The organism is Ancylobacter sp. WKF20, from assembly GCF_029760895.1.
Classification (GTDB): Bacteria; Pseudomonadota; Alphaproteobacteria; order Rhizobiales; family Xanthobacteraceae; genus Ancylobacter.
The window spans coordinates 3,020,001-3,076,624 of the sequence record NZ_CP121679.1; the positions used below are offsets into that span (position 1 = coordinate 3,020,001).

Annotated in this window: 49 protein-coding genes (2 of these 49 cut by a window edge); 29 read left to right on the forward strand and 20 right to left on the reverse strand. The window is 68.3% G+C overall.

What is annotated here, in order from left to right; genetic code table 11:
• Together AncyloWKF20_RS13900 and AncyloWKF20_RS13905 are read left to right on the forward strand one after the other, a co-directional pair.
• On the forward strand, window positions 1–976 hold the 3' portion of the coding sequence (locus tag AncyloWKF20_RS13900; RefSeq protein ID WP_279317977.1) for an FAD-binding oxidoreductase. The gene continues 191 nt to the left of window position 1, outside the view; only the last 976 of its 1,167 coding nucleotides appear in the window; its start codon lies beyond the left edge, outside the window; the stop codon is at window positions 974–976.
• 12 nt (window positions 977–988) lie between these two features.
• Window positions 989–1,753 carry a DUF429 domain-containing protein gene (locus tag AncyloWKF20_RS13905; RefSeq protein WP_347710376.1) on the forward strand — a complete coding sequence of 255 codons (765 nt, stop codon included), beginning with the start codon at window positions 989–991 and terminating at the stop codon, window positions 1,751–1,753.
• A 233-nt stretch (window positions 1,754–1,986) separates the two neighbouring features.
• Here AncyloWKF20_RS13905 and cysC read toward each other — a convergent pair whose 3' ends face one another.
• Together cysC and cysD are read right to left on the reverse strand one after the other, a co-directional pair.
• Window positions 1,987–3,924: an adenylyl-sulfate kinase gene (gene cysC / locus AncyloWKF20_RS13910; RefSeq protein ID WP_279314617.1), complete on the reverse strand. Its 1,938-nt coding sequence runs from the start codon at window positions 3,922–3,924 to the stop codon at window positions 1,987–1,989.
• An 11-nt stretch (window positions 3,925–3,935) separates the two neighbouring features.
• Window positions 3,936–4,742 carry a sulfate adenylyltransferase subunit 2 gene (cysD, locus tag AncyloWKF20_RS13915; protein ID WP_279314618.1) on the reverse strand — a complete coding sequence of 269 codons (807 nt, stop codon included), beginning with the start codon at window positions 4,740–4,742 and terminating at the stop codon, window positions 3,936–3,938.
• A gap of 135 nt (window positions 4,743–4,877) precedes the next feature.
• On the opposite strand from cysD, the gene AncyloWKF20_RS13920 reads away from it, so the two are divergent.
• From AncyloWKF20_RS13920 to cysW, 7 genes are all read left to right on the forward strand, one after another.
• Entirely contained in the window at window positions 4,878–5,186 is a 309-nt protein-coding gene (locus tag AncyloWKF20_RS13920) for a DUF2849 domain-containing protein (RefSeq protein ID WP_279314619.1), read from the forward strand.
• A 57-nt stretch (window positions 5,187–5,243) separates the two neighbouring features.
• On the forward strand, window positions 5,244–6,899 hold the full coding sequence (locus tag AncyloWKF20_RS13925) for a nitrite/sulfite reductase (protein WP_279314620.1): 1,656 nt from the start codon (window positions 5,244–5,246) through the stop codon (window positions 6,897–6,899).
• The gene (locus tag AncyloWKF20_RS13930; protein ID WP_279314621.1) at window positions 6,886–7,413 is read left to right on the forward strand and encodes a DUF934 domain-containing protein; all 528 of its coding nucleotides are present in this window, start codon (window positions 6,886–6,888) and stop codon (window positions 7,411–7,413) included. Before AncyloWKF20_RS13925 ends, AncyloWKF20_RS13930 begins: the two co-directional genes overlap by 14 nt.
• Window positions 7,410–8,162 carry a phosphoadenylyl-sulfate reductase gene (locus AncyloWKF20_RS13935; RefSeq protein WP_279314622.1) on the forward strand — a complete coding sequence of 251 codons (753 nt, stop codon included), beginning with the start codon at window positions 7,410–7,412 and terminating at the stop codon, window positions 8,160–8,162. Before AncyloWKF20_RS13930 ends, AncyloWKF20_RS13935 begins: the two co-directional genes overlap by 4 nt.
• Before the next feature lie 780 nt (window positions 8,163–8,942).
• A complete protein-coding gene (locus AncyloWKF20_RS13940) occupies window positions 8,943–9,962 on the forward strand; it encodes a sulfate ABC transporter substrate-binding protein (RefSeq protein ID WP_279314623.1) in 1,020 nt (339 codons plus the stop codon).
• Between the two features lie 147 nt (window positions 9,963–10,109).
• Window positions 10,110–10,988 carry a sulfate ABC transporter permease subunit CysT gene (gene cysT, locus AncyloWKF20_RS13945; RefSeq protein ID WP_279314624.1) on the forward strand — a complete coding sequence of 293 codons (879 nt, stop codon included), beginning with the start codon at window positions 10,110–10,112 and terminating at the stop codon, window positions 10,986–10,988.
• The gene (gene cysW / locus AncyloWKF20_RS13950; RefSeq protein ID WP_279314625.1) at window positions 10,985–11,821 is read left to right on the forward strand and encodes a sulfate ABC transporter permease subunit CysW; all 837 of its coding nucleotides are present in this window, start codon (window positions 10,985–10,987) and stop codon (window positions 11,819–11,821) included. The genes cysT and cysW overlap by 4 nt, the downstream gene beginning before the upstream one ends.
• Window positions 11,822–11,825: 4 nt before the next feature.
• Here the strand turns inward: cysW and AncyloWKF20_RS13955 are convergent, their stop codons facing one another.
• Together AncyloWKF20_RS13955 and hisE are read right to left on the reverse strand one after the other, a co-directional pair.
• A complete protein-coding gene (locus AncyloWKF20_RS13955) occupies window positions 11,826–12,407 on the reverse strand; it encodes a DedA family protein (RefSeq protein WP_279314626.1) in 582 nt (193 codons plus the stop codon).
• A 32-nt stretch (window positions 12,408–12,439) separates the two neighbouring features.
• Window positions 12,440–12,868: a phosphoribosyl-ATP diphosphatase gene (hisE, locus tag AncyloWKF20_RS13960; RefSeq protein ID WP_279314627.1), complete on the reverse strand. Its 429-nt coding sequence runs from the start codon at window positions 12,866–12,868 to the stop codon at window positions 12,440–12,442.
• Window positions 12,869–13,121: 253 nt separating this feature from the next.
• Here hisE and AncyloWKF20_RS13965 point away from each other — a divergent pair, with 253 nt between their 5' ends.
• Together AncyloWKF20_RS13965 and AncyloWKF20_RS13970 are read left to right on the forward strand one after the other, a co-directional pair.
• Window positions 13,122–14,477 (forward strand): D-alanyl-D-alanine carboxypeptidase, encoded by a 1,356-nt coding sequence (locus AncyloWKF20_RS13965; RefSeq protein WP_279314628.1) that lies wholly within the window; start codon window positions 13,122–13,124, stop codon window positions 14,475–14,477.
• Between the two features lie 64 nt (window positions 14,478–14,541).
• Window positions 14,542–15,669 carry a GTP-binding protein gene (locus AncyloWKF20_RS13970; protein WP_279314629.1) on the forward strand — a complete coding sequence of 376 codons (1,128 nt, stop codon included), beginning with the start codon at window positions 14,542–14,544 and terminating at the stop codon, window positions 15,667–15,669.
• A gap of 4 nt (window positions 15,670–15,673) precedes the next feature.
• Here AncyloWKF20_RS13970 and AncyloWKF20_RS13975 read toward each other — a convergent pair whose 3' ends face one another.
• The 4 genes from AncyloWKF20_RS13975 to AncyloWKF20_RS13990 form a co-directional block, all read right to left on the reverse strand.
• Entirely contained in the window at window positions 15,674–16,297 is a 624-nt protein-coding gene (locus AncyloWKF20_RS13975; RefSeq protein WP_279314630.1) for a CAP domain-containing protein, read from the reverse strand.
• A 41-nt stretch (window positions 16,298–16,338) separates the two neighbouring features.
• Complete coding sequence (locus AncyloWKF20_RS13980) at window positions 16,339–18,840, reverse strand: DUF3772 domain-containing protein (RefSeq protein ID WP_279314631.1); 2,502 nt, start codon at window positions 18,838–18,840, stop codon at window positions 16,339–16,341.
• 130 nt (window positions 18,841–18,970) lie between these two features.
• Window positions 18,971–19,636, reverse strand: coding sequence for a GNAT family N-acetyltransferase (locus AncyloWKF20_RS13985; RefSeq protein WP_279314632.1), 666 nt, complete (start codon window positions 19,634–19,636; stop codon window positions 18,971–18,973).
• 172 nt (window positions 19,637–19,808) lie between these two features.
• The gene (locus AncyloWKF20_RS13990; RefSeq protein WP_279314633.1) at window positions 19,809–20,657 is read right to left on the reverse strand and encodes a trypsin-like peptidase domain-containing protein; all 849 of its coding nucleotides are present in this window, start codon (window positions 20,655–20,657) and stop codon (window positions 19,809–19,811) included.
• Between the two features lie 251 nt (window positions 20,658–20,908).
• On the opposite strand from AncyloWKF20_RS13990, the gene zapE reads away from it, so the two are divergent.
• The 7 genes from zapE (at window position 20,909) to lpdA (ending at window position 30,766) form a co-directional block, all read left to right on the forward strand.
• Complete coding sequence (zapE, locus tag AncyloWKF20_RS13995; RefSeq protein WP_279314634.1) at window positions 20,909–22,123, forward strand: cell division protein ZapE; 1,215 nt, start codon at window positions 20,909–20,911, stop codon at window positions 22,121–22,123.
• A 77-nt stretch (window positions 22,124–22,200) separates the two neighbouring features.
• On the forward strand, window positions 22,201–22,920 hold the full coding sequence (locus AncyloWKF20_RS14000; protein WP_279314635.1) for a DUF1003 domain-containing protein: 720 nt from the start codon (window positions 22,201–22,203) through the stop codon (window positions 22,918–22,920).
• Window positions 22,921–23,077: 157 nt separating this feature from the next.
• Entirely contained in the window at window positions 23,078–24,043 is a 966-nt protein-coding gene (gene mdh / locus AncyloWKF20_RS14005) for a malate dehydrogenase (protein WP_279314636.1), read from the forward strand.
• 340 nt (window positions 24,044–24,383) lie between these two features.
• Window positions 24,384–27,362, forward strand: coding sequence for a 2-oxoglutarate dehydrogenase E1 component (locus AncyloWKF20_RS14010; RefSeq protein ID WP_279314637.1), 2,979 nt, complete (start codon window positions 24,384–24,386; stop codon window positions 27,360–27,362).
• 62 nt (window positions 27,363–27,424) lie between these two features.
• Window positions 27,425–28,666 (forward strand): 2-oxoglutarate dehydrogenase complex dihydrolipoyllysine-residue succinyltransferase, encoded by a 1,242-nt coding sequence (gene odhB / locus AncyloWKF20_RS14015; protein ID WP_279314638.1) that lies wholly within the window; start codon window positions 27,425–27,427, stop codon window positions 28,664–28,666.
• A 28-nt stretch (window positions 28,667–28,694) separates the two neighbouring features.
• Window positions 28,695–29,336 carry a LysE family transporter gene (locus AncyloWKF20_RS14020; protein ID WP_279314639.1) on the forward strand — a complete coding sequence of 214 codons (642 nt, stop codon included), beginning with the start codon at window positions 28,695–28,697 and terminating at the stop codon, window positions 29,334–29,336.
• A 29-nt stretch (window positions 29,337–29,365) separates the two neighbouring features.
• Entirely contained in the window at window positions 29,366–30,766 is a 1,401-nt protein-coding gene (gene lpdA / locus AncyloWKF20_RS14025) for a dihydrolipoyl dehydrogenase (protein ID WP_279314640.1), read from the forward strand.
• Between the two features lie 88 nt (window positions 30,767–30,854).
• Here lpdA and AncyloWKF20_RS14030 read toward each other — a convergent pair whose 3' ends face one another.
• Window positions 30,855–30,980, reverse strand: a complete 126-nt coding sequence (locus AncyloWKF20_RS14030; protein WP_267584850.1) for a hypothetical protein — start codon at window positions 30,978–30,980, stop codon at window positions 30,855–30,857.
• Between the two features lie 136 nt (window positions 30,981–31,116).
• Window positions 31,117–32,103 (reverse strand): tyrosine recombinase XerC, encoded by a 987-nt coding sequence (locus tag AncyloWKF20_RS14035; RefSeq protein WP_279314641.1) that lies wholly within the window; start codon window positions 32,101–32,103, stop codon window positions 31,117–31,119.
• A 217-nt stretch (window positions 32,104–32,320) separates the two neighbouring features.
• Between AncyloWKF20_RS14035 and AncyloWKF20_RS14040 the strand changes: the two genes are divergently transcribed.
• The 5 genes from AncyloWKF20_RS14040 to AncyloWKF20_RS14060 all read left to right on the forward strand — a co-directional run bounded on the left by AncyloWKF20_RS14040 (window position 32,321) and on the right by AncyloWKF20_RS14060 (window position 36,972).
• Window positions 32,321–34,528, forward strand: a complete 2,208-nt coding sequence (locus AncyloWKF20_RS14040) for a primosomal protein N' (RefSeq protein WP_279314642.1) — start codon at window positions 32,321–32,323, stop codon at window positions 34,526–34,528.
• A gap of 162 nt (window positions 34,529–34,690) precedes the next feature.
• Window positions 34,691–34,846, forward strand: coding sequence for a DUF5993 family protein (locus tag AncyloWKF20_RS14045; protein ID WP_279314643.1), 156 nt, complete (start codon window positions 34,691–34,693; stop codon window positions 34,844–34,846).
• A gap of 4 nt (window positions 34,847–34,850) precedes the next feature.
• Window positions 34,851–35,567 carry a disulfide bond formation protein B gene (locus tag AncyloWKF20_RS14050; protein WP_279314644.1) on the forward strand — a complete coding sequence of 239 codons (717 nt, stop codon included), beginning with the start codon at window positions 34,851–34,853 and terminating at the stop codon, window positions 35,565–35,567.
• A gap of 159 nt (window positions 35,568–35,726) precedes the next feature.
• The gene (locus AncyloWKF20_RS14055) at window positions 35,727–36,020 is read left to right on the forward strand and encodes a hypothetical protein (protein WP_267584845.1); all 294 of its coding nucleotides are present in this window, start codon (window positions 35,727–35,729) and stop codon (window positions 36,018–36,020) included.
• A gap of 7 nt (window positions 36,021–36,027) precedes the next feature.
• Complete coding sequence (locus tag AncyloWKF20_RS14060; RefSeq protein ID WP_279317979.1) at window positions 36,028–36,972, forward strand: AEC family transporter; 945 nt, start codon at window positions 36,028–36,030, stop codon at window positions 36,970–36,972.
• 9 nt (window positions 36,973–36,981) lie between these two features.
• Here AncyloWKF20_RS14060 and AncyloWKF20_RS14065 read toward each other — a convergent pair whose 3' ends face one another.
• From AncyloWKF20_RS14065 to sdhC, 6 genes are all read right to left on the reverse strand, one after another.
• Window positions 36,982–38,199: a glycerophosphodiester phosphodiesterase family protein gene (locus AncyloWKF20_RS14065; RefSeq protein ID WP_279317980.1), complete on the reverse strand. Its 1,218-nt coding sequence runs from the start codon at window positions 38,197–38,199 to the stop codon at window positions 36,982–36,984.
• A gap of 126 nt (window positions 38,200–38,325) precedes the next feature.
• A complete protein-coding gene (gluQRS, locus tag AncyloWKF20_RS14070) occupies window positions 38,326–39,207 on the reverse strand; it encodes a tRNA glutamyl-Q(34) synthetase GluQRS (protein WP_279314645.1) in 882 nt (293 codons plus the stop codon).
• 20 nt (window positions 39,208–39,227) lie between these two features.
• Complete coding sequence (locus AncyloWKF20_RS14075; protein WP_267584842.1) at window positions 39,228–40,010, reverse strand: succinate dehydrogenase iron-sulfur subunit; 783 nt, start codon at window positions 40,008–40,010, stop codon at window positions 39,228–39,230.
• A gap of 20 nt (window positions 40,011–40,030) precedes the next feature.
• Window positions 40,031–41,878 carry a succinate dehydrogenase flavoprotein subunit gene (gene sdhA / locus AncyloWKF20_RS14080; protein ID WP_279314646.1) on the reverse strand — a complete coding sequence of 616 codons (1,848 nt, stop codon included), beginning with the start codon at window positions 41,876–41,878 and terminating at the stop codon, window positions 40,031–40,033.
• A gap of 4 nt (window positions 41,879–41,882) precedes the next feature.
• Window positions 41,883–42,281 (reverse strand): succinate dehydrogenase, hydrophobic membrane anchor protein, encoded by a 399-nt coding sequence (gene sdhD, locus AncyloWKF20_RS14085; protein WP_267584840.1) that lies wholly within the window; start codon window positions 42,279–42,281, stop codon window positions 41,883–41,885.
• A gap of 3 nt (window positions 42,282–42,284) precedes the next feature.
• Complete coding sequence (gene sdhC, locus AncyloWKF20_RS14090; RefSeq protein ID WP_279314647.1) at window positions 42,285–42,677, reverse strand: succinate dehydrogenase, cytochrome b556 subunit; 393 nt, start codon at window positions 42,675–42,677, stop codon at window positions 42,285–42,287.
• A 309-nt stretch (window positions 42,678–42,986) separates the two neighbouring features.
• On the opposite strand from sdhC, the gene AncyloWKF20_RS14095 reads away from it, so the two are divergent.
• The 4 genes from AncyloWKF20_RS14095 to AncyloWKF20_RS14110 all read left to right on the forward strand — a co-directional run bounded on the left by AncyloWKF20_RS14095 (window position 42,987) and on the right by AncyloWKF20_RS14110 (window position 47,936).
• Window positions 42,987–44,279, forward strand: coding sequence for a PHB depolymerase family esterase (locus AncyloWKF20_RS14095; protein WP_279314648.1), 1,293 nt, complete (start codon window positions 42,987–42,989; stop codon window positions 44,277–44,279).
• 290 nt (window positions 44,280–44,569) lie between these two features.
• On the forward strand, window positions 44,570–46,549 hold the full coding sequence (locus tag AncyloWKF20_RS14100) for a M23 family metallopeptidase (RefSeq protein ID WP_279314649.1): 1,980 nt from the start codon (window positions 44,570–44,572) through the stop codon (window positions 46,547–46,549).
• Between the two features lie 16 nt (window positions 46,550–46,565).
• The gene (locus tag AncyloWKF20_RS14105) at window positions 46,566–47,228 is read left to right on the forward strand and encodes a phospholipase (protein WP_279314650.1); all 663 of its coding nucleotides are present in this window, start codon (window positions 46,566–46,568) and stop codon (window positions 47,226–47,228) included.
• Window positions 47,229–47,378: 150 nt separating this feature from the next.
• Window positions 47,379–47,936, forward strand: coding sequence for an HNH endonuclease (locus AncyloWKF20_RS14110; RefSeq protein ID WP_267584835.1), 558 nt, complete (start codon window positions 47,379–47,381; stop codon window positions 47,934–47,936).
• Between the two features lie 38 nt (window positions 47,937–47,974).
• On the opposite strand, the gene AncyloWKF20_RS14115 is transcribed toward AncyloWKF20_RS14110, so the two are convergent.
• Window positions 47,975–48,505, reverse strand: a complete 531-nt coding sequence (locus tag AncyloWKF20_RS14115) for a disulfide bond formation protein B (protein ID WP_279314652.1) — start codon at window positions 48,503–48,505, stop codon at window positions 47,975–47,977.
• 981 nt (window positions 48,506–49,486) lie between these two features.
• Window positions 49,487–50,326 (reverse strand): alpha/beta hydrolase-fold protein, encoded by an 840-nt coding sequence (locus AncyloWKF20_RS14120; protein WP_279314653.1) that lies wholly within the window; start codon window positions 50,324–50,326, stop codon window positions 49,487–49,489.
• Window positions 50,327–50,612: 286 nt separating this feature from the next.
• Here AncyloWKF20_RS14120 and AncyloWKF20_RS14125 point away from each other — a divergent pair, with 286 nt between their 5' ends.
• Both AncyloWKF20_RS14125 and AncyloWKF20_RS14130 read left to right on the forward strand, forming a co-directional pair.
• Window positions 50,613–51,716, forward strand: a complete 1,104-nt coding sequence (locus AncyloWKF20_RS14125) for an iron ABC transporter permease (protein WP_279314654.1) — start codon at window positions 50,613–50,615, stop codon at window positions 51,714–51,716.
• A complete protein-coding gene (locus AncyloWKF20_RS14130) occupies window positions 51,716–52,489 on the forward strand; it encodes an ABC transporter ATP-binding protein (RefSeq protein ID WP_279314655.1) in 774 nt (257 codons plus the stop codon). Before AncyloWKF20_RS14125 ends, AncyloWKF20_RS14130 begins: the two co-directional genes overlap by 1 nt.
• 16 nt (window positions 52,490–52,505) lie before the next feature.
• Here the strand turns inward: AncyloWKF20_RS14130 and AncyloWKF20_RS14135 are convergent, their stop codons facing one another.
• Window positions 52,506–53,282, reverse strand: coding sequence for a 2,3-dihydro-2,3-dihydroxybenzoate dehydrogenase (locus AncyloWKF20_RS14135; protein ID WP_279314656.1), 777 nt, complete (start codon window positions 53,280–53,282; stop codon window positions 52,506–52,508).
• Window positions 53,264–56,624: the 3' portion of an amino acid adenylation domain-containing protein gene (locus AncyloWKF20_RS14140; protein WP_279314657.1), read on the reverse strand. 548 nt of this gene lie beyond the right edge of the window; 3,361 of the gene's 3,909 nt are visible here — the last part of the coding sequence; its start codon lies off the right edge, out of view — the gene reads right to left on this strand; the stop codon is at window positions 53,264–53,266. Before AncyloWKF20_RS14140 ends, AncyloWKF20_RS14135 begins: the two co-directional genes overlap by 19 nt.

Genomic DNA, 56,624 nt, shown 5'->3' on the forward strand with positions numbered 1-56,624 from the left:
CCGCATGTCGCTCTTCGGGCTGGAGTTCCTGCGCGGCGCCAAGGAGCGCTTCGGGCCGGACACCGATCTTGCCTGGCATGAGGGCGGCTATCTCATCCTCGCCAGCGAGACCGGGCGGCCCATTCTTGAAGCGAACCACCGCCTGCAGCAGGCCGAGGGCGCCGACATCGCGCTGATGGACCCTGCGCAGCTTGCGGCCACCTTCCCCTGGCTCAATGTCGAGGACATCGCCGCCGGCGCCTATGGCGTCTCGGGCGAGGGCTGGTTCGACGCCCATGCGCTGCTCGCCTGCCTGCGCACGGCGGCCAAGGCGCAGGGCGCGCACTTCATCACCGCCGAGGTCGCCGCTATCGAGCGCGCGGGCGACCGCATCGCCGGGGTCACGCTGACCGACGGGCGGCGCCTCGCCTGTGGCGCGCTGGTCAATGCCGCGGGTCCCTGGGCCGGCCGGGTCGCCGCCATGGCCGGCATCGTGCTGCCGGTGATCGGCAAGAAGCGCTGCGTCTTCGTCGTGCATTGCCGGACCGAGCTGCCGAAGCTGCCGCTGCTGGTCGATCCCTCCGGCTTCTATATCCGCCCGGAAGGCGCCTATCAGATCTGCGGCGCCCCGCCGGTGGAGGATCCCGACGCCGGCGATGATTTCGAGGTCGACTGGTCGGTCTTCGAGGAGACCATCTGGCCGGCGCTCGCCCACCGCATCCCGGCCATGGAGGAGCTCAAGCTCGTGCGCGCCTGGGCCGGGCATTACGAGATGAACCTGCTCGACCACAACGCGGTCATCGGCCCGCACCCGCAGGTGGCGAACTTCTACTTCATGAACGGCTTCTCCGGCCACGGCCTGCAGCAGGCCCCCGCCGCCGGGCGCGCCATCGCCGAATGGATAACGCAAGGCCGCTCCGTCTCGCTCGATCTCGACGTGTTCGGCTATGAGCGCATCGCCGCCGGACGGCCCCATGCGGAGCTGAACATCATCTGAGGGGGCAGAAGAGTGGCGCAAACACCGATGCGCGTCGCGGGGGTGGATGGCTGCCGGGGCGGCTGGGTGGCGGTGATCGTCGCGCCGGACGGGGCGATGAGCGCCCGCCGGCTCACGGCGCTCACCGACCTCATCGACGCGCCCTCCCCCCCGGACATTATCGCCATCGACATGCCGATCGGCCTGCCGGAGAGGGTGGAGGCGAAGGGCCGGGCGCCGGAGCGGCTGGTACGCCCGCTGCTCGGCGGGCGGCAGTCCAGCGTCTTCTCCATGCCCGCGCGCGCGGCAGTCTATGCCAGCGTCGACCCGGCGGTCGCGGAGGAGGCGCGCTACCGCCATGCCTGCGACGTGGCGCGGGCGACCTCGACCCCGCCCAAGGCAGTCGCCAAGCAGGCCTTTCACATCTTCCCGAAGATCATCGAGATCGACACGCTGCTGCGCGCGCGGCCCGCGCTTCAGACCCGCCTTTATGAGTGCCACCCGGAGGTGAGCTTCCGGATGCTGAACGGCGCGCCGCTCGATGTGCCGAAGAAAGTGAAGAATGCCCCGCACGCGCCGGGCCTCGCGCTCCGCCGCACCCTGCTGGAGGCGGCGGGCTTTCCCCCGGCCCTGCTCAGCGCCGCCCATGCCCGCGCCCTCAGTGTCGGCGCCGACGACCTCATCGACGCCGCGGCCGCCGCCTGGACCGCCCACCGGCTCGCGCGCGGCGAGGCGGTAAGCTTCCCCGCCCCGCCGGAACGCGACGCGCTGGGGCTGCCGATCGCCATCTGGGCCTAAGGCAACGGTGGGGGCCTATCGCATGGCGGCCCCATCCCTCACGCCGTCATGCCCGGCCCTGGGCCTGGCATCCACGACGTCGACCAGTGCGCGGGTGGCAAGACGTGGATGGCCGGGTCAAGCCCGGCCATGACGGTGTTCTGGGGGGATGGCGAGAGAGCCGGGAGACACCGATACGAGGCAACCAGTCGCGTGAGCGCCGCACCCTCAAGCCCCGACGGTCGCCCCCCGCCTCAGATACCCGCGTCGTCGGCGACGGGTTCGGCGTGACGGAACACGCCGGTCACCGCCAGCAGCGCCTCGATGCGGGCCGCCGCGGCGCTCTGGTCGAGCTTGTCGGTCTCGATGACCAGCTCGGGCGCCTCGGGGGCCTCATAGGGTGCGTCGACGCCGGTGAAGCCGCGGATCTCGCCGGCCCGCGCCTTGGCATAGAGGCCCTTGGGGTCGCGCGCCTCGCAGACATCGAGCGGGGCGGAGACGTGCACTTCATAGAAACCCGGCCCGACGATCTCGCGCACCCGCGCCCGCGCCGCGGCGGAGGGCGAGACGGCGGCGACCAGCACGACATGGCCGAGGCCCTTGAGCAGGCTCGCCACCTCACCGAGGCGGCGATTATTCTCGGCCCGCTCGCCCTCGGAGAAGCCGAGATCGCTGTTCAGCCCGGCGCGCAGCGTGTCGCCATCGAGCAGGGTGACCAGCCCGCCCCGGTCGAAAAGGCGCCGCTCCAGCGCGCGGGCGATGGTGGACTTGCCCGAGCCCGACAGGCCGGTGAGCCAGACCACCGCGCCACCATGGCCGAAGCGGGCGATCCGCTCGTCCTGCGTCACCGCCGAGGCGACCGGGGTGATGTTGCGGACGACTGGCGCCGCCACGCTTTCCGCGCCGAGCACGGAAATGATGAGGCCGCCGCCGGCGATGCGCCCGCCAAGCTCCAGCGCCACGCGGCCGGTGCGCGGGTTGAGCCCGTGCGGATCGGCGGCGATGGGGCGCGACAGCGCGAACTCGACTTCGCCCACCTGGTTGCGGCCGATGCGCTTGGATTCGAAGGTCGAGAGATGGCCGGGATCGACCACCTCATGCACCGCCGCGACGGTGGCGCGCGCCTCGGAGGTGGCGAGACGCACGATCAGCGGCGTGCCGACCTCCAGCGCCTCCTCGGCCAGCCAGAACAGCCGCACGCGCAGGCGGCGCGTGGCGTGCGGGCGGGCGGCGGGGGTGGAGAGGATCTCGCCGCGCTCGACAAAGATCTCGCGGTCGAGCGTCAGCGCGGCCGGGGCGCCGGCAGCCAGCGCCGTCAGCTCCCGCCCGGCGGGCGGCACCGGCCAGCTCTCGATGGTCTTGATCACCGCGCTCTTGCCGGAAGGCTGGAACACCACCTCGTCGCCGACCTTGAGGCTGCCGGTCTCGAGGCGGCCGGCGACGATGCGCCGGTCGTCGAACTTGTAGACCGCCTGCACGGGCATGCGCAGAGCAAGGTCGCCCGCCGCCCGCGCCGGCTCGAACCGGTCCAGCGCCTGAAGCACGGTCGGGCCGTCATACCAGGGCGTGCGCGTGCCATGGGCGGAAACGCCGTCGCCCTCGCGGGCGGAAATCGGGATCACCGCGCTCGCCCGCACGCCGAGGCCGGCGAGATAGGCGCTGATCTCGGTCTCGATCGAGCGGAACACCGTCTCGGAGAAATCGACGCGGTCCATCTTGTTCACGACCACGGCGACCTGCTTCACGCCGAGCAGGTGCAGCAGATAGCCGTGCCGCCGCGTCTGGTCGCGCACGCCCTCGGCGGCGTCGATCAGCAGGAAGGCGGCATCGGCCTGCGCCGCGCCGGTGATCATGTTGCGCAGGAATTCCGCATGGCCCGGCGCGTCGATCAGGATGATATCGCGCGAGGGGGTCTGGAAGCGGATCTGGCTGGTGTCGATGGTGATGCCCTGATCGCGCTCGGCCTGCAGGCTGTCGAGCAGGAAGGACCATTCGAAGGGCATGCCGCGCCGGGCGGAGATTTCCTTGAGCTGCTCCAGCTTCTGGCTGGGGATGCCGCCGGTCTCGTGCAGCAGGCGGCCGATCAGCGTGGACTTGCCGTGATCGACATGGCCGACGATGACGATGCGCACGAGCTGGCGGTCAGCGGCGGCGACGGGCGCGGGCGTGGTGAAATTGGTCACAGCAGACATGGCGTCCGACCTCACAGATAGCCGGCGACGCGCAGTCGCTCGAAGGAATCTTCGGACTCATGGTCCATCGCCCGGCCGGAACGCTCGGGCACCTTGGTGGTGGCAAGCTCGATCAGGATCTCATCGATCGTCGCCGCCGGCGAGGCGACCGGGAAGGTGATATCCTGGTCGCCGAGCGAGCGGTAGCGCTTGCCGTCCTTCGAGAAGTACAGCGGGATGACGGGAATGTTCTCGCGCTTGGTGTAGGCCCAGATGTCGAGCTCGGTCCAATGCAGGATCGGGTGGACGCGCAAGTGAGCGCCGGCCGGCAGCGTGGCGTTGAAATGATCCCAGAACTCCGGGGGCTGCTCGCGCACGTTCCAGTCGCCTTCCAGCCCGCGCGGGGAGAAGACGCGCTCCTTGGCGCGGGTCGCCTCCTCGTCGCGACGGATGCCGGCGACCACGGCGTCGAAGCCGAACTTCTCCAGCGCGAGCTTCAGGCCTTCCGTCTTGCGCGCGGCCGAGCGGGTGGCCGGCGGCAGGGTCGGGTCCATCTGCTCCAGCGGCGGGCACGGCTCGACACGCAAATCGAGGCCCCACTCCCCGGCATAATGGTCGCGGAAATCGTACATTTCCTTGAACTTCTTGCCGGTATCGACATGCATGACCGGGAACGGCACATGGCCGAGAAAGGCCTTGCGCGCCAGCCAGATCATCACGTTGGAATCCTTGCCGAGCGACCACAGCAGCGCCATGCGCTTCATGCGCGCAAAAGCCTCCCGGAAGATGTAGATACTCTGAGCCTCGAGCTCGTCGAGCCGGTCGTCGGCGGTGGACATGGTGAGCACTCTGTTTATGTTCCCGTCCCGAACGGAAACTAATTACACGTCATTTTCGTGCATTTAATTCTTTTGCACGTTCTAAATTGGTGTTATGCAGACCCAACCCATCCGTCAACAGGAAATTGGAAGCTCATGGCGGCGCCGCAGCAGCAGAAACTGAAGGTCAACGGCCCCGTCACGGTGACGGCAAACCGGCTGACGGACGGGGCTGTGGTGTGGCGCACGGCCGATGGCGGCTGGTCGGCGGACCTTGCCGACGCCGCGATCGTGACGACGTCTGACGCCGCCATCGCCCTGCTCGCCGCCGCGCAGCAGCGCGATATCGAGGCGGTCGGCGCCTATGTGGCCCCGGTCCTGCTTGGCGAGGATGGCTCGGTCCAGCCGGGGAACCTGCGCGAACGCATCCGCGTCGCCGGCCCCACTTTCGAGCTGCCGCACTGATTTACCAGCCAGCGTGACCGCACGCTTATCTGCACGACGCACAAGGCGAAGCCGACCATGTATGTCTATGACGAATTCGACCGCGCCTTCCTGGCCGAACGCGTCGCGGAATTCCGCGACCAGGTCGGCCGGCGCCTGTCCGGCGCGCTGAGCGAGGACGAGTTCAAGCCGCTGCGGCTGATGAACGGCGTCTATCTGCAGCTGCACGCCTATATGCTGCGCATCGCCATTCCCTATGGCACGCTGAATTCCCACCAGCTCCGCCGCATGGCCCATGTCGCCCGCCGCTATGATCGCGGCTATGGCCATTTCACCACGCGGCAGAACATCCAGTTCAACTGGATCAAGCTGGAGGAACTGCCGGAGGCGATGGCCGCGCTGGCCGAGGTCGGCGTCCACGGCATCCAGACCTCGGGCAACTGCATCCGCAACGTCACCACCGACCAGTGGGCCGGCGCCACGCCCGGCGAGTATGATGACCCGCGCATCTGGGCGGAGATCCTGCGCCAGTACTCGACGCTGCACCCCGAATTCACCTACCTGCCGCGCAAGTTCAAGATCGCCATCACCGCCGCCCCGCAGGACCGTGCCGCCATCAAGGTGCATGATGTCGGCCTGCGCCTCCACCGCAACGAGGCGGGCGAGCTCGGCTTCGAGGTGCTGGTCGGCGGCGGTCTCGGCCGCACGCCTTTCGTCGGCAAGCTGGTGCGCCCCTTCCTGCCGGCGCGCGACCTGCTGAGCTACATTGAAGCGATCATGCGCGTGTACAATCAGTACGGGCGCCGCGACAACATCTACAAGGCGCGCATCAAGATCCTCGTCCACGAGATCGGCGCGGAGGAATTCTCCAAGGCCGTCGAGGCCGAATGGGAGGCGATCCGCGAGGGCGCCCTCAAGATGACCGACGAGATGATCGCCGAGATCCGCGGCCGCTTCCTCTACCCGGACTTCGCCACGCTGGCCGACAACCCGCCGGAGCTGGCCGAGGCGCTGAAGGATGCGCGCTTCGCCACCTGGCACGCCAATTCGGTGCACACCCACAAGGTGCCCGGCCACGCCATCGTCACCATCTCGCTCAAACCCGTCGGCGCGCCTCCCGGGGACGCCACGGCCGACCAGATGGATGTCGTCGCCGACCTTGCCGACCGCTACGCCTTCGGCGAGATCCGCGTCGGCCATGAGCAGAATCTCTGCCTGCCCAATGTCGCGCAGAAGGATCTGCCGGCGCTGTGGGCGGCGCTTGACGCGGCGGGCCTTGCCACGCCGAACGTCAACCATGTGAGCGACATCATCGCCTGCCCGGGCCTTGATTATTGCTCGCTGGCCAATGCCCGCGCCATTCCGGTGGCGCAGGAAATCGCCAAGCGCTTCTCCGACCTCGACCGCTCGCGCGGCATCGGCCGGCTGCACATCAACATCTCCGGCTGCATCAATGCGTGCGGCCATCACCATGTCGGCCATATCGGCATTCTCGGCGTCGAGAAGAACGGCCAGGAATTCTACCAGATCACGCTGGGTGGGCGCGCCGACGAAAAGGCCCAGCTCGGCACCCTGCTCGGACCAGCCGTGTCCTATGAGCAGGTCCCGGGCCTTATCGAAGACGTGGTGGAGACCTATCTAGAACTGAGAGCGGGCCCGCAGGAGCTTTTCATCGACACCGTCGCCCGCCTCGGCGTCGAGCCCTTCAAGGAGCGCGTCTATGCCGCTCATTGAGAATGGACAGATCATCGAGGATCGCTTCCTGCGCGTGGCCGACGAGGACGCGCTGCCCGAGGGCGTGCCCGTGCTCATCGGCGCCGACCGCTTCCTGAAGGAGGCCGCCGCGCTCAAGGGTCGTCAGGCTCCTGTCGGCATCATCTGGCCGAACAACCGGCCCATCGCCGATATCGCCCCCTATCTCGACCAGCTCTCGCTGATCGCGCTCAACTTCCCGACCTTCCGCGACGGGCGCGCCTACAGCCAGGCGCGGCTGCTGCGCGAGCGGCTCGGCTGGACCGGGCCGCTGCGCGCCATCGGCCAGGTGCTGCGCGACCAGTTCCTGCTGATGGAGCGCTCGGGCTTCGATCAGGTCGATGCGGTGAAGCCGGCCGATGCCGATGCCTTCGATGAAGCGGTGCACCGCTACACCGTGTTCTACCAGCCCGCGACCCCCGACGAGCGCCCGAGTCTTCTGCGCCAGCGCCTCGGCCGCACCGTGTCCGGCGTCCCCGCGGGAGTGCCGAAATGAGCCTCGCCCAGCGCAGCGATGACAGCCTCTTCGTCAGCCTGCCGCCCGACGCGATCGAGGCGCGGCTGGCGGCGCTGAATCACGCGCTGGAAGCCGCCACGCCGGCCGAGATCATTGGTGAGGCCGCGCGCACGGTCGGGCCGGGCAAGCTGGCGCTGGTCTCCTCCTTCGGCACGGAATCGGCGGTGCTGCTCGCCTTCATGGCCGAGGTCGACCCGTCTATCCCGGTGGTGTTTCTCGACACCGGCTGGCTGTTCGAGGAAACGCTGGCCTATCGCGACACGCTCACCCGCCAGCTCGGCCTCACGGATGTGCGCACCCTGCTGCCGGATGCCGCGCGGCTGGCGGAAATGGACGCCGAGCGCGACCTGTGGTTTTCCGACCCCGATGCCTGCTGCCGCATCCGCAAGGTCGAGCCGCTCGCCCGCGCGCTGAAAGGTTTCGACGGCTGGCTGAACGGGCGCAAGCGCTATCAGGGTGGCCTGCGCGCCTCCATCCCCGTGGTGGAACGCGACGGCGCCCGGCTGAAGTTCAACCCGCTGGCCAATCTCGACCGCGCCGATGTGGAAGCCGCCCATGCGCGCTTCAACCTGCCGGCGCATCCGCTGGTCGCCAAGGGCTTCGCCTCCGTCGGCTGCATGCCCTGCACCAGCCGGGCGAGCGCGGAAGAAGGCCGCGCCGGCCGCTGGGCCGGCCGCGCCAAGACCGAATGCGGCATCCACACGCTGCTGAACACCGTCGAGAGCTGAACCGCGCGACCGTGTCCCGGCCCCGCGACGGGCAAGCCGTAGCGCCGAGCGCCTCCCACCCTCACGCCGTCATGGCCGTCCCCGGACTTGATCCGGGGATCAACCCGGCCATCCACGACTTGGGGCACGCACACTCAGGAAAGTCGTGGATCCCCGGGTCAAGCCCGGGGATGACGGCGTATCGGCTGGCACGGGCCGGGCAAGAGCGCCACCTCAGCATGACGACCGTCACTTGGGCGGCCTCCTCCACCGGAGCACCGTCATGGCCGGGCTTGGCCCGGCCATCCACGACTTCGGTTCCGCAGTCGACCGGCCACGTCATGGATGCCCGGCCCAAGGCCGGGCATGACGGCGTGACAAAGGGGACGGGTGGCTCCTCACGTCACACGACAAACGAAAGCGCTTCGCGGGTCTCTCCTGGGCCCCGGATCAGCGCTGCGCGTCGCGCCGCTTGTCCGGGGAACGTGGGCGGCGGGGATGACAGCATGCGGTACGGCGCGGGCCGCCCACGGGCAACCGTGTCCCGGCCCAGCGACGGCGAAGCCGGAGCGCCGAGCCGGGATCCAGCGCAGGACTCCGCCAAAGGCGTCTCATTTGACGCGGAGACAAGGCCGCACCGCCCCTGCGTCAGCCGGCTGCGACGCAGCATTTTCACACACCAGCCGCGTACATAAATTTAATTTCTATATCCTATGTAGTTTTTATATTGACCACGCTCCGGCGCCGTGGAAATCTCCGCCCAACGTATCGCAGGCGCCCAGGCGCCGGGGGAGAAAGTCCATGACGTTCCGTTTCAAGTCGGTGGCCGCGGCCGCCCTGATCGCGGCCTTCGCTGCACCGCTGGTTGCCCCGCTCGCCGCCCGCGCGGCGGATGTGACGCTGCTCAACGTGTCCTATGACCCGACGCGCGAGCTGTACCAGCAGTACAACAAGATCTTCGCCGACAAGTACAAGGCCGAGACCGGCAAGACCCTCGAGATCAAGGCCTCGCATGGCGGCTCCGGCAAGCAGGCGCGCTCGGTGATCGACGGGCTCGAGGCCGATGTGGTGACGCTGGCGCTCGCCTATGACATCGACGCCATCGCCGACAAGGGCTTCCTGGCGCAGGACTGGCAGAAGCGCCTGCCGGACAACTCCTCGCCCTACACCTCGACCATCGTGTTCCTCGTGCGCAAGGGCAACCCGAAGGGCATCAAGGACTGGGGCGACCTCATCAAGTCCGACGTGAAGGTCATCACCCCGAACCCGAAGACCTCGGGCGGGGCGCGCTGGAACTACCTCGCCGCCTGGGCCTGGGCGCTGAAGACCTACGGCTCCGAGGACAAGGCCAAGCAGTTCGTGCAGAACCTCTACAAGAACGTGCCCGTGCTCGACACCGGCGCGCGCGGCTCCACCGTCACCTTCACCGAGCGCGGCGTCGGCGACGTGCTGCTCGCCTGGGAGAACGAGGCGTTCCTGTCCAAGAAGGAATTCGGCGACGACAAGTTCGACATCGTCGTCCCCACCCTCTCCATCCTCGCCGAGCCGCCGGTCGCGGTGGTCGACAAGGTGGTCGACAAGAAGGGCACCCGCGCCGTCGCCGAGGCCTATCTGAAGTTCCTCTACACCAAGGACGGCCAGAAGCTGGCCGCCGAGAACTTCTACCGCCCGCGCGACCCCGAGATCGCCAAGCAGTATGAGAAGGTGTTCCCCAAGGTCGACCTCGTGACCATTGACGACCCGGCCTTCGGCGGCTGGCGCAAGGCGCAGAAGACCCACTTCTCCGATGGCGGCGTGTTCGACCAGATCTACGCCAACTGAGCGGCCGCGCCGGCTGGACACACTGGCCTGACTAGCCTGATCGTCCACCTCACTGCACTCATCGGTCACGCCGATATCGACGCCGGGCCTTTCACGGGTCCGGCGTTCGCCATAAGATGATACGGTCGGGAAAAAGCCTTGAGCGACATGACCTTGGATGCACATTCGCCGGCGGCGGCCGCGCCTTCGGCCCGGTTCCGGCGCGCGCACAGCGTGCTGCCGGGCTTCGGCCTCACGCTGGGCCTCACCTTGCTCTGGCTGTCCCTGGTGGTGCTGATCCCCCTCGCGGCGCTGTTCCTGAAGACCGCGGAACTGCCGCCCGAGCGTATCCTGGCCATTCTCACCGCGCCTAGAACGTTGAACGCGCTGAAGATTTCCTTTGGCCTCTCGCTGGTGGCGGCGAGCATCAACCTCGTCATCGGCACGGTCATCGTCTGGGCGATCGTGCGCTACGAGTTCCCCGGCCGCCGGGTGCTGGACGCGCTGATCGACATCCCCTTCGCCCTCCCCACCGCCGTCGCCGGCATCGCCCTGACCACCCTCTATGCCGAGAATGGCTGGATCGGCAGCCTGCTCGTGCCCTTCGGAATCAAGGTCGCCTTCACCCCGCTCGGCATCCTTATCGCCTTGATATTCATAGGACTTCCCTTCGTGGTGCGGACCGTCCAGCCGGTGCTGGAAGACCTCGACCACGAGCTGGAGGAGGCCGCCGCCACGCTCGGCGCCGGGCGCTGGACGACCATCACGCGGGTGGTGCTGCCCTCCATCCTGCCCGCCCTGCTCACCGGCTTCGCCCTCGCCTTCGCCCGCGCGGTCGGCGAATACGGCTCGGTGATCTTCATCGCCGGCAACCTGCCGAACGTGTCGGAAATCGCGCCGCTCCTGATCGTGATCCGGCTGGAGGAATTCCGCTACGCCGACGCCACCACGATCGCCGCCACGATGCTCGTCGCCTCGTTCATTTTGCTGTTCATCATCAATGGCTTGCAGCGCTGGTCCGAGCGCCGCAGCGGGAGGGCGGCATGAGCCAGACCCCGATCCGCAGCGAACCGCGCCTGGTCAAATGGGCCATCGTGACGCTGGCCGCGCTGTTCGTCGCCCTGTTCATCGTGCTGCCGCTGATCAACGTCTTCGCGCAGGCGCTGTCCAAGGGCTGGGAGGCCTACAGCGCCGCCCTGATCGAACCGGACGCCCTCGCCGCCATCGAGCTGACGCTGATGGTCACCGCCCTGTCGGTCACCGCCAACACGGTGATGGGCCTCGTCATGGCCTGGGCGATCACGAAATTCTCGTTTCCCGGCAAGAGCTTCCTGATCACGCTGATCGACCTGCCGTTCTCCGTCTCCCCGGTCGTCGCGGGCCTCGTCTTCGTGCTGCTGTTCGGCGCGCAGGGCTATTTCGGGCCGTGGCTGAGTGATCATGGCTGGCGGATCATCTTCGCCTGGCCGGGCATCACGCTGGCGACGATCTTCGTCACCTTCCCCTTTGTCGCCCGCGAACTGATCCCGCTGATGCAGGAACAGGGCACGACCGAGGAAGAGGCGGCGGTGACGCTCGGCGCCGGCGGCTGGCGGGTGTTCAGCCGCGTGACCCTGCCCAACATCAAATGGGCGCTGCTCTACGGCGTACTGCTCTGCAACGCCCGCGCCATGGGCGAATTCGGCGCCGTTTCCGTGGTGTCCGGCCATGTGCGCGGAGAAACCAACACCATCCCGCTGCAGGTCGAGATCCTCTATAACGAGTACCAGTTCCAGGCCTCCTTCGCGGTGGCCTCGCTGCTCGCCCTGCTTGCCATCGTCACGCTGCTGGCCAAGGTGGCGCTGGAAGCCCGCCTCGGTGCCCGCAGCGGGCGGCATTGAGCCCTCAGAACAGATAGAGCGCGATCAGGAACCCGCCGACGATGGTCACCGCCAGCAGCGCGGTGACGAAGCCGAGCCGCTCCTCGATGAAGTGCCGCGCGCGCGGGCCCATCCAGTGCAGCAGCCCGGCCACCATGAAGAAGCGCAGGCCGCGCGTGATGACCGAGAGAACCACGAACCAGAACAGGCTGTAATGCGCGAAGCCTGAGGTGATGGTCACCACCTTGTAGGGGATCGGCGTCAGTCCCTTGATCAGGATGATCCAGTGGCCATAGTGCTGGTAGGCCTGCGTAAACGCCTCGACCTTGTCGCCATAGCCATAGAGCTGGATCAGGAACAGCCCGACGCTCTCATAAAGCAGCGCCCCGATGGCATAGCCGAGCAGCCCGCCCACCACGGAGGCGGCGGTGCAGATGCCGGCATAGAACCAGGCGAGCTTGGGCCGCGCGAGGCACATCGGCACCAGCATCACGTCGGGCGGCACCGGAAAAAACGAACTCTCCGCGAAGGAGACCCCGGCGAGCGCCCAGGGCGCGGACGGGCGTTCGGCGAGGTCGATCACCCACTGGTAGAGACGGCGCAGCATGAGGGCTCCTGAAGGGCGGGACGAGGCCGCCGTCAGCGGCGGCGATTGCCGCGCCGGCCGGGATCAGCAGCCTCGCCGAGGTCGCCTCCCTCATGCAGGCTTAGGGCCAGAAGGTCCAGCGTTACCGCGTGCGCCCCGTCGACGGGCGAGCGTTTCGGCAGTTTTTCCGCGAGGCCAAGCAGCGCCTCGCGCCGGTCCATCTCGGCCCAGACATCAGCGGGGAGGATCCCCAGTTCCACCCACAGCACGACCAGATTGTAGATGAGATCGGCGCTTTCGCGGATCGCCCCGGCAATGTCGCCCTGAACCGCATCGAGCGAGACCTCGACCGCCTCCTCCGCCACTTTCTTGGCGATGAAGTGCCGCCCCTTGGCGAACAGGCGGGTGGTACGCGGGGCGACAAGGCGCCCGCGGCGCGTCGCAACCACGGCATCATGCAAGCGGTGGATCGAATCGCTCATGGCATCAGCCTAGGACGACATTTGTGAAGCCGTTGTGTCGCCACAAGCGCGTGCGAAGCTTGCGTGAATAAGACAGGGCCTCCCGGCCCTGGCCAACGGACGAAATGAGCGGCGCGACCTCGCGCCCTTATGATCGGACGCTCCCCGCGGCCGGTCCGTCGTTTTTGATCCGACGCCGCAAACGGTTTATGCAAGAATTTCGGGTAGCGGTTGTTCTACCGCCGGTCGACGCTGGAAAACGGAACCTAGACGCGTGACGCATTCTTCCCTCTCCCGCGCCCGCCCCGCGCGCCTTGGCGGCTTTGCCTTCCCCCTGATGCTGGCGCTCGCGCTGGCGCCGCTAGCCTTTGCCACGGCAGCCCGGGCCACGCCCGCGCTGGTCGTTGAGGTCGACAGCGGCAAGGTGCTGATGGCGGAGGATGCAACCAAGCCGTGGTATCCCGCCTCCGTCACCAAGCTGATGACCGCCTATGTGACGCTGAAGGCGATCCGCGCCGGCCGCGTCACTCCGCAGACGCTCGTCACCGTTACCGAAACCGCCTCCGCGCAGCAGCCGTCGAAGATGGGCTTCAAGGTCGGCACGCAGGTCACCGTCGACAACGCGCTCAAGATGATGCTGGTGAAGTCGGCCAACGACATGGCGGTGGTGCTGGCCGAAGGCGTCGGCGGCAATTACGCCAGCTTCATCGCCGAGATGAACGCCAGCGCCCGTGAACTCGGCATGGACGGCACGCATTACGCCAACCCGAACGGCCTGCCGGACCCCAACCAGGTCACCACGGCACGCGATCTCGCCATCCTCACCCGCGCCATCCTCACCGAGTTTCCCGAGCAGTCGGAGCTGTTCCGCATTCCGGCGATCAAGCTCGGCAACGCGGTGATCCGCAATTACAACAAGCTGATCGACCGCTACCCCGGCGCGGACGGGATGAAGACCGGCTTCATCTGCGCCTCCGGCTTCAATCTGGTCGCCACCGCGCATCGCGGCGACAAGCGGCTGATCGCGGTGGTGCTCGGCACCAATTCCGGCAAGGACCGCACGGAACAGGCCGCTCTCCTGCTGGAGAAGGGCTTCCAGCATTCATGGAAGATCTTCGGCGCGGTGTCGCCGACCGTGGATTCGCTGCGCAATGAGGGCGGCACCCCGACCGACATGCGCGCGCAGGTGTGCGGCGGCAAGCGCAAGAACACCGCCTCGGAAGCCGATGATGATAGCGGACCCGCGGCCACCAGCTTCGTCGCCGCCGGCATGGGCAGCCTCGGCGACAATGTGACGGGCGCGAGCCTCCTGCAGAAGCTGCCGCCCTCCATGCCGCCGGTCGAGGTTTTCGTCGGCCCCTTCCCGAGCGCGGAGGCGCTGGCGGCCGCTTATCCCCCGCCGCCGGAGAAGAAGAAGCCGGTCGCCGCCAAGGACAAGCCCGCCGCCAAGAAGAAACCCGGCCCGACCACGGCGGTGATCGACGCCAGCCCCCTGCCCGCGCCCAAGCCTGCCGGGAAGCCGGCGGCGGCAAAGCCCGCGGCGAAGCCGGCCAGCAAGCCGGCCGCCGCGCCATTGCCGAATCCCGCCGCGGCGACTACCTACCCCACCGTTCCCCCGCCGCCGCAATAGTCGGCCACCGCCTCGCCGGCCCTCATCACAAGGCCGTCTGGCCCGGGCTGGCAAGGATGAAGACATGAGCGACGCCGCGCGCCAGCCGCCCGAGCCTATTCCGGTCACCCTGCTCACCGGCTTTCTCGGTGCGGGCAAGACCACGCTGCTCAACCGGCTGCTGCAGGATCCCGGCCTCGCCGACACGGCCGTGCTGATCAACGAGTTCGGTGAGATCGGGCTCGATCACCTGCTGGTGCAGCATTTCGACGATGCCACCGTGCTGCTCGCCTCCGGCTGCCTGTGCTGCACCGTGCGTGGCGATCTGGTGGAGGGGCTCGAGCAGCTCCTGCGGCGGATGGACAATGGCGTGATCCCGCCCTTCCACCGCGTGGTGATCGAGACCACCGGCCTCGCCGATCCCGCGCCTATCCTGCATGTGCTGATGATGCATCCCTATCTGGTGATGCGCTTCCGGCTCGACGGCGTGGTGACGGTGGTCGATGCGGTGAACGGTCTGTCCACGCTGGACGAGCACCCTGAATCCGTGCGTCAGGCGGCGATTTCCGATCGGATCGTGCTGACCAAGACGGACCTGCTGGACAGCCCCGAGCGGGTGGCGGGCGCGAACGCGCTGCGGGCTCGGCTACGGGCGCTGGCGCCCGGCGCCCCGGTGCTCGACGCCGCACGCGGCGAGGCCAGCGCGGCCAATCTGCTAGGCGCCGGCCTCTACGATCCCGCGAGCAAGATACCCGACGTGTCGCGCTGGCTGGCCGATGAGGTGATCGCCGCCGCCGAGGCCGAGAGCCGCCTGCACGCGCATGACCATAACCGCCATGACGACCGCATCCGCGCCTTCACCGTCGCCACCGAAGCGCCGGTGTCGGCGGCGGCGATCGACATGTTTCTGGAGCTGGTGCGCGGCACGCATGGCTCAAAGCTCCTGCGCCTCAAGGGCATCGTGAAGCTGGCCGAGGATCCCGAGCATCCACTCGTGCTGCATGGCGTGCAGCATGTGCTGCACCCGCCGAGCCAGCTTCCGGCCTGGCCGGACGAGGACCGGCGGACCCGTCTCGTCATGATCGTGCGCGATGTCGAGCCGGCGGTCATCCGCCGGCTGTTCGACGCCTTCATGGGCCTGCCGGCGCCGGACCGTCCCGACGCCAAGGCGCTGACCGACAACCCTCTGGCGCCGGCCACGCTGCGCCGCTGACCGCCTATTGCGGCGGCAGCGCCATCCCGTTCAGGTTGAGCGTCGTCGTGCCGATGGCCGGCGCCGGTGCGGCGGCCGGGGTCGCGGGCGTGGCGGGAGCCTCGGCGCGCGGGTCCGGCACCGCGATGACCATCGCCCAGTAGACGCTGTATTTGGAGCGCGGCGCGCGCACTGCCGCGATGCCGAGCCGCGTCGCCTTGGGCAGCAGCATGTTCTTGTTGTGCGAGGGCGAATCCCGCCAGCCGGAGAAGGCTTCCGCGAGGGTGTGATAGCCCGCGCCGACATTCTCCGCCGCCGAGAGCCCGGTGAAGCCCGCCGCCTTCAGCCGCACGGTGAGGCCGCGCCCGCCAATATTGTGCGAGAGCTGGTCGGCGCTCGCCATGGCCTTGGCCTGCCGCTCGGCCACCGCCATCAGCGTCGGGTCGATGGTCACGGCGGGCAGGCCGCGCGCCTGGCGATAATCGCTCAGCAGCGAGGCGGCCGCCTGCGGGTCGAGAACCCCGCCCTTGGAGATGTCGGCATAGAACGTCTCGCTCACCGGGATGGTCGTTGGCTCGGCCGCGCAGCCCGCGACGAGCAGGCTGGCGAGAAGAGCCGCGGCGAGGCGTTTCGGCGATGACAGAAGCATGAAGGCTCGCGGGTGAGGGAGAGCAGGATGGGTGAAAAGCGTCAGTCGCCCTCGGCCTCATCCGGCGGGCCGAGGCTGCCGCCGCGATAGATCGCCCAGGGCGTATAGGGGATGCCGATCTTCGCGGCCTTCAGCCGCTCGAGAATGGCGAAGTGCAGGTCGCTCTTCACGGTGAGCGCGTAATCGACATTGGCAACCACGCAGCGCAGCTCGAACTGCAGGTAGCTGTCGGCGAACTTCATCAGGAAGACGCGCGGCGGCGGGCTGCGCAGCACCTGCGGATGATCGCAGGCGCAGCCCACCAGCAGGTCGCGGATCTCGTCCGCATCCGCGTCATAAGCGACGTTGACGCCGACAATGACGCGCCCTGTCGTGTTGGCGTGGGTGAAGTTCTTCACCAACCCGGTGATGAGGTCGGAGTTGGGGATCAGCACCGAGGCGCGGTCGAAGGTCTCGATCTCCGTCGCGCGCACGCTGATGCGGCGGACATAGCCCTCCTCGCCCTTGACCGCGATGGTGTCGCCCACCCGGATCGGGCGCTCGGCGAGCAGGATGAGGCCGGAGACGAAATTCGAGACGATGGACTGAAGGCCGAAACCGATACCGACCGAGAGCGCACCGGCGACAAGGGCGACATTTTCCAGATTGAGCCCGATGCGCCCCATCGCGATGGCGATCACGGCGATGGAGCAGACATAGCCGATGATGGTGGCGATCGAATTCTGCAGGCCCGGATCGAAGGAGGTCTTCGGCAGGATCGCCACCGAGAACCAGCGCTGCACGGCGCGGGCAATGACGATGCCGACCGCCAGGAACAGCAGGGCGCTCAGCACATCGCCCAGGGTGATGGTCGAACTGCCGATGCTGAAGCCGAAGGTGACGCGGCTGAGAAGATCCTGGATGTCGGCGGTCGAGGTGCCGAAGGTGCCGATGATGACGATGCCGATGACGACAAGCGCGACCACCTTCAGCACGCCCGCGACCAGCACCGACAGGAGCTCGACACTGGCCGGACGGACGCCAAGCGCCTTGGCTACATGCCGCGCGCGGGGCCCCGAAGCGATGCCGTCGACGAACACCGCATTGATGAGCGCGATCAGCAGATAGGCGGTGCCGGCCATCACCACGGCGATGAGGGCCCGCGAGGCGAGGAAGGCGCCGAAGCTGACATAACCGGCGACCAGCGAGCCGATAATGACGGCGTTGAGCACCCAGAAGGGCAGACGGACCCATTGCAGCGTGCCGGTCGAGCTCAGCCCGCCTTCGGGCGTCTCTTCGCCGGGTCGGGCCGGCGTCGCGTCATCCGCCTCGTCATCTGATCCTTCCACCAGCCCGCGCATGGTGCGCATGGCGACGAGGGTCAGGGCGATCGACATGGTGGCGGCGGTCGCCACCGTCAGCGGCACAGGAACGACGAGGGCACGATGCAGGCTGTTGAGAAAAGCCGCGGTGCCCATGATCCATAGGCCGATCGTGGCATTGTTATAGATGAGCCTCGCCATCTCATCGGAGATCGGCAGAACGCGCCGGCGCGGTTCGCTGGGGGCCAGGGCCCCCGTCAGCAGACCATTGCCGACCGCCACGACGATGACACCGATCACGAGCCCCTGCGCGATCTCCTGCACCCTGTCGGGCATCACGTCGAAGGCGTTGAGCAGCGCGATCACGGCAGTCGTCGCCGCCGGTGCCGCCGATATGCGCACGATGGCGAGCAATGCCGAGAGCAGGCAGGCCTTCAGCCGCGGCAGGTGCTCCCCGCTCGCGCCCAGATTGAGCCGGCGCAGCGGCCGGCTGAAGATCTGGCGCAGCACGAACACGCCGGAGATGATGAGGATGGCCCCCAGCAGCAGCAGTAACTGCCCGTAGAGCGGCACGCGGGCATCGGCATAGGCGCGCCAGTCGCGCAGCAGATAGCCAATGCCGCGCAGTTCCTGCGGAATGGCGGCGGCGGCCGAAATCCACAGGGCCGGATCGAGCACCGAATAGGACCGCGCAAAAAGCTGGTCCGTGAACATGGCCCGGCGACGGCTGATGATGCGGTCGGAAAGCTGGTCGGCCCGGACCTTCAGCAGTCGGCCCTGCTTCATCACAGCATCGAGTTCGCTGGCGCGGGCCATGAGCGTCTCGCGCTCGCTGGCGACCGCCGGGTCTTCCGGCGCGGCACCGGCCTCGGGCTTGGGGCCGATCTCCTGCACGCGGCGTGTGAGCTCGGCGAGCAGCGGCTCCAGCACGGAAACGCCCGAGGCAAGCTCCGTGCGCACCGGATCGAGGCGGTTGCGCAGGTCATCGAGATCGACCGAGCGCAGGCCCTCGCGCCCCAGAGCTCCCTCGACGCCGTCGACGACCGCGCGGAACCCGCTCAGCTTCTCCTGCAGCGCCTGCTGCTCAGGGAGCACCGTCTGGGCCAGGGCGGGTGCCAGCGCGCCGGTCAGAAAAGCAAAGGCGACCAGCAGGACGGCGAGAAGCCCCCGGAGGGCCTCGACGCCGAAGCCGGGCCGCGGGAGCGCGATCGCGCGGTGTGGCGGAAGTGCGTGCTGAACCATTGATCTCGGGCGGATTCGGGCCGGAGAGTCACTCTGTCAGGTGCGATATGGGCCAAGTCAAGGCGCTCGGCGATCGTGCGGCCCGCACGCGGCGCAGCGGTGCCGGGTCTCGCTCGAGCGGCGTCGGTGCTCAGCTGCCGCGCATGGAGGGCGGAAGCGTGCGCTCCTGCAGATCGAAGGCTGCGGACCAGACGGCCGCGACATCGCCCATGAATTCGCGCAGACGCGAGAAGAAGGTGGGGTGCGGTGCGCGCACACGGCCGACGACTTCCTCGTCATCGACCGAGAAGTCGGCGGCGTGGTTGACCGCGAGGTGCTTCATCCGCCCGTTATTGGGCAGGAACACCACCTGCAGTTCTTCAATGTCACGATTCTGGGCGAGCAGGACGAGCTGGCGCATCAGCGCCGAACCGATGCCCTTGCCCTGCCAGGGCCGCTCGACGCTGAACGCCGCCTCGGCCGAGGACAGCTTGCCGGCGACCTTCGGCAGCGGATGCAGTTCCGCGACGGCGCGCAGATCGCCCTCAAGGAAATAGCCGAGCGCACAGCCATTGCCGGTCACCACGCGGTTGGCATGGCGGACAATGGCCGCATCCGACACGACGCCGCCGAAGCGCATGAAGCGGCTCAGCGGATCCAGCCGGAGCAGATGATCGACCAGAAGATGACGCTCCGCCGGCAGCAGCTTGCGGATCTGCCCTTCGGCCTCGCCGCGCACCGGGCCGGCGACAGCTCCATCCCCGCCGGAAGAGGCGGTGGAGGCGAAGGTCTGGCGGTTCATCTCGGTCACGGACATGGGTCAGATCTCGTCAACCGCGGGATCATATTGCGGCGCAGCAGAAATATGCGCACTGCACACGAAGACAACTCACGCGGCTGCATGGCTCACATGCGCATCCCGGGCGCTCTGAGCCAGCCTCGCGCAAGCTTGCTCTGCGCCGGCCCATCCCGCAATGCGTAAGGCTACGCTAGTCGGCGGCGGCGCTCAGCGGCTGATGCCGGCTCACGACTTCCATGATGGCGCGCCGCAGCCCGCCCTCGGCGGTTACTCCGAAATTATAGTGGCTCGCCGAAAACGGGCCGGGCTCGCCGGGATGGGCCGAGCGGAAGCCGACATAGACCCCCTGAAAGCTACCATCCTCGCCAAGCAGCGCCGCACCCGACGCCCCCCCTTCGGCATCGCAGTCGATCGCCACCTCGCGCAGGCCATCGGGCGCGCGGGCGGTCTGCATGCGGGCCTGGCAGCGCTGAAGCGAATGCGCCTCGACACCGCCGGTGCGTGCCGCCGCCGCCAGAACCAGCGGGCCGGGCACCTTGAGCACCGAACCGAGCGGGTAAGGCCGCACGCCGGCCACGAAGCGGGTGAGCGGCACCACCGCCCAATCGCGCATGGCCGCGTCGGCATAGGGTTCGCGTGAGCCGCACAGCGTGTCGGTCACGCGGATCGGGACCACCTGGCGCTCGCCCGGCGTGTCGATCTCGAAGGTGCAGGCGCCCGCCGCGTCGCGCGGGCGCCCGTTGGGGGCGAATAGCATGTGAGCGGCGGTGACTATGACATTGCCAGCCCCAACGAGCTGCCCGGTGCCGACCGCGCCGCCGCAGCGCACGAGGCCGGTGGCGCCGAAGCGCGAGGCGAGTTGCGGACCGGAAAGCCCCATCGTGCGGGCGAACTCGGCCGGGGTGAGGCGATCGTCGGTGTCGATCATCACCGCCGAGGACGGCAGGTCGCGCGCCAGCGCGGCCGGGCCGACGGCGACAACCGCCAGCTGGATGACGGCGGCCACGGTGCGTGAGCGGATCGCCCGGCAAGCCCGCATCGGCTCCCCCTTTTGTGATGGAACAAAGGAGCCGCAGGATGATGTCGGGTTCGTGGCACGTAGAGGTAGCCCGCCCCTCCCGCGAAAAATCGCTGCATTTTACCAGCGGGCCATGCGCTTCCCGCACCCCTGCCCATACGCCACCTTCGTCGCAGAAAGCCCCACGCATGCTTGCCGAGGCTCGATGCCGGGGCTAAGGCGTGCGGTGCAATATGGGAGTGCTCCCGATCATGGCGGACAGATCGGCGGATATGACGATTTCGGCAGAGGCCGGCGGCTCGGTGCTGGCGGCGCGCTATGTGGCGCGCATGGCCTCGGGCGACATCGCCCCCGATCCCGGCCAGGCCAAGGTCGTCGCGGCGCTTGCCCAGCTCGAGCAGCGCATCGCCGCCCGGCGCCTCGCCCGCAAGACCTCCGCACTTGGCTGGCTGTTCGCCCGGCGCGAGGACACCATCCCAAAAGTGCGCGGCCTCTACATTCATGGCTCGGTCGGGCGCGGCAAGACCATGCTGGTCGACCTGTTCTATGAGTGTGTGGCGGTACGCAAGCGCAAACGCCGGGCGCATTTCCACGAATTCATGGCCGACGTGCACGCCCGCATCTTCCAGATTCGGGCCGAGATGAAGGCGGGCCGGATCAAGGAGTCCGATCCCATCACCCTCGTCGCCGCCGCGCTCTACGAGGAGGCGTGGCTGCTCTGCTTCGACGAGTTCCACGTCACCGACATCGCCGACGCGATGATCCTCGGCCGGCTGTTCGAGAAGCTGTTCGACCTCGGCGTGGTCATCGTCGCCACCTCGAATGTGGCGCCGGAAAATCTCTATGAGGGCGGCCTCAACCGCGCGCTGTTCCTGCCCTTCATCGCCATGATCCAGCAGCACATGGATGTGGTGCGCATCGAATCCCCGACCGACTACCGCATGGAGAAGCTGGGCGGCGTGCGCACCTGGTATGTGCCGCGCGCCGATCAGGACATGACGGACATCGACCGGGAGATGGAGAAGGTCTGGCACCGCGTTGCGGGCGTCGATGGCGGCGCGCCGACCACGCTGCTCTCCGGCGGGCGCAGCATCCCGGTGCCGCGCGCCGGCGGAGGCGCCGCGCGCTTCGCTTTCCACGATCTCTGCGGCGTACCGCTCGGCGCCAGCGACTATCTGCGCATCGCCCGCAGCTACCACACCGTGCTGATCGACCATATCCCGGTGCTTGACCAGGACCGGCGCAACGAGGCCAAGCGCTTCATCACCCTGATCGACGAATTCTACGAGAAGGGCGTGAAGGTCGTCGCCTCGGCCGACAGCGATCCCGAGCATCTCTATGTCGGCACCGAGGGCGCGGAAGCCTTCGAATGGGCCCGCACCGTGTCGCGCCTGCACGAGATGGGCTCGTCGGACTACATCGCCCGCCCGCATGGCCGGGGCGATTCGCAGGCGAGCGGCAATACGACGGGCCTTGTCGAAACCTGATCACGCCGGGGCACGGCAGACTTGATGCTGACATATGCCGCGCGACTATGGACGCGGACCGACCGGACAGCCGCATCATGAGCCGCACCCACCATCCCAGAACCAGCACCCTGCCCCATGTCTGCGCCCTCACCGGTCAGGTTCTGACCGACAGGAACGGCGTGCGGCTCGACATGCTGCGCCCCACGCTCGCCGAACATATTCGCGCAGCGCATCCCGGCCTTGCGCCAGACGCACACATCTCCCGCAAGGCGCTGGCCCGCGAGCGTGCCGCCTATATCGCCGCGACCCTTCAGGCCGAGCGCGGCGACCTCACCCAGCTCGACCATGATGTGATCGACAGTCTCGCCGAAAACGACATCCTGACCGAGAACATCGAGGCCGAGATCGACAGCGGCCGCACCTTCGGCGAGCGCGCGGCGGATGGCATCGCCAGCTTCGGCGGTAGCTGGGTCTTCATCATTTCCTTCATGGCGTTCATCGTTGTCTGGATGAGCCTGAACGTCGCCGGCCTGCTCGGCGCCTTCGACCCTTACCCCTTCATTTTGCTCAATCTTGTGCTCTCCTGCATCGCCGCGCTGCAGGCGCCGGTCATCATGATGAGCCAGAAGCGGCAGGAGGCGAAGGACCGGCGCCGCTCGGAGAACGACTACCGGGTGAACCTGAAGGCGGAGCTGGAGATCCGCCACCTGCACGAGAAGATCGACCACATGCTGACGCGCCAATGGGAGCGACTGGCGGAGATACAGGCGATCCAGATCGAACTGATGGAAGACTTGGCGGAACGCCGCCGATAGGCATCCAGTATTTCGTATACCATTGGAATTGGTAGCAAAGTTGTAGGTGGCGCCGACCTTTGGACGGCGCTCATCGCTTGAACCGGGCGGCGAGACGGGCTATCGGAAGCGCGCGCGGCGGAGCGCCGCACCCTCCCTCGGAAAGTCAGGAAATCTCATGGCTCGAGCAAAGATTGCACTGATCGGGGCCGGCCAGATCGGCGGTACTCTCGCCCTTCTCGCGGGTCTCAAGGAACTCGGCGACGTCGTGATGTTCGACGTGGCGGAAGGCATTCCTCAGGGCAAAAGCCTCGACATTGCGGAATCCTCCCCGGTGCTGGGCTTCGACGCCAAGCTGACCGGCACTAATAGCTATGAGGCGATCGCCGGCGCGGATGTGGTGATCGTCACCGCTGGCGTGCCGCGCAAGCCCGGCATGAGCCGCTCGGACCTGCTCGACATCAATCTCAAGGTCATGCAGCAGGTCGGCGCGGGCATCGCCCAGTACGCCCCCAACGCTTTCGTGATCTGCGTCACCAATCCGCTCGACGCCATGGTGTGGGCGCTGCAGAAGGCCTCCGGCCTGCCGACCCACAAGGTGGTGGGCATGGCCGGCGTGCTGGACTCGGCCCGCTTCCGCTACTTCCTCGCCGACGAGTTCAACGTCTCGGTCGAGGACGTCACCGCCTTCGTGCTCGGTGGCCATGGCGACGACATGGTGCCGCTGGTGCGCTACTCGGGCGTGGCCGGCATCCCGCTGCCGGACCTCGTGAAGATGGGCTGGACCAGCCAGGAAAAGGTGGACGCCATAGTTGATCGCACCCGCAAGGGCGGCGGCGAGATCGTCAACCTGCTCAAGACCGGCTCGGCCTTCTACGCCCCGGCCGCCTCGGCCATCGAGATGGCGACCTCCTATCTGCGCGACAAGAAGCGCCTGCTTCCCTGCGCCGCCTTCCTCACCGGCCAGTATGGCGTGAACGACCTCTATCTCGGTGTCCCCGTCATCATCGGCGCGGAAGGCGTGGAGCGGATCGTCGAGATCAGCCTCGACAGCTCCGAGCAAGCCATGCTCGACAAGTCCATCGCCTCGGTGAAGGAACTCGTCGCCGAGTGCCAGAAGATCGCTCCCGCGCTCGGCGCCTGAGCCGTCCGGCAGCCTATGAACCGCGCCGCCCGGGCCCGCCCGGTCGGCGCACAAGTCACCCGCCGCACCCGTGCGGCGGGTTGGAAGCCGCCTTCGGACACGCGAACCTTGGGGGATTGCGCTGACCTTGGGTTACTTCCAAGTGACAAGTTGCCATTTTGCATGACGGTGCCGCATTCCTGCGGCATTCATGAAGTCAACACGAGACCTATATACTCGCTGATTAAGCGCTTTCGCTCCGAGCCTCGGAGCACCGGACCCTAGGCCGCCCCCCGCCGGGCACCGACGACCGGCTGTAAAGCGTCTCCACCGGACCGCAGCGGTCCCCCAGGAGCCGACGATGTCGCGCGCGGACTTGAACGAAGTTTTCCTGAACACCTCCTTCCTCTACGGCGCCAATGCGGCCTGGATCGAGGATCTGTACGCCCGCTACGAGGCGGATCCCTCCTCCGTCGACGCGCAGTGGCAGGCCTTCTTCGCCGGCCTCAAGGATGCGCCGGCCGACGTCGAGAAGAGCGCCCGCGGCGCCTCGTGGAAGAAGCAGGGCTGGCCGATCCACGCCAATGGCGAGCTGGTCTCGGCCATGGACGGCAACTGGATCGAGGTCGAGAAGGCGGTCGGCAAGAAGGTCGAGGCCAAGGTCGCCGAGAAGGCCCAGAAGACCGGTGTCGAGCTCAGCTCCGCCGATGTCCAGCAGGCCACCCGCGACTCGGTCAAGGCGCTGATGATGATCCGCGCCTACCGGATGCGCGGCCATCTCCATGCCAAGCTCGACCCGCTCGGTCTTGAGCCGGAGCGTTCCGCGCCCGAGCTCGACCCGGCGTCCTACGGCTTCCAGGAAGCCGATCTCGACCGGCCGATCTTCATCGACCACGTGCTCGGCATGGAATTCGCGACCGTCCGCCAGATGGTCGCCATCCTCCAGCGCACCTACTGCCACACGCTCGGCGTCGAGTTCATGCACATCTCCTCGCCCGAGGAGAAGGCGTGGATCCAGGAGCGCATCGAAGGGCCCGACAAGGAGATCACCTTCACCCGCGAGGGCAAGCGCGCGATCCTCAACAAGCTGGTCGAGGCGGAAGGCTTCGAGAAGTTCCTCGATGTCCGCTACACCGGCACCAAGCGCTTCGGCCTCGATGGCGGCGAGTCGCTGATTCCGGCGCTGGAGCAGATCATCAAGCGCGGCGGCCAGCTCGGCGTGCAGGAGATCGTGTTCGGCATGGCTCATCGCGGCCGCCTCAACACGCTGACCCAGGTGATGGGCAAGCCGCACCGCGCGCTGTTCCACGAGTTCAAGGGCGGCTCCTGGGCCCCCGACGAGGTCGAGGGCTCCGGCGACGTGAAGTATCACCTCGGCGCCTCCTCGGACCGCGAGTTCGACGGCAACAAGGTCCATCTGTCGCTCACCGCCAACCCGTCGCATCTCGAGATCGTCGATCCCGTTGTGCTCGGCAAGTCGCGCGCCAAGCAGGATCTGCTCGGCGATATCGAGCGCACGCAGGTGCTGCCGCTGCTGATCCATGGTGACGCGGCCTTTGCCGGCCAGGGCGTCGTCGCCGAGTGCCTCGGCCTCTCCGGCCTGAAGGGTCACCGCACCGGCGGCTCGATCCACTTCATCATCAACAACCAGATCGGCTTCACCACCTATCCGCGCTTCTCGCGCTCCTCGCCCTATCCGTCGGATGTGGCGAAGACCATCGAGGCGCCGATCTTCCACGTGAATGGCGACGACCCGGAAGCCGTCACCTTCGCCGCCAAGATCGCCATCGAGTTCCGCCAGCGCTTCAAGAAGCCGGTGGTGGTCGACATGTTCTGCTACCGCCGCTTCGGCCACAATGAAGGCGACGAGCCCGCCTTCACCCAGCCGCTGATGTACAAGGCGATCAAGCAGCACCCGACCACGCTGGAGCTCTACGGCAAGAAGCTCGAAGCCGAGGGCGCGATCGAGGCCGGCGAGTTCGATCGCATGAAGGCCGAGTGGCGCGCGCGTCTCGACACCGAGTACGAGGCGGGCCAGGCCTACAAGCCGAACAAGGCCGACTGGCTGGACGGCCGCTGGGCCGGCCTCAAGGCCGCTGCCTCCGAGGACGATCCGCGCCGCGGCAATACCGGCGTGGCGATCGACGTGCTCAAGGAGATCGGCGACAAGATCACCACCGTGCCGGAGGGCTTCCACCTCCACCGCACCATCCAGCGCTTCCTTGACGCGCGCCGTAAGGCGATCCTTGAGGACGGCGCGGGCATCGACTGGTCGACGGCGGAGGCGCTCGCCTTCACCACGCTCCAGCTCGAAGGCCACCCGGTGCGCCTCTCCGGCCAGGATTGCGAGCGCGGCACCTTCTCCCAGCGCCATTCGGTGCTGATCGACCAGGAGACCGAGGAGCGCCACACGCCCTTCAACTATCTCCGCGAGGGCCAGGGCCGTTACGAGGTCATCAACTCGATGCTCTCGGAAGAGGCGGTGCTCGGCTTCGAGTATGGCTACTCGCTCTCCGAGCCCAACGCGCTGGTGATGTGGGAAGCGCAGTTCGGCGACTTCGCCAATGGCGCGCAGGTCATCTTCGACCAGTTCCTCTCCTCGGGCGAGCGCAAGTGGCTGCGCATGTCCGGCCTCGTCTGCCTGCTGCCGCATGGTTATGAGGGCCAGGGCCCGGAGCACTCCTCCGCCCGCCTCGAGCGCTTTCTGCAGATGTGCGCCGAAGACAACATGCAGGTCGCCAACTGCACGACGCCGGCGAACTACTTCCACATCCTGCGCCGCCAGCTGAAGCGCGACTTCCGCAAGCCGCTGATCCTGATGACGCCGAAGAGCCTGCTGCGCCACAAGCGCGCCGTCTCCACGCTCGCCGAGTTCGACGCCGGAACCAGCTTCCACCGCGTGCTGTGGGACGACGCGGATCGCGCGCACACCAACCAGCCGGCCGAGGCGGTGAAGCTGAAGGCCGATGGCGAGATCCGCCGCGTCGTGCTCTGCTCGGGCAAGGTCTATTACGACCTCTATGAGGAGCGCGAGCGTCGCGGCATCGACGATGTCTATCTGATGCGCGTGGAGCAGCTCTTCCCGTTCCCGCTCAAGACGCTGGCTCAGGAGATTTCCCGCTTCAAGCAGGCGGAAGTCGTCTGGTGCCAGGAAGAGCCGAAGAACCAGGGCGGCTGGGCCTTCGTGCAGCCTTATCTGGAGTGGGTGCTGGAGCAGGCGGGCTCGGCCTCGTCGCGCCCGCGCTACACTGGCCGTCCGGCGTCCGCGGCAACGGCGACGGGCCTGATGTCCAAGCATCTCGCGCAGCTCAAGGCGTTCCTCGCGGACGCTCTGGGCTGATATTCCGACTGAACTGAGGGAGTGCCGGTCCAGGGGCCGGCAAAGGGTGAGGAACAACGAGCATGGCCACCGAGATCCGCGTTCCGACGCTGGGCGAATCGGTCACCGAGGCGACCATCGGCAAGTGGTTCAAGAAGGCCGGCGAGGCGGTCGCGGCCGACGAGCCGATCGTCGAGCTGGAGACTGACAAGGTCACCATCGAGGTTCCCGCCCCGGCGGCCGGCGTGCTGTCCGAGATCGTCGCCAAGGATGGCGAGACGGTCGGCGTGGGCGCGCTGCTCGGCTCCATCGGCGAGGGCGGCGCGGCCGCCAAGGCCGCTCCGGCCGCGGCCCCCGCGCCCGCCAAGGCGGAAGCCCCGAAGGTCGAGGCTCCCAAGCCCGCCGCCCCGGCGCCCGCTGCGGCCCCCGCCGCCGCGCCGGCTGGCGCCAACGGCCCCGCCGTCGCCAAGCTTGCCGCCGAGAGCGGCCTCAACCCGGCGATGCTCGCCGGCTCCGGCAAGGATGGCCGCGTGACCAAGGGCGACATGCTCGCGGCTATCGCGACTGCCCCGGCTGCGGCCGCCGCCCCTGTCACCGTGCGCGCCCCCTCCGCGCCGGACGATGCCGCGCGCGAAGAGCGCGTGAAGATGACCAAGCTGCGCCAGACCATCGCCAAGCGGCTGAAGGACGCGCAGAGCACCGCGGCGATGCTCACCACCTTCAACGATGTCGACATGTCGGCGGTGATGAGCCTGCGCGCCCAGTACAAGGACGTGTTCGAGAAGAAGCACGGCGTGAAGCTGGGCTTCATGGGCTTCTTCACCAAGGCGGTGATCCAGGCCCTCAAGGACGTGCCCGAGGTCAATGCCGAGATCGACGGCAATGATCTGGTCTACAAGAACTATTACCACATCGGCATCGCCGTCGGCACCGACAAGGGCCTCGTCGTTCCGGTGGTGCGCGACGCCGACAACCTGTCGATCGCCGGTATCGAGAAGACCATTGCCGGCCTCGGCCGCAAGGCGCGCGACGGCAAGCTCGGCATCGAGGACATGCAGGGCGGCACCTTCACCATCACCAATGGCGGCATCTACGGCTCGCTGATGTCGACCCCGATCCTCAACGCGCCGCAGTCGGGCATTCTCGGCATGCACCGCATCGAGGAGCGCCCGGTCGTGGTGAAGGGCCAGATCGTCGCCCGCCCGATGATGTATCTCGCGCTGAGCTACGATCACCGCATCGTCGACGGCAAGGGCGCCGTCACCTTCCTCGTGCGCGTCAAGGAAGCGCTGGAGGATCCGACCCGCCTCGTGCTGGATCTGTGATCCGGACCGGGCTCCGGCGGAGGGGAGAATGACCTACGTCAGCGAATTCGCGGCCCTGATGGCCGTGTTCGCCGTGGTGATCGTCGCGCCGGGGGCGGATTTCGCCCTCGTCGTGCGCCAGAGCGTCGTGCATGGACGCAAAGCCGCGCTGGTCACCAGCTTCGGCATCGGCGCCTCGCTGCTGTTCCACATCTCCTACACCATCCTCGGCATCGGGCTCATCGTCTCCCAGTCTCTGGCGCTGTTCGCGCTGATCAAGTGGCTGGGCGTCGCCTATCTCGTCTATCTCGGCATCCGCTCCTTCTTCGAAACGCCGATGAATTTCGACGAGCGCGCCCTCACGGCCGATGCCGGAAAAGCGGGGCGCGTCTCGCTGCCCGCCTGCTTCGGCATGGGCTTCCTCACCAATGCGCTCAACCCCAAGCCGGTACTGTTCTTCCTGTCGCTGTTCTCGGCGATGGTGAGCCATGAGACGCCGGTGCCGGTGATCTTCCTCTATGGCATCGGCATGGCGAGCGCGCTCATCGCCTGGTTTGCCGGCGTCACCTTGTTCTTCACCAATCCCGCCGTGCGGGCACGCTTCGCGGCCGGCGGCCGCTGGTTCAACCGGGTAACCGGCGCAACCTTCGTGCTGCTCGGCCTTCGCCTCGCCGTCCAGAAGGCAGGCTGACCACCTTCGAATTCAGGGAAGCTGCGTCCATGTCCTACGATCTCGTCGTCATCGGCACCGGCCCCGGCGGCTATGTGTGCGCCATCCGCGCCGCCCAGCTGGGGCTCAAGGTCGCGGTGGTCGAGAAGCGCGCCACCTTTGGCGGCACCTGCCTCAATGTCGGCTGCATCCCCTCCAAGGCGCTGCTGCACGCCTCGCACCGCTTCGAGGAAGCCGGCCACAGCTTCGCCAAGATGGGCATCAAGGTCGGTGCGCCCGAGCTGGACCATGCCGCCTTTCTCGGCTTCAAGGACCAGGCGGTGGAAGGCAACGTCAAGGGTGTCGCCTTCCTGATGAAGAAGAACAAGGTCGACACCTATCACGGCACGGCCAGCATTCCGGCCGCCGGCAAGGTGGACATCGCCCTGGCCGACGGTTCGGCGCAGACGCTGGAGACCAAGGCCATCGTCATCGCCACCGGTTCCGACATTGCCCGTCTGCCGGGCATCGAGATCGACGAGACCCGCATCGTCTCCTCCACCGGAGCCATCGCGCTTGAGAAGGTGCCGGGCAAGCTGGTCGTCGTCGGCGCCGGCGTCATCGGCCTCGAACTCGGCAGCGTGTGGCGCCGCCTCGGCGCCGAGGTGACGGTCGTCGAATATCTCGACCGCATCCTGCCGGGCATGGATCTTGATGTCGCGAAGTCCTTCCAGCGCATCCTGCAGAAGCAGGGCTTCGCCTTCAAGCTGGGCTCCAAGGTCACCGGCGTCGACACCTCCGGCGCCACGCTGAAGGTTTCTGTCGAGCCCGCCGCGGGCGGCGCCGCCGAGACGCTGGAGGCCGATGTGGTGCTCGTCGCCATTGGCCGCGTGCCCTACACGCAGGGCCTTGGCCTTGAGGCGCTGGGCGTCGAGACCGACAAGCGCGGCCGCGTCGTGACTGATCATTACTACCGCACCAACGTGCCCGGCATCTTCGCCATTGGCGACGTGATCACCGGCCCGATGCTCGCCCACAAGGCCGAGGATGAGGGCGTGGCCATTGCCGAGCTGCTGGCCGGCCAGGCCGGCCATGTGAATTACGAGGTCATTCCGGGCGTGGTCTACACCCACCCGGAAGTCGCCTCCGTCGGCAAGACCGAGGAAGAACTGAAGGACGCCGGCGTCGCCTATAAGGTCGGCAAGTTCCCCTTCCTCGCCAATGGCCGCGCCAAGGCCAATGACGAGACCGATGGCTTCGTGAAGGTGCTGGCGGATGCCGCGACTGACCGGGTGCTCGGCGTCCACATCATCGGCTCCGAGGCCGGCGAGCTCATTCACGAGGCGGCGGTGCTGATGGAATTCGGCGGCTCCTCCGAGGATCTCGCCCGCACCTGCCACGCTCACCCCACCCGCTCGGAAGCGGTGAAGGAAGCGGCGATGGCGGCGGAGAGTCGTTCCATCCATATGTGACGGCACCGCCCGCGGGCGACATCGCATGGCACGCAAAAAGGCCCGGAGGTCGTCCCTCCGGGCCTTTCGCTTGTTCAGGCGGAAAGGCTCAGGAGCCCTTCACCGGCGTCTGTGTCTGGGTCGTCGAGGCATGGGCGGGGCAGTCGGCGAGAGCCGCGCCGGAAATGGCGGCGGTGAAGGCCAGGGCACAGAGGGCGGTCGCGACACGCTTCATCAGACACTCTCCTGTCGTGGTTCACGATGGGGAAAGTGTCGCCCAAGCTCGCCCCGCTGAAAAGTGCGGCAGCGGCACCGGAGTGCCGCAAAAGCCAGCAATCGCGTGATCTCACGCAGGCGTGTAGGCCAGCGTCTCACCGCGCGCGGGGATGGGCAGCCTTCCACGCCGCCATCAGCGTCTGCGAATCCACCGCCGCATAGATCTGCGTGGTGGACAGTGAGGCGTGGCCGAGAAGTTCCTGGATGGAGCGCAGATCGCCACCGCGCCCGAGGAGATGGGTGGCGAAGGAATGACGCAGCGCGTGCGGCGTCGCACTGTCGGGCAGGCCGAGGCTGCCGCGCATCCGCTCCATCGCAAGCTGCACGATGCGGGGCGAGAGCGGCCCGCCCTTCACCCCGCGAAACAGGTGCTTCTGCGGCTCCAGCTCGAACGGGCAGGCACGGGCATAGGCCGCCACCATCTCCAGCACGGCGCGCAGCACCGGCACCATACGCGTCTTGCCACCCTTGCCGTGAACGAGGATCTGGTCGCCCCTTCCGGGCTCCGGCATGTCGCGCCGCATCAGGCCCAGCGCCTCGGAGATTCGCAGGCCCGAGCCATAGAGCAGCGCCAGCACCGCCGCGTCGCGCGCCAGTACCCACGGCTCGCGCGCCTCGCCGGCGCGCGTGTCGGGGTCCGCCACGGCTCGGGCATCGGCCGGCGAGAGCGGGCGCGGCAAGGTGCGGGGAATGCGCGGCGCGCGCACCGCCGCGAGCGCGCCGACCTTGCCCAGCCCCTCGCGTTCCATGTGCCGGCCGAAGGAGCGGGCGGCGGCGAGAAAACGCATCTGCGTGCGCGCCTCGATCCCCTCGGCCCGCCGGGCGGCGATCACCGCGCGCACATCGCGCGGGGTTAACGCAGCGAGGGCCGGCAGGTCCGGCTTCGCGCCGAGATGATCGCCAAGCAGCAGCAGGAAACTGGTCATGTCGCGCGCATAGGCCTCGCGCGTCTTGGGCGAGAGGCGCCGTTCATGGGCGAGGCGCCCGAGCCAGCCGGTGAGCGCCGCCGCCACATCCGGCGTGGCGCCGGCCAGCAGCATCTTCTGCGCCCGTTCCGCCTTCTGTCCGTCGCTTGCCGCCATGGTCCGATCCCGGCCTCGCCTGTTCGCAGGATCATGCGCCGCTGGGGTTAAAATTCGACGTGACGGGCAGGGAGCACATCCCCCTTCCCTCAGATCGTCATCCCCGGGCTCGGCCCGAGGATCCACGACTTCTCCGCTCCCGGCGTCATGGCGGGACACTTGCCTTCCCGTTGCACGCTTTCCCTCCCGGCCCGGCGATGCGCTATGAAGGACGACCATGGCCGCCTCCGATTCCCCCACCCTCTTCGCCACGCCGGTGCGCGTGGTGGATGTGCTGCTGCCGGTGGCAATCGGCGCGGCCTATTCCTACCGCGTGCCGGAGGGCATGGAGGTGGCGCCGGGCGATATCGTCGTGGTGCCGCTCGGCCCGCGCAACATGCTCGGCTGCGTCTGGCCGCGCGCGGCGGATGCGCCCACCGTCGACCCCGCCAAGCTCAAGCCGATCCAGCGCCGCTACAACGTGCCGCCGCTGCTTCCGGAAATGATCGCCTTCATCCGCTGGATCGCCGACTACACGGTGACGCCGCCTGGCATGGTGCTGCGCCTCGCTTTGCGCCATGACGAGAGCGCCGGCTTCGCCCGCGAGCGCACCGGCGTGCGCCTCACCGACCGGCGCCCCGAGCGCGCCACCTCCGCCCGCGCGCGGGTGCTGGAGGCGCTGGCGGATGGATTCGTGCGCGCCAAGGCGGAAGCCGCGCGCGAGGCGGCGGTCTCTCCCTCGGTGATCGACGGGCTGATTGACGACGGCGTGCTGGAAACCATCGTCCTGCCCCCCGAGCCCGCCGCCGAGACGCCCGATCCCGACCACGACACGCCGGCGCTGCTTCCCGCCCAGCGGGAGGCGGCTGACACTCTGGTGGCGGCGGTGAAGACTCGCGCCTTCGCCCCGCATCTCATCGATGGCGTGACGGGCTCGGGCAAAACCGAGACCTATTTCGAGGCGGTGGCCGAAACCATCCGGCAGGGGCGGCAGACGCTGATCCTCATGCCGGAAATCGCGTTGACGCAGGCGTTTCTCGACCGCTTCGCCCGCCGCTTCGGCGTGCGCCCGGCGGAGTGGCATTCGGCGGTAAGCTCGAAGCGGCGCGGGCGCATCTTCAAGGGCGTCGCGGCGGGCGAGGTGAGCGTGGTGGCCGGCGCGCGCTCGGCGCTGTTCCTGCCCTTCACCGATCTCGGCCTCATCATCGTCGATGAGGAGCATGACGGCGCCTACAAGCAGGAGGACGGCGTCCATTACCACGCCCGCGACATGGCGGTGGTGCGCGCCCGGCTGGAGGCGGCGCCCGTCGTGCTGGTCTCGGCGACGCCCTCGCTGGAGACCGAGGTGAATGCCCGGCGCGGCCGCTATACAAGGCTGCATCTGCCCGAGCGTTTCGCCGGCACCCGCGTGCCGCGCCTCGAGCCCATCGACCTGCGCAAGGAAGGCCCGCCGCGCGGGCGCTGGATCGCCCCGCGCCTCGCGCAGGAAATGGAGAGGACCATCGAGGCCGGCGGACAGGCGCTCCTGTTCCTCAACCGGCGCGGCTATGCCCCGCTCACCCTCTGCCGAGCCTGCGGGCATCGCATACGCTGTCCCTCCTGCTCGTCCTGGCTGGTCGAGCACCGCTTCCGTCGGCGGCTCGAATGCCACCAATGCGGTTTCGCCACGCCCGTGCCGAGCGACTGCCCGCATTGCCATGAGCCGAACAGCCTCATTCCCTGCGGCCCCGGTGTCGAGCGGCTGCATGAGGAAGCGGCGAGCCTCCTGCCGCATGCGCGGCTCCAGGTGCTCTCCTCCGACCTTGCCGGCGGGGTGGAGCGGCTGCGGGCGGAATTGAAAGCCATCGAGGATGGCGAGGTGGATGTCGTCATCGGCACCCAGCTCGTCGCCAAGGGCCACAACTTCCCCGGCCTTGCCATGGTCGGCGTCATCGACGCCGATGTCGGCCTTGGTCATGGCGACCCACGCGCAGCGGAGCGCACCTTCCAGCTCCTGCACCAGGTCGCCGGCCGCGCCGGGCGGCACAGCGTCGAGGGGCGTGCCTTCCTGCAAACCTATATGCCCGAGCACCCGGTGATGCAGGCGCTCGTCGCCGGCGACCGCGACGCTTTCTATGACCGCGAGATCGCCATTCGCGAGGAGGCGCATCTGCCGCCCTTCGCCCGCTTCTGCGCGCTGATCGTCTCCGGTTCGGACGCCCATGCCGCGCAGGCCCATGCTCGGGCGCTGGCCGCGTCCTCTCCGCTGTCGAACGAAGTGCGCGTGCTCGGCCCGGCCGAGGCCCCGCTCGCTTTGGTGCGCGGGCGCCACCGCTTCCGCCTGCTCGCCCGCGCCGAGCGCGGCTTCGATCTGTCGGCCTATGTACGCGGCTGGATGGCGGCGGCCCCGCGCGCGCGCGGCGACCTCAAGGTCGAGATCGACATCGACCCGCAGAGCTTCCTTTAGCCGGGCGACTCCACCCCCAAGGGTGCCGTTAGGTAATCGGCTAAATTCATGGGATGGACCCGATTGGATCCATCAGCTAACGAATCTTTCAGAGTGTCATGAGACCGTCCAGTCGGGCTGCTTGGGTGCCGGCGTGCGTCACGCAGGCTGGGTCGCGCGGAAATGATGAGCCTGCCTTTTCTTGGACTGTTTGCCGCGCTCATCTTCGTGTCTGTCGGCCATCGACGGCTCGCCATTCTGTGCTGGCTCACCTCGATGCTCATCCTGCTGGTGCTGTTCCGCGGTCACGCCGCCGACACGTTGCGGATGATCCTGTAGCGCCATGCCGCCGTCCCCTAAGCCCACCCTGCCGAAAGGCGGCTCGTCCTCGGGCTCCCCTCAACAGACGTCATCCGGCGACGCCGGCGCGCCACCCGATTTGGCGCTGGAAATTCTGCCCCGCCTGTCGCTGGAAGCGTCGCGGCGCCTGAATGCCGGAGGCATCCTGGTACTCGGGCTGATACTCGCCCTGACCACGGTGGATCAGGCGCACAGGCATAACGTGGCCTGCACGCTCTGCATCATGCAGCGCATCGCGTTCATCGGCATTGCCGTCGGTCTCGCCCTCAATCTGCGCTTCGGGGCGCGGGCGAGCCATTATGTCATCGCCATCCTGTCGGCCGTGGCCGGGGCGATGATCGCGGCACGCCAGGTGCTCATGCAGATCACCCCGGATCTGCGGACCCATTCAGCCCCCCCGCTTGAGCCCGTCGCCTATAGCTGGGCCGTGACCCTTTTCGCCAGCCTCATCGCCGGCGGCGCCCTGCTGATGCTGATCGACCGCCAAAAGACCAGCTTCCACCGGCGCCGCCGCCTGTCCCTGACCGGGATCGCCGCGCTGTTCGTCATCTGCGTGCTGACGATGGTCAACGGCCTGTCGACCCTCGTCGAATGCGGCGCGGGAAGCTGCCCGGAGGAGCCGCCCGCCTTCCGGCTGCTGCATGAGGTGCCGGCCCTGCCGCCTTGGCTCGACCATTTGGCAATGCTGCTGCCCCATTGACGGCGCCGCACCTGCCGGCCTAGTTTCCACACCATGTTCGAAATGACGACCCAGAGGGCGCCTGTGCGCGCGGATCGGCGAATTCGTCGCCCGGCCGACTTGATCGGCCGGGAGTTCTGACGCGCCTGTTCCCTGCCCTTTTCGTCATCGGAATTTGCCATGACCGCCGGTCTTCTTCGTCATCGCCTCGTCGTCGAGGCGGATGCGCACCCCAATCTCATGCTCCGCCTGCTGGAGCCCTTCGCGATCCACGATGTCCAGCCCACCCGCGTGCGGCTCGACGGCCCGGAGGATGGCCGGATCGACCCCGCCCATCTCGGCGACATGCGGGCGGAGATCGCCTTCGTCGCCCCGGTCGAGGTGGCCGAGCGGCTCTGGGCGCGGATCGACGTGATGGTGCCGGTGCGCAGCTCGCATCTGGTATCCAGCGCCGCCGTCGTCGCGGCAGCATGACGCGATGATGCTCGCTCAGCTCAGCGCCATCGCCTACATCGTGGCGCCGGTCTTTGGGCTGATCGGGCTCGGCTATGTCGCCTCGCTTTCCGGCCATCTGCGCGAGCGGGCGGCCGACGGCCTGTCCGAATATGTCTTCGGCCTCGCCGTGCCGGTGCTGATCTTCAAGACGCTGGCGGAAGCGCAACTGCCAGCGGAAGGTCAGCCCTGGGGCTACTGGATCGCCTATTTCACCGGTGCCTTCATCGTCTTCGCCCTCGGGATGACGGCGGCGAAGCGGCTCTTCGGGCGCGACCATGTGGAATCGGTGATCCACGGCTTCACCTCCGGCCAGGCGAACACGGTATTTGTCGGCGTGCCGCTCATCCTCCAGGCCTTCGGGCCGGAGGGGGCGGTGCCACTGTTCCTGCTCATCGCCATTCATCTGCCGGTGATGATGGTGGTCGCCACCGTGCTCACCGAAGGCGCCAGCGTCGGCTTCTCGCTCAAGGGCCTGTCGAAGCTCGGGCGGATGCTGGCCTTCAACCCGATCCTGCTCGGTATCTATGCCGGCGCCATCGCCAAGATTGTCGGCTATGCACCTGCCGGCGTTCTCAAGCAGACGCTGGACATGCTCGCCGCCTCGGCGGTGCCCTGCGCGCTGGTCTCGCTCGGCCTCGCGCTCCACCGCTACCCGATCCGCGGCGACCTTGGCCCGGCCGTCGTCATCACCGCACTCAAGCTGGTGGTGCATCCCGGCATCGTCTACGGGCTCACCCGCGTGCTCCCCATGCCGCCGGTCTGGGCGGATGTGGCGGTGGTGTTCGCGGCCATGCCGAGCGGGGTGAACGCCTATCTGCTCGCCCAGCGTTACAAGGCCGGCGTCACCGCCTCGGCCAGCGCGGTCTCGCTCTCGACCGCGCTGAGCCTGTTCACCGTCTCGGTCTGGTTCCTCATCCTCGGCGTCGGCTGAGGCGCAACCTCAGTTCAGCTTCAGGCAGTTGGCGTAGAAGGTCGTGGTTGCCGGCCAGTCGGAGAACACGCCGATCACGCCGATGTCGCGGGCGAGCACGTCGAGTAGCGCCAGCATGTCGCCGTCGCGGTCGATCACCGGCTTGACCGACTGGTAGTAATAGCCGCCGCCCGTGTTCAGCGGGCCGGAACGCTCCAGCGACCAGCTGATGAGGCCGAGCCCGGCCTTCTTCGCTTCCTCGGCATAGACGGAGGGCACGATCTTGCCGTCCTTATGGGTCACCAGCATCCAGAGCGGCGGGGCGAGGATCTTCACGCCCTTGTCGGCCAGCTCCTTCATGGAAGGCTGCCAGGTCTCGGGCTTCATGTTGTCGAAGCCCTTATTGCCCTCGTCGCGGCCATCGAGATAGACCGCCTGCGCGCCGAAGGCCGGCTCGGCCTTGAGCCAGTAGAGCACGTCGTCCAGCCGGAACGACTGAGGGTAGACATTGCGCGGATCGACGCCGGCCGCCTTGTACTCGTCGATCATCTGCTGGGCGTAATGCTCCTGCGTGTAGCCGCCTTCGAAGGGCATGGCGACCTCCGGCGTCTTCAGCTCGGGCGTGAATTTCAGCCCGAGCGATTTCACCAGCTCGATATATTCCTTATGCGAGACCAGCGTCGCCCGGTTCACATAGAGGTCGGTGCGCCAGCTCGGCGTGCCGTCCATATATTCCTCGACCGTCACCCCACGCGGGTTGAAGCCATCCATCTTCGGCCGCAGCGACTTGAACTCGGCGAGCGTCAAGTCGCTGGTGCAGCATTTAGCGCTGGCCTTGCGGCCGGTGACGGGATCGGCCGGCTGGAAGCCTTGCGTGCATTTCGAGGCCAGCTCCGGCCGGGCGAGAATGTCGGTCGTGGTGTGCAGGTCGCACTGGGCGTGACGGCAAACCAGCTGGCGATCCTTGGTGAAGGCGACGTCGCATTCGATCACGCCCGCCCCCATGCGCGCGGCCGCGATATAGCCCTCGCGCGTATGCTCGGGGAATTGCAGCGGCGCGCCGCGATGGGCGATGGAGAAGTTCTTCGCCGTGAACGGCCCCTTGCACTGGGCCAGTTGATCCTTGAGCGCGCCGTCCTTCATCTCGCCGACGAGATAGAACGGGCGCGGGCCGATCTCGATCTCGGTGATCGGCGCTTCGGCGAGGGCGGGCGCGACAAGCGCCAGGGCGAGGAGGGCCGTTGCGATGGGCCGGCAGGCGGGACGCAGGACGGCGCGCAGGGCGGGGAACGGGATCACGGGGCTCTCCTGTCGGCTCGGGCGGAGCGGATGGACCTCGCTAACTCGGCGCGGTGACAGCGGTTTGACGAAACGTCAGCCGTCATGAGCCGCCGACGGCACCCCGGCCAGCTGGCGCACCTCGTCGGGCGTCACGCCCTTGGCCCGCAGGTCGCGCAGGCTCTGCGAACCGATGGATTTGGAGAGCTTGCGCCCCTCCTCGTCCAGCAGCAGCGTGTGGTGGGTGTAAAGCGGGGCGGGCAGGTCGAGAAGCCGCTGGAGCAGGCGATGCACAGAGGTCGCGGCCTGAAGGTCGGCGCCGCGCACCACATGGGTGATGCCCTGCCGCGCGTCATCGACCACCACGGCGAGGTGATAGGAGGTCGGCACCTCCTTGCGGGCGATCACCACATCGCCCCAGGCCCGCGGATCGGCGGCATGGGTGACGCTGTCGCCGGCCTCACTCACCTCCTGCCAGTCGAGCGGTCCGGCACGATCGGCGGCGCGGGCCATGTCGAGGCGCAGCGCATAAGGCTCGCCGGCCGCCATCCGCCGGGTGCGCTCGGCATCGCTCATGGCATCGCGGGGGAAGAGAAACAGCGGCGCGCCATCGGGATCGACCGGCCAGCCGGGCCGCGCCTCCACCGCGCGACGGATCTCCGCCCGGCTCTCGAAGCTCGGATAGACGAGGCCGAGCGCGTCGAGCCGCGCCAGCGCGGCCCGGTAGGAATCCATATGCTCTGACTGGCGGCGCACCGGGCGTTCCCAGTCGAGGCCGAGCCAGGCGAGATCCTCATGGATCGCCGCCTCGAATTCCGGCCGGCAGCGCGTGACGTCGATGTCCTCGATGCGCAGGAGCAATCGCCCGCCGGTGGCGCGCGCCATCGCGTCGTTCAGCAAAGCGGAGCGGGCATGGCCGAGATGCAGCAGGCCATTCGGGCTCGGCGCGAAGCGGAAGGCGGGGCGGGCGTCGCTCATCGCCCGCCTCTTGTAGCGCGTCAGAACTGGCGCGCCACCATCATCTTCTTGATCTCGGCGATCGCCTTGGCCGGGTTCAGCCCCTTCGGGCAGGCCTTGGCGCAGTTCATGATGGTGTGGCAGCGATAGAGCCGGAACGGATCCTCGAGATGATCGAGCCGGTCGCCGGTCGCCTCGTCGCGGCTGTCGATCAGCCAGCGATAAGCCTGGAGCAGCGCCGCCGGGCCGAGATAGCGGTCACCATTCCACCAATAGCTCGGGCAGGAGGTCGAGCAGCAGGCGCACAGGATGCACTCATACAGCCCGTCGAGCTTCTCGCGGTCGCCGCGCGCCTGCTTCCATTCCTTCTCCGGCGCCGGCGTCTCGGTGTGCAGCCAGGGCTCGACCGAGGCGTGCTGGGCGTAGAACTGGGTGAGGTCCGGCACCAGATCCTTGACCACCGGCATGTGCGGCAGCGGGTAGATCTTCACCGACGAGGCCGTCACGTCGTCCATGCTTTTCAGGCAGGCCAGCGTGTTGGTGCCGTCGATGTTCATGGCGCAGGAGCCGCAAATGCCCTCGCGGCAGGAGCGGCGGAAGGTCAGCGTCGGGTCGAGCTTGGTCTTGATCCAGATCAGCCCGTCCAGCACCATCGGCCCGCAATCGTCGCGGTCGACATAATAGGTGTCGACATGCGGGTTTTTCCCGTCATCCGGGTTCCAGCGGTAGATCTTGTACTCGGTCAGCCGGTTGGCGCCGGTGGGCTTGGGCCACACCGTGCCTTCGGTGAGCTGCGAGTTCTTCGGGAGAGTGAGCTGGACCATGGCGAGAAATCGTTCCCGGCTCAGTACACGCGCTTGCGCGGCTCGATGTACTGGATGTCGTTCGACAGGGTGTAGGTGTGTACCGGACGGTCGTCGAGCCGCACCGCGCGCTTATCGAAGTCGACGAAGGCAAGCGTGTGCTTCATCCACGTGGCGTCGTCGCGCTCGGGATAATCCTCGCGCGCATGGGCGCCACGGCTCTCGGTGCGGGCGGCGGCGCTTTCCATCGTCACGCTCGCCTGGGCGATCAGGTTGTCATACTCCAGCGTCTCGATGAGATCGGAGTTCCAGATCAGCGAGCGGTCGGTGACGCCGATATCGTCGGTGCCGGCGAACACGTCGGCGATCAGCTTGCGGCCTTCCTCCAGCACCTCGCCGGTGCGGTAGACCGCGCAGTTGTTCTGCATCACCTTCTGCATCGACAGGCGCAGTTCCGCGGTCGGCGAGCTGCCATGGGCGTTGCGGAAATGATCGAGCCGCGACAGCGCCAGCTCCGCCGAGTTCGACGGCAGCTCGGGCTGCTTGTCGCCCGGCGTGAGGATGTCGGCGCAGCGCAGCGCCGCCGCGCGGCCGAACACCACGAGATCGGTCAGCGAGTTCGAGCCGAGGCGGTTGGCGCCGTGGATCGACACGCAAGCGCATTCGCCCACCGCCATCAGGCCCGGCACCACATGGTCGGGGTTGCCGTCCTTCTTGGTGACGACCTCGCCGTGGAAGTTCGTGGGAATGCCGCCCATGTTGTAATGCACGGTCGGCAGAACCGGGATCGGCTCCTTGGTCACATCGACGCCGGCAAAGATCTTCGCGCTCTCGGAAATGCCCGGCAGGCGCTCATGCAGGATCGCCGGGTCGAGATGGTCGAGGTGCAGGTAGATGTGGTCCTTGTTCTTGCCGACACCGCGTCCCTCGCGGATCTCCATGGTCATGGAGCGGGAGACGACGTCACGCGAGGCAAGATCCTTGGCCGAGGGGGCGTAGCGCTCCATGAAGCGCTCGCCCTCGGCATTGGTGAGATAGCCGCCCTCGCCGCGCGCGCCCTCGGTGATCAGGCAGCCCGAACCGTAAATGCCGGTCGGGTGGAACTGCACGAACTCCATGTCCTGCAGCGGCAGGCCGGCGCGCAGCACCATGGCGTTGCCGTCACCGGTACAGGTGTGGGCGCTGGTAGCGGAGAAATAGGCCCGGCCATAGCCGCCGGTGGCGAGGATCACGGTCTGCGCCCGGAAGCGGTGCAGCGTGCCGTCATCCATCTTCAGCGCGACAAGGCCACGGCAGCGCCCGTCATCATCCATGATGAGGTCGAGCGCGAAATACTCGATGAAGAACTCGGCGGAGTGCTTGAGCGCGGCGCCATACAGCGTGTGCAGGATGGCGTGGCCGGTACGGTCCGCCGCCGCGCAGGTGCGCTGCGCCGGGGTCTTGCCGTAGTCCACCGTCATGCCGCCGAAGGGGCGCTGGTAGATCTTGCCCTGCTCCGTGCGCGAGAACGGCACGCCCCAGTGCTCAAGCTCATACACCGCCGCCGGAGCGTGGCGCACGAGGTACTCGATGGCGTCCTGGTCGCCCAGCCAGTCCGACCCCTTGACGGTGTCGTACATGTGAAAGCGCCAGTCATCCGTGCCCATATTGCCGAGCGAGGCGGCGATGCCGCCCTGCGCCGCGACCGTGTGGGAGCGAGTGGGGAACACCTTGGTCACGCAGGCGGTGCGCAGCCCGGCTTCCGAGCAGCCGACAACCGCGCGCAGGCCAGCGCCGCCGGCGCCGACGACGACCACGTCATAGGTGTGGTCGGTGATGGGATAGGCGGCCCCGAGCACGCCGGCAGCGGACCCGTTCGCCGCGCCATTGGCACCGTTCGTAGCGGCCATGGCTTCAGCCTCCGAAACTGATCTTGAGGATGGCGAAGGCGCCGACGGCGAAGACGGCGATGGTGAAGAAGCTGTTGGCGATCAGCGCCAGCACCTTCGACCCCTCCGCATGGACATAGTCCTCGATCACGATCTGCATCCCCAGCCGCATATGCGTGGTGATGGAAAACAGCGCCAGAACCAGCACGACCGCGGCGAGCGGGTTGCGCAGCAGCGCCACCAGCGCCTCATGTCCGTCACCGGCTACGCTGATTACGAGCGGAATGCTGATGAGGATCAGCAGCAGGTTGGAAATGGCGGTGACGCGCTGCAGCCAGAAATGGCCGGTGCCGGAGCGGGCCGAGCCGAGGCCCGACACGCGGCGGCGCGGGGTGCGCATGGAGGAACCGGATGAGGAACTCATCGCTCAGCCTTTCACCAGCCAGATGGTGACCCAGAGCAGGATGGTCAACGCGATCGAGCCACCAATGGTGATGCGGGCCAGCAATTCGCGCGATTCCGGGCCGAAGCCGGCGCCGGTATCCCAGATGAAGTGGCGGATGCCGCCAATGGCGTGATGAATCAGCGCCCAGCTGAAGCCGAAGAGGACCAGCAGGCCGATCCAGCTCCCATACACGGCGTTCACCGTCGCGAAGGCCTCGGGCGATGTGGCCGCGGCCACCAGCCAGATCACCAGCAGCAGCGTGCCGAAATAGAGGCCGACGCCGGTGACGCGATGCACGATGGACATCATCATCGTCAGCATCGGGCGGTAGATTTGCAGATGCGGGGAAAGGGGCCGCTCGGCCGCTCCTGGCATGTCGCTATCCTTGGGTCCTAAGGATCGTCAGAGGTGCGTAGCGGAAACGATTGCGAATCGCAATCATTCCAAAGGCGACGCCTATCGTTCGGGGATGAGGGCCTCACGCACTGCGTCGCAGCATGCGCAGCCTAGCGCAAGGTGCCGGTGCGATACATCCCGCATTCGCAGGTTCACCCGGCTTTTGCTTCCGAAACGGCAGGATCGCGGTGCTGACGGGCTGTTAACCATCTTTGCCTTCTAATTGACGGAAATGAGCGGTCTTTACGCCTTGTACGCAAAGCCGCACCTTCGAGGTCGCGCCGAACTATGCATTTCACGAAACCCTGCCTCCTGATTGGCGCATTGTTCCTGGCGCTGCTCGCCCCCGCTGCGGCGCAGCAAGCCGCGAGCGGCGAGCGCACCCTCGTCTCCGGCGGTCTCACCCGCGAATTCATCCTGCACATACCGAAGGACGCGCCGCCGGGCCCGAAGCCGCTGGTCATCGCCCTGCACGGCGCCTGGCAGCCGGCCGGGGTGATGCAGCGCTATCTCGATCTCGACAAGATCGCCGACCGCGAAGGCTTCATCGTCGCCTATCCCAAGGGGCTTAACCTGCTCTGGAATGACGGGCGCGCCACCGTCGCCGGCATCATGCCGATCCTCTACCCGCGCGACGACGGCCGCTTCGTCGTCGACGTGCTGGAGAGCCTCGAGGCGGAAGGGCTGGTCGATCCCAGCCGCGCCTATCTCATGGGCTTCTCCAATGGCGGCTTCCTCACCGCCTTCGTCGCCTGCCGCTATGCCGACCGCTTCGCCGCCTATGCGACGATGATGATGACGGTGCCGGTGGGCTATTCGGAGAGCTGCAAGCCCTCGCGGCCCCTCCCGATCCTGATGATGAACGGCACCTATGATCCCATCGTGCCGATGTTCGGCCGCCCGACGCCCGGCGCCCGGCTGATGTCCGCCAGCGAGAGCGCGGCACTGTTCGCGCGCATCGACGGCTGCGGCACGCCGGTGGAGACCAGCGCGCCGCACGCCCGCATCCTGCGCTGGGAAGGCTGCGCCAATGGCTCGGCGGTGGCCTTCTACGAGATCGCCGGTGGCCACCAGCCGCCCTCGCAGTCGACCGACGCGGCGGATGCGCTGGCCGCCCTGCTGCTCGGGCCGCGACGCTCGGGCCTCGACGCGCCCGAAGAGGTTTGGTCCTTCTTCAAGCAGTTCACTTTGCCCCTGCCGGACGCACCGGATGCCGCGCCGCTGCTCGCCGGCACCCCCGTGGTGGCGCCCGGTGGCGGCGAGACATCCACGCGCGCTTTGGCCCTCGCCCCGACCGCCCAGCCTGCGGTGATGGCAACGGCGGCACGCGCGAGCGCGCCGGCCACCGCCGGAACCACCCGGCCGATCCTGCAGAACCCGGATTCGCTGGCGACTGCCTGGCAGGGCATCGCGCCGGAAAACGGGACGGGCGCGAGCGCGACGGCAACCTCCGCGACGACAAGTCCGGCGTCGGCGACGGCCGCGCCGCGCCTCGCTTCCGTGCCGCTTCCCACGCCCTCGCCGCTGCGCCCGCGCCGGGCCACGAGCGCGCCCGCCCTCCAGTCGGTGAGCCTGCAATAGGCCGCGGCGGGAAAGCCTCGGGCAAGCCGCGCCATGCTTTTGCCGTGAGACCCAGCTTTACATCGCCGCTCGGATCGGGCGGCGCAGGATGGCCGCGCCGCGCCGCCTCGGGTTGACGGCACCGGCCGCAGACGGCATCGTCCCGGCCGCCCTCGTCAGAGGGTACCGACCAACCGCCGAATCGTTGCGCCCGCCTTGGCGAGCGCCGGTATGAACCAGAGCGAACAAGGCGTCGCCCACCGCCGCGAGGCGGAAGGCAAGACGCCGGACATTGAGTGGGGATTGGCCTGTTGGAGACTCGTCGCGGACCAAACGGCCTACGTCACTCGCGTGGCGCGGCGTTCGATCTGGGTGATGAGCCGCCGCTCGGTGTCGATGGCGATGCCGAGGAGCCGATCAACCGTCGTCGCATTTCCATTCGCTGGCTGATGGCCACGCTGCTCACCGGCATTTGCGGCGCCGGGCTGATGGGCGGGGCGGTCTATGCCGCGCTTGATGGCGAATACCGCTTCGCGCAGATGCCGGAGACCGTGCGCTCGGCCCTGCGCGGCGCGCTGGCGGCCGGCGAGCGCCCGTCCAACACCGCCCGCAAGGGCGACCGCATGTCCATCCTGTCGGAGACCTTCAGCGCCAAGCAGACGCTGCGCATCTCCACCACCAGCAAGGATGGCGACCGTGAGGTCATCAAGGTCCGCCCGGTCATCAAGGTCGCCTCGAACCTCGCCCAGTCGGTCACCGCCGCCTCGGTCGACGTGCCGCGCTTCAACCCGGCCAAGCTGATCGCCGATTCCACCGCCGACGACGACAATGACGCCCCGCAGGCGGAAGCGACCGGCGACATCACGCTGGTCATGCGCGACCTCGCCACCATGCCTCCCAGCACGAAATTCGCGGCCGAGCTGCCGATGGAGGACGTGCTGATGAAGGTGCGCGAGAGCGCCGAATTCAGCCTGCCGACCGACAGCCGCACCCCGGCGCTGGCCAATTTCGGCGGCGCGCTGGGCTTCCCCCCCGCCCCCGGAGCGGACCCGGCGAGCGCCCTCGCCCAGCCGGACAATTATTCCTCCATCGACAAGTCCGGCGACGACGCCACCGGCGGCAATGACTGGAGCGAGCGCGCGGTGGTCGCCAAGAAGGGCGACACCATCGTCTCCATCCTCGTCGGCCTCGGCGTGCCGGAAGTCTCCGCCAAGGCCGCCTCCAGCGCCTTCGTCGCCCGCGAATTGCAGGGCCCGCTGGCGGAAGGCATGCGCCTCAAGGTGCTGCTCGACGCCAGCAGCAGCGCGGTGATCCCGGTGCGCGTCGCCGTGTTCAACGACAATGGCCACCAGGGCACCATCGCCTATTCCGACACCGGCCGCTTCCTCGCCGTGCAGGAGCCCGCCGACACCCAGGTCGCCGATATCGGCCCGGATGACGCCGATGGCGATGCCGATGGCGGCGGGCGCGGCGGCATCACGCTCTATGAGAGCATCTGGGAGACCGCGCTGCGCCATGAAGTGCCGCGCCCGGTCATCGAGAGCATGATCCGCGTCTATTCCTTCGACGTCGATTTCCAGCGCCGCGTGCGTGCGGGCGATGCCTTCGAGGTGCTGTACGAGCCCGACGAGGCGGGCGGCGCCGGCGGCGTGATGTATGCCGGCCTCACCGTCAGCGGCGAGGAGCGGCGCTATTACCGCTACCAGACACCCGATGACGGGCTGGTCGATTTCTATGACGACGCCGGCAAGAGCGCGAAGAAGTTCCTCGTCCGCAAGCCGCTCTCCGGCGGCATATTGCGCTCGGGCTTCGGCATGCGCCGCCACCCGATCCTCGGCTATAGCCGCCTGCATTCCGGCGTCGACTGGTCCGACCGCGTGGGCACGCCGATCTACGCCGCCGGCAATGGCGTCATCAAGAAAGCCGCTTGGACCTCCGGCTATGGACGGCGCATCGAGATCCAGCACGCCAATGGCTATGTGACGACCTATTCGCACCAGTCCGGCTTCGCCAAGGGCATCCGCGAGGGGCTGCGCGTGCGCCAGGGCCAGCTCATCGGCTATATCGGCTCTTCCGGCCTCTCCACCGGCGCGCATCTGCATTACGAGGTGCTGGTGAACGGCCGCTTCGTCGATCCCATGCGCATCCGCCTGCCGCGCGGGCGCGCGCTCGACGGCAAGATGCTGGCGAGCTTCGAGGATGAGCGCGAGCGCATCGACACGCTGCTGAACCACAACGCCCTGCCCAAGGTCGCCTCGGGCGGCACGGCCAGCCTCGACGATTCCAACTGATCCAGGTCTTCATCTGATGCTTGACGGCCCGCACCTCGCCCCCCGCTCCGGCCGTCCGGCGACCTCGCTCGTCGTGCTGCTGCACGGCTATGGCGCGGATGGGCGCGACCTGATCGACCTCGGCCAGATGTGGGCGCCGCTCCTGCCCGACGCCGCCTTTGTCTCCCCGCACGCGCCGGAGCCGCTCACCATCGCCCCGGTCGGGCGGCAATGGTTCGGCTATGTCGAGCGCAACGATGCCGAGCGCTGGGCGGGCGTGCAGAGCGCCCATGCCGCGCTCAACGGCTTCCTCGACGCGGAACTTGCCCGCCTCGGCCTTACCGGCGACCGGCTCGCGCTGGTCGGCTTCAGCCAGGGCACGATGATGGCGCTGCACACCGGCCTGCGCCGCAAGGTCGCGCCGGCCGGCATTGTCGGCTTTTCCGGCATCCATGTGCTGCCGGGCGAGCGCGGCATCGCCGCCTTCGATGGCGAGATCACCGCCCGCCCGCCGGTGCTGCTGGTGCATGGCGACCGCGACGAGATCATCGCCCCGCCCTATCTCGCCCGCGCGGTGGAAAGCCTGTCGGCGCGCGGCATCGCGGTGCGCTCGCATCTTGCCCCCGGCCTCGGCCATGGCATCGACCCGGTCGGCCTGCGCCTCGCCGGCGCCTTTCTCGCGGAAGTCCTGAAGGGCTGATCGCGCCGAGGCCGAGCCGGCCTGCGCGCGGGTGTGACCCCGCGCCCGCTATTCGCCGCTTCACAAGATTGACACGCTAAGAATAGACTATCGCCGTGCGTCAGACGGCGCCGAGTCGTCGAGCTGGCGCCCTTTTGCAGGGAGCGAGTGTTGACGGCGACATTGTCTCCGGGTGCCTGGCCTGCCCTCGTGCTCAACGCCGATTATCGGCCTCTGAGCTATTACCCCCTCTCGGTCTGGTCCTGGCAGGATGCGATCAAGGCGGTGTTCCTCGACCGGGTGAACATCGTTGAATATTACGAGCGCCAGGTGTCCAGCGCGACCTTCCAGATGCAGCTGCCGAGCGTCGTCTCGCTCAAGGCCTTCATCCGTCCGTCGCGCCAGCCGGCCTTCACCCGCTTCAACGTGTTCCTGCGCGACCGCTTCACCTGCCAATATTGCGACTCGCGCGACGACCTCACCTTCGACCATGTGATTCCCCGCTCGCGCGGCGGCCAGACCACCTGGGAGAATGTCGTCGCCGCCTGCTCGCCCTGCAATCTGCGCAAGGGCAGCCGCATGCCGGTGGAAGCCGGCATGATTCCGCGCCAGCGCCCCTTCCAGCCCTCGGTGTTCGACCTGCACCAGAACGGCCGGCACTTCCCGCCGAACTACCTGCATGACAGCTGGATGGACTATCTCTACTGGGACACCGAGCTCGACCCGTAGGCCCGGCGCATCCTCACGCGGCGCGCGAAGAGATCGTGTCAGCGCGCCGCCGCCCCGCGCAGGGCGACCAGCGTCAGCGCAACCGCGATGAAGGCGTTGTAGCCGGCCAGCGACAGGCCGAAGAGCCGCCACGGCGCCTCGTCGCAGCGCACCACCCGCGCCTGCTGCAGGCTGTCGAGCAGATTGCCGCCGCCAAGCGCCGGCCCGCTGCCCGAGCACGCCGTCGGGCCTTGCCAGAAGCCCCATTCGACACCGGCATGATAGATGGCGAGGCACGCCGCCAGCGCCATGAGCATGGCGGTCAGCGACAGCGCCATGCGGGCGAAATTCGCCTTGCCCGCGCTCGCCAGCGCCACCGCGACCAGCGCCAGCGGCACGCCGACATAATAGGGAATGCGCTGTTCCAGGCAGAGCGGGCACGGCGCCAGCCCGACCACGAGCTGGAAGTACCACGCCCCCGCCAAAGTCCCCGCCGCCGCGAGCGCCACGATGAGCCCGGCGGCGATCTGCGTGGAACGCAGCGAGGGCGAGGCGGCCGGAGCGGTGGCAGATGGGGCAGCGCTGGTCATGACGGCATCCGTGAGTTTCTGCTGCGGTACAACTAGCCGCCCGGCGCGCCGTTGCAAATCACGAGTGAGCGCCCGGGCGGAAGCGCTTCGCGCCGAGAAGAGCAGAAGAGCTTCGCGAGTCTCCCCTGGGCCCCGGATCGGCGCGGCACCTACGTGCCGCTTGTCCGGGGAACGGGGTGGCTCGGCGGCGTGTGGTGCTGCGGCGTGTGCCGCCATGCGTGTCCCGGACCAGCGGAGGCGAAGCCGAAGCGCCGAGCCGGGACCCAGCGCAAAGCTTCGCCGAAGGCGACAACGCATCTCAGGACGACCGGGCGGGACCGCCCCCACCCCTTACAACGTCATCCCCAGGCTTAACCCGGCAATCATGACGTTGACCGGTGCGAAGTCGTGGATGGCCGGGTCAAGCCCGGCCATGACGGCGTGTTGGGCAAGCACCCGTCAACTTTAGGCGGCACAACCACCGCAGGCGCCGCTCCGGTATCGCCACCCCCACCCCTCGCGACGTCATCCCCGGGCTTGACCCGGGGATCCATGACTTAGGGGAATGCCGGCACGCGCCCATTCGTGCTGCGCTGCGGCAAGCTGAGGGCATCAGAGAGTGACGCGTTTCGCGAATCTCCGCTGGGCGCGGATCGGCGCTGCACTTATGTGCCACTTGTCCGGGGAACGGTGCGGCGGGAGGTCGTCTGGCGCCGCGACGTATCCCGGACCAGCGGAGGCGACGCCGAAGCGCCGAGCCGGGACCCAGCGCAAAGCTCCGCCGAAGGCGGCACTCATCTCGGGACAACCGGGCGACCGCCTCCCTCACGACGTCATCCCCGGGCTTGGCCCGGGGATCCATGACTTTGGACCGATGCACGCGGAAGGGAAGGCGTGGATGGCCGGGCCAAGCCCGGCCATGACGGCGTGTTGGGGCAAGCACCATTCGAGTTTAGGCGACGCGACCACGGCAGGCGCCCGGCCCGGGACTGGCGTCGTCCCTCACCCCCCGCGCAGAAAGCGCAGGGCGCGCGCCATCGCGGTGGGAAGAACCGAGGCGTGATCCTCGCCGGCCAGCAGGGTGAAGCGGATATCCGCACCAGGGCCCAGCTCGGCCGCCGCGGCGGCGGCGAAGGCGGTGGCGCGGGTGACCATGCCGCGCGCGGCGCGGCGGGCGGCCATGTCCGCGCTCAGGGGGCCGCCCTGCTGCCAGGGCGCCATCGCCTCCTCCCATTCCCCGACCATCATGGCGAGCCGCAGCGCGGTGCCCGCCTCCCGCCGCGCAACGAGCCCCTCTCGCAGCCGGGGCTCGTCCCACCAGAGCGATGGGCTCACCGCGACATAGGCGGCGAAGGCGGCCGGGTCACGCAGCGCCACGTCGAGCGTGAACCAGCCGCCGAGCGAATGGCCGAACAGCAGGTGGCGGCGCGGATCGAGCAGCAGGTCGGCGGCGAGGCGCGGCTTGAGCACGCTCTCGATGAAGGCGAGAAGCGCATCGCGCCCCCCCGTCGGACGTGATGGCGCGAGCCCCTCCCGCATCTCGGCGCTGGGACCGGCGGTGTAATCGAAGGTCCGGCGCCGGCGACTATCATCGTCCTCGGGGTAGCCGATGCCGACCAGCACCGCCTCCTCGATGCCCGTGGCCTGCGTCCGGCCGGCGCCGCGCCGCATCACCTCGGTAAAGGTAGCGAAGGCGGCATTGGCATCGAGCATGACAATCAGCGGGAAGCCGCCGGACGGGGCGGGGCCGCGCGGACGCGCGAGGAAGATGCGCCAAGGCGCGCCGCTACCGGGGGGCGCGAGATCGAACCATTCGGCATCCGGCACGATGACGGCGGGCATCGGGGCTCCCTTGCGCCTCCCGCGCCGGCAAGCCCGGCACGGCCCCTGCTCTAGACCATGGCGCCGCGCGCGCAAGAGGGAGGGCGCGGCAGGAAGCGGTGTCGGCGTCCCGCGCGGGCGGTCGTGACGCAGCGGGCGGAAGGGCGGGACGCGGTGGGGGACGCGGGGGACTTCCAGACTGAAACGATTCTAAGGAATTTGCTTTCCCGTGCAGAGGCTTGACCCCCTCCGGCCCCTCATGCAGAACCGCTAGACCCGTCGCGCGGCCCGGCCCGCGGAGACCCGCATGACCGAGACCTCGCCCCCCATCGCGTCCCCTGCCCTGCCCCCCGCGGCGCCCGAGACGGCCCCGCACGCCGCCGCCCTCGCCGCCTATGCGCGGCTGGTGCGCCGGCGCGTCGCCATCGTCATCGGGCTCGGCACGCTGATGCTGGTGGCGCTGCTGTTCGACATCGCCACCGGCCCCTCCCGCCTGCCGATCGCCGATGTGGTCGCCGGCATTCTCGACCCCGCCTCGCTCGACGGGCCCGCTCGCGTCATCATCTGGCAGGTGCGCCTGCCCTATGCGCTGATGGCGGTGCTGGTCGGCGCGGCGCTGGCGCTGGCCGGGGCGGAGATGCAGACCATCCTCAACAACCCGCTCGCCAGCCCCTTCACACTCGGCGTGTCCTCCGCCGCCTCCTTCGGCGCGGCGCTGGCGCTGGTGCTGGGGGCGAGCGTGCCGCTGCTGCCGGGCGAGTGGAACCTGCCGCTCTTCGCCTTCCTCTTCGCCTTCGGCTCGGTGCTGCTGCTGCAGGTGCTCGCCGGGCTGCGCGGCACGGGGGTGGAGACGCTGGTGCTGTTCGGCATCGCGCTGGTCTTCACCTTCAACGCGCTGGTGGCGCTGATCCAGTTCGTCGCCAGCCAGGAGGCGCTGCAGCAGCTCGTCTTCTGGAGCATGGGCAGCCTGTCGCGCGCCACCTGGGGCAAGCTCGGCGTGCTCACACTGGTCACACTGGTCACAACACCGTACTCACTGGCCGCCGCCTGGCGCATGACCGCGCTGCGCCTCGGCGAAGACCGCGCGCGCTCTTTCGGTATATCGGTCAAGAGGTTACGCTTCTTCTCCCTGCTGCGCGTCAGCCTGCTGGCGGCGACCTCCGTGGCCTTTGTCGGCACCATCGGCTTCATCGGCCTGGTAGCCCCCCACCTCGCCCGAATCCTGGTTGGCGAAGATCACAGATTCTTCTTGCCTGCCAGTATGTTAGCGGGGGCGACGGTGATGTCGCTGGCCTCGGTGGCATCGAAGACCGTTGTTCCCGGCACGCTGTTGCCGGTCGGCATTGTCACCGCACTGGTCGGCGTGCCCTTCTTCATGGCGCTGATCTTTACCCGTCGGGAGCGACTGTGATGGCCCTGCATGTGGAGGGGCTGTCCGTCGGCTACGGCAAGCGCCATGTCATTGATAAACTTGATATTCCAGCGATCGAAGGCGGGCAGGTCACCGCGCTGATCGGACCCAACGCGGCGGGGAAGACGACGTTGTTGCGGGCGTTGGCGGGGTTGGTCAGTGCAAAGGGAACAATCCGGCTCGAGGATATCGAGCTGACGGCACTGTCCATCGCCGGCCATGCGCAGCATGTTACCTACATGCCGCAGGCGCTGCCCCAACGTGTCGCGCTGACCGTGCTGGAGGCGACGCTGAGCGCGCTGATGTCGGCGAGGGGCGAGGCCCTGCCCGCCGCGCAGGCGCGTCTCAAGGCCATGCAAGCCCTTGAGCGGCTTGGGATTTCGGATCTCGCCCTGCGCGGGCTCGACGAGCTCTCCGGCGGCCAGCGCCAGCTCGCCAGCCTCGCCCAATCCATCGTGCGGGAACCGCGCGTGCTGCTGCTGGACGAGCCGACGAGCGCGCTCGACATTCACCACCAGTTGCGGGTGATGCAACTGGTGGAGGAGCTGGCGCGCGAGCGGGGCATCATCGTCATCATCGTACTGCACGACATCGCCCAGGCGGCGCGTTACGCGCAGCGGATTATCCTGCTGGAACAAGGCGCTATCGCCGCCGACGGTACGCCGGCACAGGCCATCACCCCGGCGACGCTGGCCCGCGTCTACAAGGTCGAGGCGCGGGTCGAGCCCTGCTCGCGGGGCTTCCTGCAGGTCATCGTCGACCGCGCGCTTTAGCTGTCGGATCAACCACTTAGCCGCGCAGCGTGGCGCCGCCATCGACATAGAGATCGGTCATGGTGATGTGGCTGGCGCGGTCGGAGAGCAGGAACACCACCGCCTCGGCTACCTCATCGGGCGTCGCCAGCTTGCCGAGTGGAATGCCGGCCTTGAAGATCTCCGGCGTGCCGGCGATGACGCGCGCGGCGCCGTTCTCATCCGCCCACATGCCGGTCTGCATCGGCGTCAGCGTCGAGCCCGGAGCGACAATATTGCAGCGAATTCCGTGACTTGCGAGCTCCAGCCCGAGGCAGCGGGTGAACATGGTGGCGGCGGCTTTGGAGGCGGCGTAGGCGGCCATGGCGTGGCGGGGAATGCCGGCGGCGTTCGATGATACCGTCACGATCGCCCCGCGCCGGCGCGCCTGCATGACCTTCGCGACCTCCCGGCTGACGCGAAAAACCCCGCCGGCATTGATACTTAGCACCCGCTCCCACTCCGCATCGGTGAGCTCCGTCACCACCGTGTTGGAGAGCACGCCGGCAACGTTGGCGAGGAGGTCGATGGGGCCGATGTGGTGGACGATCAGGCCGATGAGTGCAGTCACATCCATGCTGGAGGACACATCCAGCCGGAACGGGGTCACCGCCCCGCCGAACTCGCTGGCGAGCGCCTTCACCCCGTCCTCGTCGAGATCCGTGGCGACGACGCGGGCGCCCTCCTCCACCAGGAGCCGCACCACCGCCGCGCCGATGCCGCCAGCGGCGCCGGTGACGAGGGCGAGCTTGCCGTTCAGACCGCTGTCGCGCATGTCGGCTCCTTGAAATCCTGCCCCGCCAGCAGGCGGGCGAGCGCGGGGGCGATGTGCGCAGTCGCCTCCGGCCCGGTGAGATGGGCGTGCAGCGCCGGCACCTCGATCACCGCGACGTCACGGGCATAGGCCAGCCACTGCTCGGGGGAGAGATCGCGGCCCTGATGGTCGAGCCCGGCGCGCATATGGGTGATCGTGCCGTCATAGCGGCGGTGATGATGGCCGCGCACGAGCCGGTTATTGCCGGCGACCACCCGCACCACGCCGTCGAGCGCGGCATCGGGCAGGCGCCCGAGCGGGCTGTCGGAGGCGCGCAGGAAGGCAAGCACGGAGGCACGGTTGAGCGCCAGCGCCGGTAGCCGGTCGGGGTCATGACCGGCAATGGCGATCAGCGCCTTGAGCGCGCCGTCCTCGCCGGGGTCGGGCTCGCCGCGCCAGACATCGCAGGGGTAGGAATCGAGCATCACCACCAGCCCGACCTCGCCGCCGAGATCGCGCAGCCGCACCGCCATGGCCTGCGCGATGATGCCGCCGACCGACCAGCCGAGCAGGTGATAGGGGCCTTCCGGGCGGATGGCCCGGATGCGCGCGACATAATCGGCGGCGAGCGCTTCCAAACTTTCGGGCACCGTCCCGTCCGGCGCCAAGGCGGGCGCCTGGAGCCCATAAACCGTGCGGCGTGGATCAAGCGTGCGGGCGAGGCGGCCATAGCACCAGGAAATGCCGCCGGCCGGGTGGATGGCGAAGAGCGGCGGCAGAGCAGGATCGCCCGCCACCAGCGTGATGAGCGGGTCGAGACCTGAATCCTCGCCCTGCCCTTCCGCGTCGATCAGCCGGGCGAAGCCTTCGACGCTCGGCTGGGCGAACAGCGCGCCAAGGCCGGGATCGCGGCCGAACGCCTCGCGGACCCTGAGCAGCAGCGCGACGGCGGCGAGCGAATCCCCGCCCAGCGTGAAGAAATCATCTTCCGCCGCGATCGGCGTGGCGAGCTGAAGCTGGTCGGCGAACAAGGCTGCGAGGCGCTGCTCGGTGGGCGTTTGCGGCGCGCGCTGGCCGGTCCCCGCGAAATCGGGGGCGGGCAGCGCAGCCCGATCCAGCTTGCCATTGGCGTTCACCGGTAGCGCCTCGAGGGCTACGAAGGCGGCGGGCACCATATAGTCCGGCACCTTGGCGGCTACGCGCGCCTTGAGAACGGCAAGGTCCGCGCCGGGCTCGGGCACGACATAGGCGACGATGCGCTTGGTGCCACGATCCTCGCGCGCGACGATGCCGGCCTGCCGCACAAGACCGGAAGCCATCACCGCCGCCTCGATCTCGCCGAGCTCGATGCGCAGGCCGCGTATCTTGATCTGGTGGTCCGAGCGGCCGAGATAGACCACCGCGCCATCCGGGCGCAGGAGGGCGAGGTCGCCCGTCGCATAGATGCGCTCGCCCGGCAAGTGAGGGTCAGCGACAAAGCGCTCGGCGGTGAGGTCCGCCCGGCCGAGATAGCCGCGCGCGAGCTGCACCCCGCCGAGATAGAGTTGCCCGGGGACATTCGGCGGCTGCGGGCGGCCCTGCTCGTCCAGCACATAGAGTCGGGTATTCCACACGGGGAAGCCGATGGGCACGGGCAGCGAGCGATCGTCGCGCGCGGCGGGCCAGTAGCTCACATCCACCGCAGCTTCCGTCGGCCCGTAGAGATTATGCAGCTCCGCCTTGAGGGTGCGGTGGAAGCGGTCGCGCAGATCCGCCGGCAGTTCCTCGCCGGAGCAAAACACGCGGGCAAGGCTCAGCCCCTGGGCGCTCGGCTCGGCGAGGAAGGCGGCGAGCATGGAGGGCACGAAATGCGCGGTGGTGATCGCCTCGGCGCGGATGAGGCGGGCCAGCGCCACGGGATCGCGATGCACCTCGGGCGGGGCGACGACCAGCAGGCAACCGGTGAGGAAGGGCAGGAAGAACTCCCACACCGACACGTCGAAGGTCGCCGGGGTCTTCTGCAGGATGATGTCGGCGGGCGTGAAGGCGTAATGCGCCCGCATCCATTCCAGCCGGTTGACGATGGCGCGGTGCTCGATGACGACGCCCTTCGGCTCGCCGGTCGAGCCGGAGGTGTAGATCACATAGGCCGTATCGCCCGGCTGCGGGGCGGCAAGACCGGTGCCCAGTGGCTCGCGCGGCCAGGCGGCGGGGGGGAGCACGGGAACGCCGGCAAAGCGCGGCGCATCGCTGTCGCCGGCCAGCACCAGCTTCGGGGAGGCGGAGGCGAGGATGCGGGCGAGCCGCGCATCCGGCTGGGCGAGATCCACCGGAAGATAGGCGGCACCGGCGCGGATGATGGCGATGAGCGCGATGACCAGCTCCAGTGAACGCGGCAGCGCCACCACGACGATGTCTTCACGACCGATGCCGCGAGCGGCCAGCGCCTCGGCCAGTGCGCGCGAGCGGGCGTCGAGCGTGGCGTAATCCAGCGTCTGGCCCTCGAAGCGCAGCGCCGGGGCATGGGGCGTCTCCCGCATCCGCGCCTCGATCAGCGCGGCGAGCGTGGTGTCGGGCACGGGGTGATCGGTCGCGTTCAGCGTGACGAGCGCCCAATGGGCTTCCTCGGGCGTCGCGGTCGGCACCGCCTCAAACGTGTCGGCGGCGCTGGCGGCGGCGATGAACTGCGCGAGGCGCGCGGCATGGGCGGCAACCTCAGCGGCGTCGTAAAGCGCCGGGTTGGCATCGACCTCGAGCCGCAGCCCATCTGTGCCGTGCAGGCGGAAAGTGAAGGTGATGTCCTCCACCGGCCCGGTGCTCAGCACCTCCAGCCGGCTCTCCAGCCCGGCAAAGCGGGGCTTCTCGTCGAAAGGCAGCAGGTTGATCAGCGGGCCGTGCAGGCGCCGCTGGCCGCCAATGAGCTTGAGGTCGCGGCGCAGCTGCTCGCTGCGGTAGCGCCCATGCCGGCGGGCGCGGGTGAGGCTTTTGGCGACGCCCACGAGATAATCCGGCAGGGAGGCACCGGCCGGCACGGCGACGCGCAGCGGCAGCACATTCATCAGCATGGCCGGCACGCGGGCGGCCGCGCTGCCCATGCGCGCCATGAAGGGCACGCCGACCACCACTTCGGGAGTGCCGGTGTGGCGCTGGACATAGGCGGCGGCGAGCGCGGTGACGACATCCGGCCACGGCACATTGACCTGATCGCCCAGCGCCCGCAGCCGGGCGAAGGCGGCGCGGTCGATCTCCACCGCCCGGCGGTGGAAGGTGAAGGCGCTCATCGGCGTGCCCGGCGCGAGGCTCGCCACTTCCGGCCGGTCGGCGAACAGACCCTGCCAATAGGCGCCGTCGGTCGCGCGCTTTTCCGAGGCGCGGTAGGCGGCG

Bases quoted from the DNA above. Each gene is read 5' to 3' on its own strand.
- cysC (WP_279314617.1), bottom strand. From the start codon at position 3,924: ATGTCTGCTGTGACCAATTTCACCACGCCCGCGCCCGTCGCCGCCGCT.
- cysD (WP_279314618.1), bottom strand. From the start codon at position 4,742: ATGTCCACCGCCGACGACCGGCTCGACGAGCTCGAGGCTCAGAGTATC.
- AncyloWKF20_RS13920 (WP_279314619.1), top strand. From the start codon at position 4,878: ATGGCGGCGCCGCAGCAGCAGAAACTGAAGGTCAACGGCCCCGTCACG.
- AncyloWKF20_RS13925 (WP_279314620.1), top strand. From the start codon at position 5,244: ATGTATGTCTATGACGAATTCGACCGCGCCTTCCTGGCCGAACGCGTC.
- AncyloWKF20_RS13930 (WP_279314621.1), top strand. From the start codon at position 6,886: ATGCCGCTCATTGAGAATGGACAGATCATCGAGGATCGCTTCCTGCGC.
- AncyloWKF20_RS13935 (WP_279314622.1), top strand. From the start codon at position 7,410: ATGAGCCTCGCCCAGCGCAGCGATGACAGCCTCTTCGTCAGCCTGCCG.
- AncyloWKF20_RS13940 (WP_279314623.1), top strand. From the start codon at position 8,943: ATGACGTTCCGTTTCAAGTCGGTGGCCGCGGCCGCCCTGATCGCGGCC.
- cysT (WP_279314624.1), top strand. From the start codon at position 10,110: ATGACCTTGGATGCACATTCGCCGGCGGCGGCCGCGCCTTCGGCCCGG.
- cysW (WP_279314625.1), top strand. From the start codon at position 10,985: ATGAGCCAGACCCCGATCCGCAGCGAACCGCGCCTGGTCAAATGGGCC.
- AncyloWKF20_RS13955 (WP_279314626.1), bottom strand. From the start codon at position 12,407: ATGCTGCGCCGTCTCTACCAGTGGGTGATCGACCTCGCCGAACGCCCG.
- hisE (WP_279314627.1), bottom strand. From the start codon at position 12,868: ATGAGCGATTCGATCCACCGCTTGCATGATGCCGTGGTTGCGACGCGC.
- AncyloWKF20_RS13970 (WP_279314629.1), top strand. From the start codon at position 14,542: ATGAGCGACGCCGCGCGCCAGCCGCCCGAGCCTATTCCGGTCACCCTG.
- AncyloWKF20_RS13975 (WP_279314630.1), bottom strand. From the start codon at position 16,297: ATGCTTCTGTCATCGCCGAAACGCCTCGCCGCGGCTCTTCTCGCCAGC.
- AncyloWKF20_RS13980 (WP_279314631.1), bottom strand. From the start codon at position 18,840: ATGGTTCAGCACGCACTTCCGCCACACCGCGCGATCGCGCTCCCGCGG.
- AncyloWKF20_RS13985 (WP_279314632.1), bottom strand. From the start codon at position 19,636: ATGTCCGTGACCGAGATGAACCGCCAGACCTTCGCCTCCACCGCCTCT.
- AncyloWKF20_RS13990 (WP_279314633.1), bottom strand. From the start codon at position 20,657: ATGCGGGCTTGCCGGGCGATCCGCTCACGCACCGTGGCCGCCGTCATC.
- zapE (WP_279314634.1), top strand. From the start codon at position 20,909: ATGACGATTTCGGCAGAGGCCGGCGGCTCGGTGCTGGCGGCGCGCTAT.
- AncyloWKF20_RS14000 (WP_279314635.1), top strand. From the start codon at position 22,201: ATGAGCCGCACCCACCATCCCAGAACCAGCACCCTGCCCCATGTCTGC.
- mdh (WP_279314636.1), top strand. From the start codon at position 23,078: ATGGCTCGAGCAAAGATTGCACTGATCGGGGCCGGCCAGATCGGCGGT.
- AncyloWKF20_RS14010 (WP_279314637.1), top strand. From the start codon at position 24,384: ATGTCGCGCGCGGACTTGAACGAAGTTTTCCTGAACACCTCCTTCCTC.
- odhB (WP_279314638.1), top strand. From the start codon at position 27,425: ATGGCCACCGAGATCCGCGTTCCGACGCTGGGCGAATCGGTCACCGAG.
- AncyloWKF20_RS14020 (WP_279314639.1), top strand. From the start codon at position 28,695: ATGACCTACGTCAGCGAATTCGCGGCCCTGATGGCCGTGTTCGCCGTG.
- lpdA (WP_279314640.1), top strand. From the start codon at position 29,366: ATGTCCTACGATCTCGTCGTCATCGGCACCGGCCCCGGCGGCTATGTG.
- AncyloWKF20_RS14030 (WP_267584850.1), bottom strand. From the start codon at position 30,980: ATGAAGCGTGTCGCGACCGCCCTCTGTGCCCTGGCCTTCACCGCCGCC.
- AncyloWKF20_RS14035 (WP_279314641.1), bottom strand. From the start codon at position 32,103: ATGGCGGCAAGCGACGGACAGAAGGCGGAACGGGCGCAGAAGATGCTG.
- AncyloWKF20_RS14040 (WP_279314642.1), top strand. From the start codon at position 32,321: ATGGCCGCCTCCGATTCCCCCACCCTCTTCGCCACGCCGGTGCGCGTG.
- AncyloWKF20_RS14045 (WP_279314643.1), top strand. From the start codon at position 34,691: ATGATGAGCCTGCCTTTTCTTGGACTGTTTGCCGCGCTCATCTTCGTG.
- AncyloWKF20_RS14050 (WP_279314644.1), top strand. From the start codon at position 34,851: ATGCCGCCGTCCCCTAAGCCCACCCTGCCGAAAGGCGGCTCGTCCTCG.
- AncyloWKF20_RS14055 (WP_267584845.1), top strand. From the start codon at position 35,727: ATGACCGCCGGTCTTCTTCGTCATCGCCTCGTCGTCGAGGCGGATGCG.
- AncyloWKF20_RS14060 (WP_279317979.1), top strand. From the start codon at position 36,028: ATGCTCGCTCAGCTCAGCGCCATCGCCTACATCGTGGCGCCGGTCTTT.
- gluQRS (WP_279314645.1), bottom strand. From the start codon at position 39,207: ATGAGCGACGCCCGCCCCGCCTTCCGCTTCGCGCCGAGCCCGAATGGC.
- AncyloWKF20_RS14075 (WP_267584842.1), bottom strand. From the start codon at position 40,010: ATGGTCCAGCTCACTCTCCCGAAGAACTCGCAGCTCACCGAAGGCACG.
- sdhA (WP_279314646.1), bottom strand. From the start codon at position 41,878: ATGGCCGCTACGAACGGTGCCAATGGCGCGGCGAACGGGTCCGCTGCC.
- sdhD (WP_267584840.1), bottom strand. From the start codon at position 42,281: ATGAGTTCCTCATCCGGTTCCTCCATGCGCACCCCGCGCCGCCGCGTG.
- sdhC (WP_279314647.1), bottom strand. From the start codon at position 42,677: ATGCCAGGAGCGGCCGAGCGGCCCCTTTCCCCGCATCTGCAAATCTAC.
- AncyloWKF20_RS14095 (WP_279314648.1), top strand. From the start codon at position 42,987: ATGCATTTCACGAAACCCTGCCTCCTGATTGGCGCATTGTTCCTGGCG.
- AncyloWKF20_RS14105 (WP_279314650.1), top strand. From the start codon at position 46,566: ATGCTTGACGGCCCGCACCTCGCCCCCCGCTCCGGCCGTCCGGCGACC.
- AncyloWKF20_RS14115 (WP_279314652.1), bottom strand. From the start codon at position 48,505: ATGACCAGCGCTGCCCCATCTGCCACCGCTCCGGCCGCCTCGCCCTCG.
- AncyloWKF20_RS14120 (WP_279314653.1), bottom strand. From the start codon at position 50,326: ATGCCCGCCGTCATCGTGCCGGATGCCGAATGGTTCGATCTCGCGCCC.
- AncyloWKF20_RS14125 (WP_279314654.1), top strand. From the start codon at position 50,613: ATGACCGAGACCTCGCCCCCCATCGCGTCCCCTGCCCTGCCCCCCGCG.
- AncyloWKF20_RS14130 (WP_279314655.1), top strand. From the start codon at position 51,716: ATGGCCCTGCATGTGGAGGGGCTGTCCGTCGGCTACGGCAAGCGCCAT.
- AncyloWKF20_RS14135 (WP_279314656.1), bottom strand. From the start codon at position 53,282: ATGCGCGACAGCGGTCTGAACGGCAAGCTCGCCCTCGTCACCGGCGCC.